67 protein-coding genes and 1 pseudogene (1 of these 68 only partly in view) are annotated in these 52,659 nt (G+C 67.9%); 39 read left to right on the top strand and 29 right to left on the bottom strand.

Features of this window, described 5'->3' with window-relative positions:
• The 5 genes from E6N53_RS04465 to hemB form a co-directional block, all read right to left on the bottom strand.
• A partial coding sequence (locus E6N53_RS04465; protein WP_142857284.1) for a nitrogen regulatory protein GlnK1 occupies positions 1–314 on the bottom strand: 314 nt, incomplete at its 3' end.
• A complete protein-coding gene (locus E6N53_RS04470; RefSeq protein ID WP_136592327.1) occupies positions 311–1,639 on the bottom strand; it encodes an ammonium transporter in 1,329 nt (442 codons plus the stop codon). The genes E6N53_RS04465 and E6N53_RS04470, both read right to left, overlap by 4 nt.
• Positions 1,640–2,179: 540 nt before the next feature.
• Positions 2,180–2,539, bottom strand: a complete 360-nt coding sequence (locus tag E6N53_RS04475; RefSeq protein ID WP_136600603.1) for a nitrogen regulatory protein GlnK1 — start codon at positions 2,537–2,539, stop codon at positions 2,180–2,182.
• Positions 2,536–3,903 (bottom strand): ammonium transporter, encoded by a 1,368-nt coding sequence (locus tag E6N53_RS04480; RefSeq protein WP_142857286.1) that lies wholly within the window; start codon positions 3,901–3,903, stop codon positions 2,536–2,538. The genes E6N53_RS04475 and E6N53_RS04480 overlap by 4 nt, the downstream gene beginning before the upstream one ends.
• Before the next feature lie 291 nt (positions 3,904–4,194).
• Positions 4,195–5,175, bottom strand: coding sequence for a porphobilinogen synthase (hemB, locus tag E6N53_RS04485; protein ID WP_142857289.1), 981 nt, complete (start codon positions 5,173–5,175; stop codon positions 4,195–4,197).
• Between the two features lie 303 nt (positions 5,176–5,478).
• Between hemB and E6N53_RS04490 the strand changes: the two genes are divergently transcribed.
• Both E6N53_RS04490 and E6N53_RS04495 read left to right on the top strand, forming a co-directional pair.
• Positions 5,479–6,012, top strand: coding sequence for a DedA family protein (locus tag E6N53_RS04490; protein WP_142857292.1), 534 nt, complete (start codon positions 5,479–5,481; stop codon positions 6,010–6,012).
• A 129-nt stretch (positions 6,013–6,141) separates the two neighbouring features.
• Positions 6,142–6,573 carry a universal stress protein gene (locus E6N53_RS04495; RefSeq protein ID WP_142857294.1) on the top strand — a complete coding sequence of 144 codons (432 nt, stop codon included), beginning with the start codon at positions 6,142–6,144 and terminating at the stop codon, positions 6,571–6,573.
• Positions 6,574–6,591: 18 nt separating this feature from the next.
• On the opposite strand, the gene E6N53_RS04500 is transcribed toward E6N53_RS04495, so the two are convergent.
• The 3 genes from E6N53_RS04500 to E6N53_RS04505 all read right to left on the bottom strand — a co-directional run bounded on the left by E6N53_RS04500 (position 6,592) and on the right by E6N53_RS04505 (position 9,022).
• A complete protein-coding gene (locus E6N53_RS04500; protein ID WP_142858448.1) occupies positions 6,592–7,803 on the bottom strand; it encodes an inorganic phosphate transporter in 1,212 nt (403 codons plus the stop codon).
• A gap of 185 nt (positions 7,804–7,988) precedes the next feature.
• Positions 7,989–8,153: a DUF6757 family protein gene (locus E6N53_RS20935; RefSeq protein WP_201740311.1), complete on the bottom strand. Its 165-nt coding sequence runs from the start codon at positions 8,151–8,153 to the stop codon at positions 7,989–7,991.
• Positions 8,154–8,212: 59 nt separating this feature from the next.
• Positions 8,213–9,022, bottom strand: a complete 810-nt coding sequence (locus tag E6N53_RS04505; RefSeq protein WP_142857296.1) for a PHP domain-containing protein — start codon at positions 9,020–9,022, stop codon at positions 8,213–8,215.
• Between the two features lie 185 nt (positions 9,023–9,207).
• Between E6N53_RS04505 and E6N53_RS04510 the strand changes: the two genes are divergently transcribed.
• Complete coding sequence (locus tag E6N53_RS04510; protein ID WP_136592272.1) at positions 9,208–9,492, top strand: DUF5789 family protein; 285 nt, start codon at positions 9,208–9,210, stop codon at positions 9,490–9,492.
• A gap of 158 nt (positions 9,493–9,650) precedes the next feature.
• Here the strand turns inward: E6N53_RS04510 and E6N53_RS04515 are convergent, their stop codons facing one another.
• Entirely contained in the window at positions 9,651–10,640 is a 990-nt protein-coding gene (locus E6N53_RS04515) for a DUF5784 family protein (RefSeq protein WP_142857298.1), read from the bottom strand.
• Between the two features lie 136 nt (positions 10,641–10,776).
• Between E6N53_RS04515 and E6N53_RS20940 the strand changes: the two genes are divergently transcribed.
• The gene (locus E6N53_RS20940; RefSeq protein ID WP_201740312.1) at positions 10,777–10,950 is read left to right on the top strand and encodes a DUF5786 family protein; all 174 of its coding nucleotides are present in this window, start codon (positions 10,777–10,779) and stop codon (positions 10,948–10,950) included.
• Positions 10,951–10,962: 12 nt separating this feature from the next.
• Here E6N53_RS20940 and E6N53_RS04520 read toward each other — a convergent pair whose 3' ends face one another.
• From E6N53_RS04520 to E6N53_RS04530, 3 genes are read right to left on the bottom strand one after another with little or no spacing between them, the layout of a single operon-like run.
• Positions 10,963–11,679: a DUF7530 family protein gene (locus E6N53_RS04520; protein WP_142857300.1), complete on the bottom strand. Its 717-nt coding sequence runs from the start codon at positions 11,677–11,679 to the stop codon at positions 10,963–10,965.
• Between the two features lie 13 nt (positions 11,680–11,692).
• Entirely contained in the window at positions 11,693–12,724 is a 1,032-nt protein-coding gene (locus tag E6N53_RS04525; RefSeq protein WP_142857302.1) for an NAD(P)H-binding protein, read from the bottom strand.
• A 25-nt stretch (positions 12,725–12,749) separates the two neighbouring features.
• Entirely contained in the window at positions 12,750–13,631 is an 882-nt protein-coding gene (locus E6N53_RS04530; protein WP_142857305.1) for a YkgJ family cysteine cluster protein, read from the bottom strand.
• A gap of 79 nt (positions 13,632–13,710) precedes the next feature.
• On the opposite strand from E6N53_RS04530, the gene E6N53_RS04535 reads away from it, so the two are divergent.
• From E6N53_RS04535 to E6N53_RS04545, 3 genes are all read left to right on the top strand, one after another.
• On the top strand, positions 13,711–13,932 hold the full coding sequence (locus E6N53_RS04535; RefSeq protein WP_142857307.1) for a DUF7561 family protein: 222 nt from the start codon (positions 13,711–13,713) through the stop codon (positions 13,930–13,932).
• A 30-nt stretch (positions 13,933–13,962) separates the two neighbouring features.
• Complete coding sequence (locus E6N53_RS04540) at positions 13,963–15,813, top strand: helicase C-terminal domain-containing protein (RefSeq protein ID WP_142857309.1); 1,851 nt, start codon at positions 13,963–13,965, stop codon at positions 15,811–15,813.
• A 274-nt stretch (positions 15,814–16,087) separates the two neighbouring features.
• Positions 16,088–16,279: a DUF7317 family protein gene (locus E6N53_RS04545; RefSeq protein ID WP_136600613.1), complete on the top strand. Its 192-nt coding sequence runs from the start codon at positions 16,088–16,090 to the stop codon at positions 16,277–16,279.
• A 68-nt stretch (positions 16,280–16,347) separates the two neighbouring features.
• Here the strand turns inward: E6N53_RS04545 and E6N53_RS04550 are convergent, their stop codons facing one another.
• The 3 genes from E6N53_RS04550 to E6N53_RS04560 are packed head-to-tail and all read right to left on the bottom strand — an operon-like array spanning position 16,348 to position 19,102.
• A complete protein-coding gene (locus E6N53_RS04550) occupies positions 16,348–17,475 on the bottom strand; it encodes a 60S ribosomal export protein NMD3 (protein WP_142857311.1) in 1,128 nt (375 codons plus the stop codon).
• A gap of 41 nt (positions 17,476–17,516) precedes the next feature.
• Positions 17,517–18,164, bottom strand: coding sequence for a phosphoribosyltransferase (locus E6N53_RS04555; protein WP_142857313.1), 648 nt, complete (start codon positions 18,162–18,164; stop codon positions 17,517–17,519).
• 47 nt (positions 18,165–18,211) lie between these two features.
• Positions 18,212–19,102 carry an NAD-dependent epimerase/dehydratase family protein gene (locus tag E6N53_RS04560; protein ID WP_142857315.1) on the bottom strand — a complete coding sequence of 297 codons (891 nt, stop codon included), beginning with the start codon at positions 19,100–19,102 and terminating at the stop codon, positions 18,212–18,214.
• Between the two features lie 399 nt (positions 19,103–19,501).
• Here E6N53_RS04560 and htpX point away from each other — a divergent pair, with 399 nt between their 5' ends.
• From htpX to E6N53_RS04620, 12 genes are all read left to right on the top strand, one after another.
• Entirely contained in the window at positions 19,502–20,386 is an 885-nt protein-coding gene (gene htpX, locus E6N53_RS04565) for a zinc metalloprotease HtpX (RefSeq protein WP_136592283.1), read from the top strand.
• Positions 20,387–20,992, top strand: coding sequence for a PspA-associated protein PspAB (pspAB, locus tag E6N53_RS04570; RefSeq protein ID WP_142857317.1), 606 nt, complete (start codon positions 20,387–20,389; stop codon positions 20,990–20,992). It begins immediately after the preceding gene.
• Positions 20,993–21,187: 195 nt separating this feature from the next.
• On the top strand, positions 21,188–22,219 hold the full coding sequence (radA, locus tag E6N53_RS04575; protein ID WP_142857320.1) for a DNA repair and recombination protein RadA: 1,032 nt from the start codon (positions 21,188–21,190) through the stop codon (positions 22,217–22,219).
• A 202-nt stretch (positions 22,220–22,421) separates the two neighbouring features.
• Entirely contained in the window at positions 22,422–22,658 is a 237-nt protein-coding gene (locus E6N53_RS04580; RefSeq protein WP_136592286.1) for a sulfurtransferase TusA family protein, read from the top strand.
• A gap of 54 nt (positions 22,659–22,712) precedes the next feature.
• A complete protein-coding gene (locus E6N53_RS04585; RefSeq protein ID WP_142857322.1) occupies positions 22,713–23,855 on the top strand; it encodes an NAD(P)/FAD-dependent oxidoreductase in 1,143 nt (380 codons plus the stop codon).
• A gap of 9 nt (positions 23,856–23,864) precedes the next feature.
• Positions 23,865–24,491, top strand: a complete 627-nt coding sequence (locus E6N53_RS04590; RefSeq protein WP_136592288.1) for a helical membrane plugin domain-containing protein — start codon at positions 23,865–23,867, stop codon at positions 24,489–24,491.
• A gap of 45 nt (positions 24,492–24,536) precedes the next feature.
• Positions 24,537–24,893, top strand: a complete 357-nt coding sequence (locus E6N53_RS04595; protein WP_136592289.1) for a DUF7475 family protein — start codon at positions 24,537–24,539, stop codon at positions 24,891–24,893.
• 6 nt (positions 24,894–24,899) lie between these two features.
• The gene (locus tag E6N53_RS04600) at positions 24,900–25,454 is read left to right on the top strand and encodes a metal-dependent hydrolase (protein ID WP_136592290.1); all 555 of its coding nucleotides are present in this window, start codon (positions 24,900–24,902) and stop codon (positions 25,452–25,454) included.
• A 113-nt stretch (positions 25,455–25,567) separates the two neighbouring features.
• Positions 25,568–26,611 (top strand): zinc-binding dehydrogenase, encoded by a 1,044-nt coding sequence (locus tag E6N53_RS04605; RefSeq protein WP_142857324.1) that lies wholly within the window; start codon positions 25,568–25,570, stop codon positions 26,609–26,611.
• 48 nt (positions 26,612–26,659) lie between these two features.
• Positions 26,660–27,040: a 6-pyruvoyl trahydropterin synthase family protein gene (locus tag E6N53_RS04610; RefSeq protein ID WP_142857326.1), complete on the top strand. Its 381-nt coding sequence runs from the start codon at positions 26,660–26,662 to the stop codon at positions 27,038–27,040.
• Positions 27,041–28,135, top strand: a complete 1,095-nt coding sequence (locus E6N53_RS04615; RefSeq protein WP_142857328.1) for a glycosyltransferase family 4 protein — start codon at positions 27,041–27,043, stop codon at positions 28,133–28,135. It begins immediately after the preceding gene.
• A complete protein-coding gene (locus E6N53_RS04620; protein WP_142857331.1) occupies positions 28,132–29,055 on the top strand; it encodes an SAM-dependent methyltransferase in 924 nt (307 codons plus the stop codon). The genes E6N53_RS04615 and E6N53_RS04620 overlap by 4 nt, the downstream gene beginning before the upstream one ends.
• Before the next feature lie 3 nt (positions 29,056–29,058).
• Here E6N53_RS04620 and sufU read toward each other — a convergent pair whose 3' ends face one another.
• A complete protein-coding gene (gene sufU / locus E6N53_RS04625) occupies positions 29,059–29,478 on the bottom strand; it encodes a Fe-S cluster assembly sulfur transfer protein SufU (protein WP_136600624.1) in 420 nt (139 codons plus the stop codon).
• 182 nt (positions 29,479–29,660) lie between these two features.
• On the opposite strand from sufU, the gene E6N53_RS04630 reads away from it, so the two are divergent.
• Positions 29,661–30,344 carry a DUF998 domain-containing protein gene (locus E6N53_RS04630; RefSeq protein ID WP_142857333.1) on the top strand — a complete coding sequence of 228 codons (684 nt, stop codon included), beginning with the start codon at positions 29,661–29,663 and terminating at the stop codon, positions 30,342–30,344.
• 42 nt (positions 30,345–30,386) lie between these two features.
• Here the strand turns inward: E6N53_RS04630 and E6N53_RS04635 are convergent, their stop codons facing one another.
• The 5 genes from E6N53_RS04635 to sufS all read right to left on the bottom strand — a co-directional run bounded on the left by E6N53_RS04635 (position 30,387) and on the right by sufS (position 33,982).
• Entirely contained in the window at positions 30,387–30,905 is a 519-nt protein-coding gene (locus E6N53_RS04635; RefSeq protein WP_142857335.1) for a GNAT family N-acetyltransferase, read from the bottom strand.
• A 68-nt stretch (positions 30,906–30,973) separates the two neighbouring features.
• Positions 30,974–31,543 carry a mechanosensitive ion channel domain-containing protein gene (locus E6N53_RS04640; RefSeq protein ID WP_142857337.1) on the bottom strand — a complete coding sequence of 190 codons (570 nt, stop codon included), beginning with the start codon at positions 31,541–31,543 and terminating at the stop codon, positions 30,974–30,976.
• Positions 31,544–31,650: 107 nt separating this feature from the next.
• Complete coding sequence (locus tag E6N53_RS04645) at positions 31,651–31,944, bottom strand: hypothetical protein (RefSeq protein WP_136592299.1); 294 nt, start codon at positions 31,942–31,944, stop codon at positions 31,651–31,653.
• A gap of 14 nt (positions 31,945–31,958) precedes the next feature.
• Entirely contained in the window at positions 31,959–32,483 is a 525-nt protein-coding gene (locus tag E6N53_RS04650) for a DoxX family protein (RefSeq protein ID WP_142857339.1), read from the bottom strand.
• Positions 32,484–32,704: 221 nt separating this feature from the next.
• Positions 32,705–33,982, bottom strand: coding sequence for a bifunctional cysteine desulfurase/selenocysteine lyase SufS (gene sufS / locus E6N53_RS04655; protein WP_136600628.1), 1,278 nt, complete (start codon positions 33,980–33,982; stop codon positions 32,705–32,707).
• Between the two features lie 150 nt (positions 33,983–34,132).
• Between sufS and E6N53_RS04660 the strand changes: the two genes are divergently transcribed.
• From E6N53_RS04660 to E6N53_RS04665, 3 genes are all read left to right on the top strand, one after another.
• Positions 34,133–35,068 (top strand): winged helix-turn-helix domain-containing protein, encoded by a 936-nt coding sequence (locus tag E6N53_RS04660; RefSeq protein WP_142857341.1) that lies wholly within the window; start codon positions 34,133–34,135, stop codon positions 35,066–35,068.
• An 83-nt stretch (positions 35,069–35,151) separates the two neighbouring features.
• Positions 35,152–35,292, top strand: a complete 141-nt coding sequence (locus E6N53_RS20630) for a hypothetical protein (protein WP_161596512.1) — start codon at positions 35,152–35,154, stop codon at positions 35,290–35,292.
• Positions 35,289–36,641 (top strand): FAD-dependent oxidoreductase, encoded by a 1,353-nt coding sequence (locus tag E6N53_RS04665; RefSeq protein WP_142857343.1) that lies wholly within the window; start codon positions 35,289–35,291, stop codon positions 36,639–36,641. The genes E6N53_RS20630 and E6N53_RS04665 overlap by 4 nt, the downstream gene beginning before the upstream one ends.
• Before the next feature lie 34 nt (positions 36,642–36,675).
• Here E6N53_RS04665 and E6N53_RS04670 read toward each other — a convergent pair whose 3' ends face one another.
• Entirely contained in the window at positions 36,676–36,978 is a 303-nt protein-coding gene (locus tag E6N53_RS04670; protein WP_136592304.1) for a DUF424 domain-containing protein, read from the bottom strand.
• 5 nt (positions 36,979–36,983) lie between these two features.
• Positions 36,984–37,727 (bottom strand): annotated as a pseudogene (locus tag E6N53_RS04675) (tetratricopeptide repeat protein); the annotation flags it as partial.
• Between the two features lie 72 nt (positions 37,728–37,799).
• Here E6N53_RS04675 and thpR point away from each other — a divergent pair.
• Positions 37,800–38,354 carry an RNA 2',3'-cyclic phosphodiesterase gene (thpR, locus tag E6N53_RS04680; RefSeq protein WP_142857345.1) on the top strand — a complete coding sequence of 185 codons (555 nt, stop codon included), beginning with the start codon at positions 37,800–37,802 and terminating at the stop codon, positions 38,352–38,354.
• Between the two features lie 6 nt (positions 38,355–38,360).
• Here the strand turns inward: thpR and E6N53_RS04685 are convergent, their stop codons facing one another.
• Positions 38,361–39,287: a DMT family transporter gene (locus E6N53_RS04685; protein ID WP_142857347.1), complete on the bottom strand. Its 927-nt coding sequence runs from the start codon at positions 39,285–39,287 to the stop codon at positions 38,361–38,363.
• A gap of 634 nt (positions 39,288–39,921) precedes the next feature.
• On the opposite strand from E6N53_RS04685, the gene E6N53_RS04690 reads away from it, so the two are divergent.
• The 8 genes from E6N53_RS04690 (at position 39,922) to E6N53_RS04725 (ending at position 45,087) form a co-directional block, all read left to right on the top strand.
• The gene (locus E6N53_RS04690) at positions 39,922–40,503 is read left to right on the top strand and encodes an LOG family protein (protein WP_142857349.1); all 582 of its coding nucleotides are present in this window, start codon (positions 39,922–39,924) and stop codon (positions 40,501–40,503) included.
• A gap of 729 nt (positions 40,504–41,232) precedes the next feature.
• On the top strand, positions 41,233–41,385 hold the full coding sequence (locus E6N53_RS04695) for a 50S ribosomal protein L39e (protein WP_103427295.1): 153 nt from the start codon (positions 41,233–41,235) through the stop codon (positions 41,383–41,385).
• A 3-nt stretch (positions 41,386–41,388) separates the two neighbouring features.
• Positions 41,389–41,667: a 50S ribosomal protein L31e gene (locus E6N53_RS04700; protein ID WP_136592309.1), complete on the top strand. Its 279-nt coding sequence runs from the start codon at positions 41,389–41,391 to the stop codon at positions 41,665–41,667.
• Between the two features lie 3 nt (positions 41,668–41,670).
• Positions 41,671–42,336: a translation initiation factor IF-6 gene (locus E6N53_RS04705; protein WP_142857351.1), complete on the top strand. Its 666-nt coding sequence runs from the start codon at positions 41,671–41,673 to the stop codon at positions 42,334–42,336.
• 79 nt (positions 42,337–42,415) lie between these two features.
• Entirely contained in the window at positions 42,416–42,592 is a 177-nt protein-coding gene (gene rpl18a / locus E6N53_RS04710) for a 50S ribosomal protein L18Ae (RefSeq protein ID WP_136592311.1), read from the top strand.
• Complete coding sequence (gene pfdA / locus E6N53_RS04715; protein ID WP_142858450.1) at positions 42,592–43,062, top strand: prefoldin subunit alpha; 471 nt, start codon at positions 42,592–42,594, stop codon at positions 43,060–43,062. The genes rpl18a and pfdA overlap by 1 nt, the downstream gene beginning before the upstream one ends.
• 6 nt (positions 43,063–43,068) lie before the next feature.
• Positions 43,069–44,454 (top strand): signal recognition particle-docking protein FtsY, encoded by a 1,386-nt coding sequence (gene ftsY, locus E6N53_RS04720; RefSeq protein WP_142857354.1) that lies wholly within the window; start codon positions 43,069–43,071, stop codon positions 44,452–44,454.
• A gap of 51 nt (positions 44,455–44,505) precedes the next feature.
• A complete protein-coding gene (locus E6N53_RS04725) occupies positions 44,506–45,087 on the top strand; it encodes an Ntn hydrolase family protein (protein ID WP_142857356.1) in 582 nt (193 codons plus the stop codon).
• Between the two features lie 6 nt (positions 45,088–45,093).
• On the opposite strand, the gene E6N53_RS04730 is transcribed toward E6N53_RS04725, so the two are convergent.
• Positions 45,094–45,522: a DoxX family protein gene (locus E6N53_RS04730; RefSeq protein ID WP_142857357.1), complete on the bottom strand. Its 429-nt coding sequence runs from the start codon at positions 45,520–45,522 to the stop codon at positions 45,094–45,096.
• Positions 45,523–45,563: 41 nt separating this feature from the next.
• On the bottom strand, positions 45,564–46,178 hold the full coding sequence (locus E6N53_RS04735; protein ID WP_142857359.1) for a LysE family translocator: 615 nt from the start codon (positions 46,176–46,178) through the stop codon (positions 45,564–45,566).
• A gap of 141 nt (positions 46,179–46,319) precedes the next feature.
• Here E6N53_RS04735 and E6N53_RS04740 point away from each other — a divergent pair, with 141 nt between their 5' ends.
• From E6N53_RS04740 to E6N53_RS04760, 5 genes are all read left to right on the top strand, one after another.
• Positions 46,320–47,714 (top strand): signal recognition particle protein Srp54, encoded by a 1,395-nt coding sequence (locus E6N53_RS04740; RefSeq protein ID WP_136592316.1) that lies wholly within the window; start codon positions 46,320–46,322, stop codon positions 47,712–47,714.
• A 91-nt stretch (positions 47,715–47,805) separates the two neighbouring features.
• Positions 47,806–48,393 carry a magnesium transporter gene (locus E6N53_RS04745; RefSeq protein ID WP_142857361.1) on the top strand — a complete coding sequence of 196 codons (588 nt, stop codon included), beginning with the start codon at positions 47,806–47,808 and terminating at the stop codon, positions 48,391–48,393.
• Positions 48,393–48,950: a magnesium transporter gene (locus E6N53_RS04750; RefSeq protein ID WP_136592318.1), complete on the top strand. Its 558-nt coding sequence runs from the start codon at positions 48,393–48,395 to the stop codon at positions 48,948–48,950. The genes E6N53_RS04745 and E6N53_RS04750 overlap by 1 nt, the downstream gene beginning before the upstream one ends.
• A 46-nt stretch (positions 48,951–48,996) precedes the next feature.
• Positions 48,997–49,266, top strand: coding sequence for a hypothetical protein (locus E6N53_RS04755; RefSeq protein ID WP_136592319.1), 270 nt, complete (start codon positions 48,997–48,999; stop codon positions 49,264–49,266).
• An 85-nt stretch (positions 49,267–49,351) separates the two neighbouring features.
• Entirely contained in the window at positions 49,352–50,347 is a 996-nt protein-coding gene (locus E6N53_RS04760; RefSeq protein WP_142857363.1) for a nucleoside recognition protein, read from the top strand.
• A gap of 11 nt (positions 50,348–50,358) precedes the next feature.
• Here E6N53_RS04760 and E6N53_RS04765 read toward each other — a convergent pair whose 3' ends face one another.
• Entirely contained in the window at positions 50,359–50,502 is a 144-nt protein-coding gene (locus E6N53_RS04765; RefSeq protein WP_201741077.1) for a hypothetical protein, read from the bottom strand.
• Between the two features lie 157 nt (positions 50,503–50,659).
• Here E6N53_RS04765 and E6N53_RS04770 point away from each other — a divergent pair, with 157 nt between their 5' ends.
• Complete coding sequence (locus E6N53_RS04770) at positions 50,660–51,175, top strand: gamma carbonic anhydrase family protein (protein ID WP_136592321.1); 516 nt, start codon at positions 50,660–50,662, stop codon at positions 51,173–51,175.
• A gap of 2 nt (positions 51,176–51,177) precedes the next feature.
• Here the strand turns inward: E6N53_RS04770 and E6N53_RS04775 are convergent, their stop codons facing one another.
• Complete coding sequence (locus E6N53_RS04775; RefSeq protein WP_136592322.1) at positions 51,178–51,597, bottom strand: RNA-binding domain-containing protein; 420 nt, start codon at positions 51,595–51,597, stop codon at positions 51,178–51,180.
• Positions 51,594–52,154, bottom strand: a complete 561-nt coding sequence (locus tag E6N53_RS04780) for an AAA family ATPase (RefSeq protein WP_136592323.1) — start codon at positions 52,152–52,154, stop codon at positions 51,594–51,596. Before E6N53_RS04780 ends, E6N53_RS04775 begins: the two co-directional genes overlap by 4 nt.
• Positions 52,155–52,300: 146 nt before the next feature.
• On the opposite strand from E6N53_RS04780, the gene E6N53_RS04785 reads away from it, so the two are divergent.
• A protein-coding gene (locus E6N53_RS04785; RefSeq protein ID WP_136592324.1) for a YccF domain-containing protein crosses the window boundary here: on the top strand, positions 52,301–52,659 show its 5' portion. Its footprint extends 22 nt past the window's final position; only the first 359 of its 381 coding nucleotides appear in the window; its start codon is at positions 52,301–52,303; its stop codon lies off the right edge, out of view.

Consider the following 52,659-nt stretch of genomic DNA (forward strand, 5'->3'; position numbering starts at 1 on the left):
ATCTGGACCGCGTCGCTCACGGGGAGGACGAATATCTTCCCGTCGCCCTTCTCGCCGGTGTTGGCGGCCTCGCTGATGGCCTCGACGACGTCCTCGGCGGGGATGTCGGCGACGACACACTCGACTTTGACCTTCTGGTGGAGGTCGACGGTGTACTCCTCGCCGCGCCACTGGCCCTTCTTCGCGGGCTGGGAGCCTCGCCCCGACACGTTCGTGACGGTGAGCGAGGGCGCGCCGACCTCGGCGAGCGCCTTCTTGACTGCACCGAGCTTCTCGGGGCGGATCACTGCGACGATCATCTCGATTTCGCTCATTCTTCGGAGCCTCCGTCCGTGCGGACGACGTCCTCTGACTCAAAGGTGATGCCGCCGTCGGCGGCGACGTCGGGCTTGCCGAACTCGGGGTAGGTGTCGACGCCGTGTTCGGAGCTGTCGAGGCCGGCCTGTTCGTGCGCGGGGGTGACGCGGGCCTGTCCGATGGCCTTCAGGACGCTGAACACCACGGCCGTCGCGGCGAACGTCCACAGCGCGATGACGACCACGCCGACGACCTGGTTCACCAGCGTACCCACGGTGAACCCGTTGACGCTGAAGAACGGGAACAGGAGTGCGCCGAGTACGCCGGCGGAGCCGTGGACCGGGAAGACCGCACAGACGTCGTCGATGTTGAGGCGCTTCTCGACGAACTCGAAGACGATGGGGAGCTGCGCACCGGCGAGGAGGCCGATGACGAGCGCACCCGGCCAGACGACGGCGTCGGTGACCGAGGTGATGCCGACGAGGCCGGCGAGGAGACCGTTGGCGACGTAGAGGGTGTCGACCTTGCCGGTCTTCACGACCGAGAGCGCGGCAGCGCCGATGGCACCCGCACCCATCGCGAGCGTCGTGGTGAGCGCGACGCGGCCGACGTAGCTGAACGAGCCGAGCGTGACGCTGCCGTCGTCGGCCATGGCGAGCGGTGCGGCGGCGGTGCCGACGTTGAAGCCGTACCAGCCGAACGCGAGGATGAGCGTCCCCAGGACGGCGAAGGTCAGCGAGTGACCGGGGATGACGTTCACGGAGCCGTCCTCGTTGAAGCGGTCCATCCGCGGGCCGATGATCCACGCCGCGGTGAGGCCGGCGATACCGCCCATGCCGTGGACGATCATCCCACCCGCGAAGTCGTGGAAGTCGACGAGGAAGCCGCCGGCCCACGTGAGGCCGGTGACGACCGGGTAGATGACGGCCGCGAGGAGGATGGTGTAGGTGACGTACGCGCGGAGCTTCGCGCGGCCCGCGACGGCCCCGGAGACGATGGTCGCGGCGGTCATCGCGAAGACGGCACCGAAGAGCCAGCCGACCCACGCCGTGGACTCACCGGGGTACCAGACGTCGGTGAACGAACCCATGAACGAGTACGAGCCGCCGCCGGTCGCGCCGCCGACGATGGTCGAGATGGCGGCACCGACGAGGAAGAAGGTGATGACGCCCACCGACCAGGTGAGCAGGTTCTTCGTCAGCTGGTTGGCGACGTTCTTCGAGCGTACCTGCCCCGCCTCGAGCATGGCGAAGCCGGCGTGCATGAAGAAGATCAAGAACGTGACGGTGAGAACCCACACGAGGTTCACCGCCTCGACGATGGCCGAGAGGTCTGACTGCATGAGGAGGTCCACGTTCATTCGGACGACTCCTCCGTGGTTGGTGCGATGGTCGTGGTGCTTGGACAGTTGGTCATGATTTTAGCTTATTTCCGCAGTTTTGTATCGCGGATTACGTCAGTACGTATCCACATACGAGTATATAATCATTGGTCTTTACAAATGGCAAAATACGTCGTCCTTAATGGTCATCCGTCTAATCTGAAATCAAATATATGGTATATAAGGTCGTACATATCGAACTCTCCTCACAAATATTGCCCGGCAACTGGACGTTCGTGGACCGCGACTGACGGGAGACGCGCGTGCTGATGGACCTGTGACCGACCGGTGCGCGCGCCAGGTGCGTCTGCTCGCGCCGGACGGCCGACAGGCGTCTCGGGTGAAACGCGCCAGTACGCTGGACAAACGAGCACCCTGGTACGGCTCTCGGGGGTGTGCCCGCCGGCAGGTCGAATTCGGTGACGACCGCGAGAAGGAGTCCGTGGAGGAAGGTGTCAGCGGGGACCGACGGAGTGCGCGTCGGACTGTGGGCTCGGACGGTTAGACGGCCCCGACTCCGTCCGTTCCGGTGCGGATCTGGACCGCGTCGCTCACGGGGAGGACGAATATCTTCCCGTCGCCCTTCTCGCCGGTGTTGGCGGCCTCGCTGATGGCCTCGACGACGTCCTCGGCGGGGATGTCGGCGACGACACACTCGACTTTGACCTTCTGGTGGAGGTCGACGGTGTACTCCTCGCCGCGCCACTGGCTCTTCTTCGCGGGCTGGGAGCCCCGCCCCGACACGTTCGTGACGGTGAGCGAGGGGGCACCCGCCTCCGCGAGCGCCTGTTTGACCGCGCCGAGTTTCTCGGGACGGATGACCGCGACGATCATCTCGATTCCGCTCTCGGCTTCGCTCATTCGTCAGCACCCCCGTCCGTCCGGACGCCGCCGTCGGCAGCCATCGGATTCTCGGGGCTCTTGTTGCCCGTGAACTCGGGGTACGCCGAGATGCCGTGTTCGCCCTCGTCGAGACCGATCTCCTCCTCTTCGGCACTCACGCGGAGGCCCCAGGTGGCGTCGGCGACCCCGAAGGCGACCATCGAGGTCAGGACGGTCCACGTGCCGATGACGGCGACACCGACGACCTGCAAGACGAGCTGGTTCACGCCGAGGAACGTCCAGCCGCCGTTCGCCCCGACGGCGAAGACGGGGATGAGGATGGTGCCGACGGCACCTGCCCCACCGTGCACGGCGAAGACACCACAGACGTCGTCGATCTTCAGCGAATCGACGACCCATCTGTAGGTCGGCAGCACGAGCGCCCCGCCGATGGCTCCGATGGCGACGCCGCCCCACCAGGTGACGTGCGGGACCGCGCCCGTGACGGCCACGAGACCGGCGAGCAGCCCGTTCGCCATCCAGAGGGGGTCGGGCTTGCCCTGCCACGCCGTGGAGACGACCATCGCGGCGACGGCACCGGCACCCATCCCGAGGGTCGTGACGAGGACGACGCGACCGAGTGCGGCCCCCTGGAACGCGAGACCGGAGTCGGAGGCCGCGAGGACCGTCGCCTGCGTCCCGACGTTGAAGCCGTACCAGCCGAACGCGAGGATGAGCGTCCCCAGGACGGCCAGCACCATCGAGTGCCCCGGAATCGGCTGGGAGTTGCCGTTCTCGTCGAAGCGACCCTTCCGGGGACCGACCATCTTCGCGCCGACGAGACCGGCGATGCCGCCGCACATGTGGACGACCGTCGCCCCGGCGAAGTCGAGATACCCCGTGCCGAGCGCGGCACCGATGTAACCGCCGCTCGCGAGGAGGCCACCGGACCAGGTGAAGCCGACGACGGCCGGGTAGATGAGTCCCGTGATGACCGCGGTGTAGAACACGTACGCCTTGAAGTTCATGCGCTCTGCCACCGCCCCCGACACGATGGTCGCGGCGGTCATCGCGAAGACGGCACCGAAGAACCAGCCGATCCAGGCGTTCGGGTCGGAGATGTAACCGAACGCACCCGCGAAGTCACCCCCGGAGGTGAGCCCTCCGACGATGGTCGCGACGCCCGCTCCCACGAGGAAGTAGATGAGGACGCCCAGCGTCCAGTCGGTCATGTTCTTCATCAACACGTTGCCGGCGTTCTTCGCACGGACCTGTCCCGCCTCCAGCAGCGCGAAGCCGGGCTGCATGAAGAAGATGAGGAAACAGACGACGAGCACCCACACGTTGTTGACGCCCGTCGCGACGGCCCCCGCGTCCACCTGCAACAGGAGGTCGAACGTCATGCCGACACCTCCAGTAGCGGACGAACGTCTACTTCTGAGCCGAACAGGGTTCGATTGCTGTTGTGAATCACGCTTCAACGACAAGAACCGTCATACATAAATCGTAGCGTTGACAAATCCATGCCTCAACCCTCATTAATACACAAACGTCTAATATTGGGTAAAATAATATGTATATAAGGTTCTCTTTCGTTGCGTGGCCGCGCGAATATTGCACGGAAATCTGGACGTTCATCGACCCGCTCGGCCGTCACCTCCCCCGTCTCGACGGCGCGCGCTCCCGGCCCTCGCTCAGAGGTGGTCGGCGACGTCCTCGGCGAAGTACGTCAAGACGAGGTCCGCTCCGGCGCGTTTGATCGACAGGAGCGACTCGAGCGCCGTCTCCTCCAGCGAGAGCCACCCCTTCTCGGCGGCGGCGTGGACCATCGCGTACTCGCCGGAGACGTTGTACGCCGCGACGGGGTGGTCGAACTCGTCTCTCACGCTGCGGACGATGTCGAGGTAGGGGAGTGCGGGCTTGACCATCAACACGTCCGCACCCTGTTCGACGTCGAGTCGGACCTCGCGCAGCGCCTCGCGTGCGTTCGCGGGGTCCATCTGGTAGTGTCGGCGGTCGCCGAACGCGGGCGCGCCGTCGGCTGCGTCGCGGAACGGCCCGTAGAAGGCCGACTCGTACTTCGCGGCGTAGGACATGATGGCGACGTCCGCGAACCCCTCGGCGTCCAGTTCGTCGCGAATCACCCCGACCATCCCGTCCATCATCCCGCTCGGGGCGACCATGTCGGCCCCGGCTTCGGCGTGTGACCGGGCCGTCCGCGCGAGGGAGTCGAGGGTCGCGTCGTTGTCCACCGTCAGGTGCGCACACTCGCGCGCGCCCGCTTCGAGCACGCCGCAGTGGCCGTGGTCGGTGTACTCGCACATGCAGACGTCCGTCGCCACGTAGACGTCCGTCTCGCGGGTGATTCGGCGCGTGGCCTCCTGGACGACACCGTCGTCAGCCCACGCCCGAGAGCCCTCGGCGTCCTTCGAGGCGGGGATACCGAACAGCATCACCGCCTCGACGCCGGTCTCGCCGATCTCTTCGACCCGTGCGACCGCCTCGTCGACGGGGACGCGCTCGTGTCCGGGCATCGACTCGATGGGCACACGCTCGTCGGTGGTCGCATCGACGAAGACGGGTGCCATGAGGTCCGTCGCCGAGAGACTCGTCTCGGAGACGAGCGGCCGGATGCCGTCCGTCCGGAGCCGTCGCGGGCGGTCGGTGAGGTTCATACGTGTGGGTTAGGTGGTTTGTCTCAAAGGCGCATCGTTCCCGATTCGTCGGGCGCTCGTTGGCAGCGACTGGTGACGACAGCGCCAGTTCGTCCGCGAACGACCGCGACTCCCAGGGCGGCTGCTCTGTATCCGCGCCGTTCGTTTTTCCTGGCTCCTCGTGCTCTGTCACGCTCTTCTCACGTGCTCTGTTACCCCCTCACCCCTGAACGATGCCCTTCGCTTGAGTCACTCATCGACCTCGACTCTCTGTTGCGACGCGGACCACAACGGATTTGCCCGTCCGACAAGAGAGAACCGACGATGGACCTCGTCTCCGTCTCGGTGCTCGCCCAACTTGCCGAGATGCCGCCCACCCTCCGCGCCCTCCTCGACTCGGAGTGGGCGCTCGTCGCTCTCTTCGGCGTGTTCGTCCTCGAGGGCGCGATGCTGATGTACTTCATGCCGAGCGAACTCATCGTCCCCGGCTCTATCGTCCTCCTCGGTACCGACGCGCTGATTCCGGTGCTCGCCGTCGCCGTCCTTGGCGCGACGCTCGGCCAGTACGCGCTCTTTCTCGTCGCGAAACGCGGCGGCCGCGCCTACCTCGAGGAGAAACGCTGGTTCCGGGTCTCGCCCGAACGGCTGGACAAGTTCGACGGCTGGTTCGACCGCTGGGGCCCGATTGCCGTCCCGGTGAGCAACGCGCTGTTGTTCACGCGCGGCATGCTCACGGTCCCGGCCGGGTTCGCCGAGATGGACGACCGCCAGTTCGTCGTCTACTCTGCCACGGGGACGCTCGTCTTCGAGTCGGTGCTGGCCGCGCTCTACCTCGTCGGCGTGTCGTGGCTGTTCTGAGGGCGGAGCGACCCCGACGTGACCGGCGTCCGCGTCCTCCCGTGGCCGCTCTCCGAGCCTCGTCCGACGGCCGAGCGCGTCGCGGGAGCAACACGGTTACGTTGGTGTGCGCCGACAGGGGAGTAGCCGATGCCCCCTTCACACGTACTCGTCCCGCTCGACGGGTCGCCGCTGGCCGACGACGCGCTCGTCCACGCCCTAGAGACGTTCGACTGTCGGACGACGGTCCTCAACGTGGTCCAGCCGCTCGACGCGGGCATGAGCGAGGGGGGTGTCCTCGAACCCGGCGGCGACCGACTGGCGGCCGCGCGTGAGCGTGCGGAGACGCTCGTCGACCGCGCAGCACGTCGTGCCGTCGAACTCGACCGGGAGGTGGCGACTGTCGTCGAGACGGGTGACCCCGCCGAGACCATCCTCGCGTACGTCGAGTCACACGACGTCGACCACGTCGTCATGGGCGGCCACGGCGGCACGCAGGACGGCCTCGCCCGTCGGCTGCTCGGTACCGTCGCGACGGCGGTCGTCGGCGAGGCACCCGTGTCGGTCACCGTGGTCCGGTGAGAGCCGCCGCCCGCCCCGTCAGACGGCCCCGCCCAGTACGACGGCGAACGCCCGGTACAGCCCGAAGCCGACGGCGACCGACGCCACGAGTGTGAGCACCCAAAAGAGGAGCGTCACGCCGATTTTCCGCCGCGAGACGCCCGCCGACCCGCCCGCGAGCCCCCCGCCGATGACGCCCGAGATGATGATGTTGTTGAACGAGATGGGGATGCCGAGCGTGATGGCGAGCTGGGCGATGATGAACCCCGGAACCAGCGCGGCGATGGAGCGGCGCACGCCGAGTTGGGCGTACTCGCGGGAGGTTGCCTGGAGGAGTCGCGGGGCACCCATCCAGGCCCCACCGAGGATGCCGGTCGCTCCCACGGCCAACAGCGCGATTCCGGGGAGCCCGAGTTCGGCGCGATAGAGGTTCTCGAGGGGTCCCGTCGCGAGCCCCACCTGGCTTCCCCCGCTGGAGAAGGCGACGACGCTCCCGAGCAGCACGAGGAAGGTCCGAACCCCGCGGTCGACCGACTCCTCGGTCCGACGCTGGATGAAGCGGAAACTCACGGCCGCCGCGACGAGCGTGATCAACACGACGTCGAGTTCGACCCCGACGAGCGCCGGCGTCTCGACGATGCTCCCGAGGAAGGCCGCGAGTGAGCCCTGCGCCCCGCCGTCGGGGTCGGGAATCACGCTCAACCGGATGTTCGCGACGATGCCGCCGACGACGGCGGCGAGCAAGGGGACGCCCACGGTCTCGGGGATGTCGTCCCGCCGAAGCACCGTTGCCGTGAGATACGCCAGCCCACCCGAAACGGGGGGGACGAGGACCCAGAACGTCGCGATGCGTCGGTACGTCTCGAACGCCGGCGTCCCGCCCAGCGAGAGCCCGACACCGACCATCGCGCCCGTCGTGGCGAACGCGGCCGGGACGGGGTAGCCCGTGTAGACGCCGAACGCCATGAACGCCGTCGCGGTCAACAGCCCGGCGGTCGCCGCGAGCGACGTGATGGAGACGCCGTTTATCAGCCCGGCTCCGACCGTCTCGGAGATGCTCCCGCCCTGGGCGAGCGCCCCCAGCGCAGCCAGGATGCCGATGAGGAACGCGGCGCGCATCGTCGAGATGGCGTTCGCGCCGATGGCCGGCGCGAAGGGCGGGGAGTTACTGTTCGCGCCGAGCGCCCAGGCGGTCGCCAGTCCCGTGACCGTCGCGAGCAGGACGAGCCCCCAGAAGGTGACGCTCACCACCGTCGGCGACACCTCCGCTCGTCGGGGCGGTGACGGGAGTCGGTCCCTCCCGGCTGCGCCTGTGGTCGGCTGCCGACGGCGGTCGAAGCCGCCCGACGCCAGGGGTCACCTCCGGTCTCCATTGACGCGGTAACTCACCGGCCGGGGGATAAGCGTTTGGTCGCAGCGGGCGTCGGAGAAGAGCGCTACTCGGTGCGGTCGATGTCGAGTTGCTCTCTGAGTGCCGAGAGCTCCTCGGACTCCGCGAGCGTCTCGAGACGCTCGTGGAAGTGAGTGTCGCAGAGGCCGACCTTCACCCCGTCCTTCTCGGCGGCGTATGCGGCCTCCCGGTCGCAGTAGTGACAGCGCATACCGACACTCGGAACCCCGGCGGGATAAGCCTGCCCTCTCCGGCACGCTTGGTACCGAGTCACGCTCCGCCGACGACCCGCGAGCGGAACGTCTCGGCCTCTTCGCCGGCGAGTCCCGCCCGCCCCAGCGTCCGGTCGTGTGCGTCGCTCCCGCCCGTCCGAAGGAGTCCCGCCTCGCTGACGACCCGTTCGATTCGCCCCGTGTCCACCGGCCGGCCGTACGCGTAGTAGCGCTCGACCGCCCCGAGTTCGCGCGCGAGGTCGAGCGCGCGGTCGACCTCCCGGTAACGGAAGGGATGGGCCAGCGAGACGACGGCACACGCGTCGCGGAGGAGCGCCGCCCCGCGCTCGAACGTCGGAAGCTGTCGCGGCCGATAGCAGGGGCAGTCGCTCCCGATGAGGTGGTCGAACGCCCCCTGGTAGTCGTACGGCGCGTCGCTCTGGGCCACCGCACGCGCGATGTGGGGACGCCCGACGCCCGCCGCGAGGTCGACGTCGAGAGTCACACCGACGTCGTCCTCGACGCAGTCGACGATGGCGCGGGCCCGCTGGACGCGGTCGCGCTGGAGCCTGTCGAGTTCGTCGCCAAGCGCCCCGTCGTCGCGAACCCCGTAGCCCAGGAGGTCGACGCGGAGGGCTCCGGCGTCGACGCGGAGTTCGACACCCCGGACGAGTCGAACCCCATCGACGACCGTCACGGGCGCGGCGAGCTCTGGGTGGACCCTGTCGTGGTCGGTGATGGCGACGGTGTCGACACCCACACGCCGCGCCGCGGCCGGCACCTCGTCGAGGGTCAGCGTCCCGTCGGATGCCGTCGTGTGGACGTGGAGGTCGGCCGTGACCGGTGTCGACCCCTCGCTGTTCGTCATGGCCGTCCGTCGGACACCACGACCCAAAGCGCTTGCGTCCACCCGAGTAACATGACACTTCGACGCTTCCGAGAGAAACTATATCATGACAGTCCATGACATTTTAACACTGAAAGGGGCTTGCAAGCGACTAAGGTTGTGCATGGAAAACCATTATAGTTGTGCTCGGATTCTGTGTGAATGTAATGCGCCTGAACGGCACCCAAGAGGCAATCGACGCGACCGACTATCCGCTCAGCAGTGAGGAGTTCATCTCACAACACGGCGAGCACACCATCGAACTCGCCAACGGGACGGAGACGGTCGCCGACGTACTCGGCCGTCTGGGTCCGGAGACGTACACGTCCGCCGAAGACGTTACGAACTCCCTCTACTCCGCAGTCTCGCACAAGGGCATCGGCCGACGCTTCTACAGCGACCGCGACGCGTACGCGCTCGGCGAGAGCGGCCCCACGCCCGAGTCGTTCTGAGGACGACCCCACTCCCTTCTCGAACCGGTGACCCGGTTCGTTTTCCACGACACCGAGCGACCGCGCCGGACACGCCCGGTCGTGTCGACGCTCGTCTCGCCTCCGTCGACCGTCGGTGACGCGGGGGTTCGGCGGCCGGTAGCGCGGTTGAAAAGTAGTTAGAACGGCAGGTCCAGCGGGACGCTCCCCTTGGTGTAACCGTCGACCCCGCCGTCGGGTCTCACGCGAAAGACGACGGCCGGGCGGTGTCTGACCTCCGGTCGCTCACCGCGAACCGCGTTCCAGTCGTCGTCCGGGAACGACGAACAGTCGACGAACAACACTGCGCCGCCCGCGTGTCGCTCCAGTTGCCCGTCGGTCTTCGTCTGCGCCGTGTCGCGGACGGCGGTGATGGGGCTGTTCGCCGCGCGCCGGTTGGGCGGCAACGGACGCGTCACCTCGACGAGCGTCACCTGCCCCCCCTTCTCGACCCGGTAGTCGAGCGAGTGTCCCGTCGTCACTTCCGCCTCGGGCTCGAGGTCGTACCCCGCGTCGTACAGGAGTTTCGCGGCGTTGAACTCGCCCATCGCCGCGCTCATCCGCACCAGGTCGAGCGACGTCGACGTACCGAGCTTACCCGCCATCAACTCCCGATAGGGGTCTAACACGCCCGTCGCCAGGAACGACTCGTAGTACTCGAGCGCCTCCGCCGCGGTGGCGTCGGGAAAACCCGCCGCGTGCTCGGCGAAGAACGCCCTCGTCGTCTCCCGGCCGTCCTTCGAGCAGAACACGGGCAGGAAGAACCACGAGAGGTGTGGATACGGCTTCAGCCACGGCGACTCGTCGTGCAGTTCGGCGAGGAGTTCCCGCTCGACCCACGCCGTGATCTCCGCGGGGGCCTCCTCCAGCGCGATCTTGTCGGTCCGCCAGAGCGCCGACGGCGTCTCGGTGTTCCCGACCCAGTAGGCCTCGTCGTCGTTCCAGGCGAACAGCGCCGTGTCGTCGTTGTCCATGTCGAACCGCCGGGCGTCGAAGCCGTCGGGCTGGCGGTACCACGGCTTCGACATCGTCGCTCCCAGGTTCCCGTCGAGGTCGGCGTAGATGTCTCGCCGGACTCGGTCGAGGGTCCAGCGACCGGGGGCGTGTCGGAAGCGGAGCGGTCGTGCCACGCTCTCGTCTACTCGACCGGCACAGTTATGCGTTCCGTGACCCGGCCGAACCGTCCGCCGACACCCGAATCTTCACGGTCGTTGTTGATGGTCACCGGAACCTATATATTGGCAACATTCCAAGATAATATGTACCATGTCAATGGGTGCCTATGACGAGGACGAGCACGAGCGACGTGAACAGAAGACCTCGCAGGTCGACGCGTCTTTCGACGACGAGCGAGTTGTGTACCAGGGGACCCTCGAGTACGACTCCGGGGACTCCACAGCGGCACTCCTCGACCAGTTCAAGCAGATCAAAGAGCAGTAACGCGGCCTTCTCTCACCCAGTCTCCGTCCGAACCGTCACGAGTGCGACCGTCGAGACGCTCGTCACCGCGACGACGTGTCCCGCGACGGCCGCGAAGAGCACCGGTTCGCTCGTGAGGAACGGCAGGAGGGCCACCTGAACCAGGCCGAACGCGACGTTGGTCGCGTCGGTCCGCTTGAGCGCCGCGGCGGTCTCGGGGTCGAACGTGTACCGGTACGAGCGCCACGCCGCGACCACGGCGGCCCACCACGACGTCCCGATGCGGTAGCACAGGTCCCAGAGGACGAGTAGCATCAGGTAGACCACGATCACCGGCGGTTCCGGGCCGAACAGGGTGGTCAGGAGCGTCTCACCGGGCGACCGGGGTGCGAAGACGAACAGGTGGGTGACGAGTGCGACGAACGCCAGCACGCCCAGCACCACCTCGATACCCGACGAGAACAGGAATCGGTGGTACGAGGTCGGGAGGTCCAGTCGGCGGGTCGCGGCGCTGAACCGGAGCATGAGGACGCTCCCGACGGCCGCGACGCCGATGGCGGCCGTCCCCGCCGGGACGACGGCCCAGAGGCCGTACGCCCACGCGAGGACGAACAGGCTCGCCTGGAAGATGGCGATCTGGAGGGCGACGGCGGCCGTCCCCGACAGCGACGCCCCCGGTAGCGCGCCGACGATGCTCTCGTACACCCACGTCTCGCCGTACTGTGGGCCCTCGTCCGTCGTGGCCGTCATGGAGAGACGGGTGTCACTGTACTTCCGTCCCCGGCTCGACCGTCGTTCCGTTCTCGACGGGTTCGTGAACCTCGACCGTCACCGTCTCCTCGGGTTCGGGTTCCCGGCCGAGCGCGCGGGCGACGGCCACGTCGAACGGCGTGAGGTCGACGTCGACCAGGTCGCGGATGCGCGTCTCGGTCACCACGACGGGGTTCTTCAGCCCCTCGATGAGCGGCCGGGCGACGGAGCGGGGCACGTCGGTGACGAGGTCGAGCCAGTACGCCGAGAGCCGCGGCGTCAACACCGGTACCGAGAGGATGTGCGGCTCCTGTCCCAGCTGTCGCCCGGTCCGGCGCATTATCTCGCGGTAGGTGAGGACCTCCGGCCCCCCGACCTCGTACGTCTCGCCCGCCGTCTCCGCGACGTCGAGCACGCCCACGAGGTAGGCGACGACGTCGTCGACGGCGACCGGCTGACAGGGCGTCTCCACCCATCGCGGCGTCACCATCACCGGCAGACGCGAGGAGAGCTGACGGATGAGCTCGAAGCTCGTGCTCCCCTCGCCGACGATGATGGCGGCTCGGAGCGTCGTCAGTGCCGCGTCGCTCTCGCCCAGGATCCGTTCGATCTCCCGTCGCGACCGGAGGTGCGGCGACAACTGGTCGCGGTCGCCGCCCAGTCCGCCGAGATAGACGACGCGCCCGACGCCGCCCTCGGAGAGCCCCCGGACGAACGTCCGCGCTGCCGTCCGGTCTCGTGCCTCGAAGTCGCCGCCGGTCCCCATCGAGTGGACGAGGTAGTACGCCGCGTCGACCTCGAGTGCCTCGAGGAGGGCTCCCAGCGGCTGTCGTTCTGCCGCCGCGGGACTGGTCGACACCCCTTCGTCGACGAGGTGGAACGACCCTGGCTCCAGCAGGTCGCCCTCGACGACCTGGACCCCCGGTGGGCCGCGATACCGCGTCGCGTCACGAGTCAGAACGACGACCTCGTGACCCACCTCGAGGAGCGCCGGGACGAGCCGGCTCCCCACGAACCCGCTCGCACCCGTCACGAACACCTTCATACAATTCTCGATGAGCCGAAACGAATTAACCCTTGTCGCCGTTGTCCCGATTCCACCCCGGGGTCGACGGCGCGCCGAACCGCTCGTCGACGCGCGTCGCGGCCTCGACGGCGCTGTCGCCGCACGCCCCCGCCATCGATTCCCAGGCCGCGATTGCGTTGCTCGCCCACGAGGACGCCGCGACGACCTGGTCACGGACCGATTCGAGTCGCGTCTCGTCCACGGCGAGCGACCCCGGTGCCGACGCGACGGCACCCGCGACGAACTCCGCGCGGTCCGCGCGCCGAAGCCGCCCGCGCACGAGTCTGTCGACGGTCTCGTGCAGGCGCTCGGGTGCGGGGTGGACGAACACCTTCGTCCCGATGGCCTGCGGGCCGAGCGCCAGGTTCCCGGTGGGCGGGTCGCCCCGGTCCTGCAGTCGCGTCCCGCCGTGTCCGTCCTCGACGCGCTCGCACTCCGTCTCCTGGTCGAGGACGAGGTTGTGACCGGGGTAGTCCGCACAGTCGCCGGGGTAGCGGTCGTCCCCGTGGATACGACACTGCAGCGTCTCGGGGTCGAGGAAGACACAGGTGCGGAGCCACCGCCGCTCGCCCCCGAACGGCGCGACCGGCTTCGGCGGTTTCCGCAGGCCGACGAAGAAGACCGGCTTGCCGTCGACCGCGGCCACCTCGTGTCCGCCGAGACGTCGCTTTCCGTCTCCTGCTCCCGGTTCGAACAGTCGCGGGGTGAGGACGTCGCCCTCTCCCGCCTCGACGAACCGCTTGACCTCGTCGCGGGCGAGCGGGACGAGGTTGTAGCTGTCGTCCAGCGGGACACGCTCACCGCGCCGTTCGTGGTCCAGTGCCGCCGGCGAGAGGGGCCGCCAGTCGAGACAACAGCCCGCACAGCCGGCACAGTTCACCTCCATGCCTGTGCTAGTTGTTGTCACGAAACATAGCTGCTGTCCCCCCAGCGCGCTTATCCGCCCGCTCCCCGTAGGACCGCCGATGGGCTCTCAACGGTGTGACGGCTGCGGCTCGAAGGTCCGTATCGCCGGCGGTATCGGCGACTTCTGGACGTTCTCCAGCGAATCCTCGGGGGGTATCGACCTCGAACTCGCCGACGGGACCGACCACTTCCTCTGTTTCGACTGCGTCGAGCGCCTGCCCGACGACCACGACGTCACGAGCGCGGACGTCGCCGCTCTCGCCGAGTCCGACGAGCGCTAGATTTACCCGCCGGAGCCACGACGCTCCGGTGTGGACGCCTCCCGTATCGTCGACGAGTTCCCCGCCCCTTCCTTCAGAGGCGCCCAGGAGCAGGCCCTCCGCGACATCCGCGACGCGTTCGCCGCCGGCAACGACGTCGTCCTCGTCCGCGCCCCGACCGGCAGCGGCAAGTCCCTCCTCGCCCGCGCCATCTGCGGCGCCGCGGCGACGGTCGAAGAGTCCCGACCCAGAGACGCGACCGACGCGTACTACACCACGCCGCAGGTCTCCCAGCTCGACGACGTCGCGGGCGACGCCCTGCTCGACGACTTCCAGGTCATCCGCGGCAAGCGAAACTACACCTGTCTCATCGACGGCGAGGAGGACACCCCCGTCAACCAGGCCCCCTGCGCCCGCCAGCGCGGCTTCGACTGCTCGGTCAAACACCGCTGTCCGTACTACTCCGCGCGGGCCATCGCCTCCAACCGGCGCATCGCGGCGATGACGCTCGCGTACTTCATGCAGACCGCCGGCTCCGACGTCTTCCGGAAACGGGACGTGGTCGTCATCGACGAGGCGCACGGTCTCGCGGAGTGGGCCGAGATGTACGCGACCATCGACCTGAGCCCGCGGACGGTCCCGGTCTGGGACGACCTCCGCGTCCCCGGTGTCGAGGAGGTGTCGGACCCGCTCGAACGAACGGTCCGATTCGCCGACGCCCTCGTCGGCGTCTGTACGAACGCGAAGGACGACCTCCTGGCGAAGCAGGAACTCTCGCCCGACGAGGCGGCCCGTCGCGACCGCCTCCAGGAGCTCATCTCGGAGCTGAAGTGGTTCGTCGACGACGCCCGGGACCCCCAGTCACCGACGACGTGGGTCGTCGACCAGCCCGGCGGTGCGGACTCGTCGATCTCCATCAAGCCGCTCGACCCCGCGCGCTATCTGAAACACACCGTCTGGGACCGCGGCAACTCCTTTGCCCTGCTCTCGGCTACCATCCTGAACAAGGAGGCGTTCTGTCGAGGTGTCGGGCTGAACCCCGACCGCGTCGCGCTCGTCGACGTCCCGCACACCTTTCCGCTCGAACACCGCTCCCTGTACGACGTCACGCAGGGCAAGATGACGTACGAACACCGCGACGAGACCATCCCGAAGATCGCGCGCTTGCTCGTCCGTCTGATGGCCGCACACCCCGACGAGAAGGGACTGGTCCACTGTCACTCGTACCGCATCCAAGAGCGCCTCCACGAGCGCCTCGCGGGGATGGGTGTCGCCGCTCGCGTCCGCGGCCACGGCCGAGACGACCGCAACGACGCGCTGGAGGCGTGGAAGGCGAGTTCGAAGCCGACGCTGTTCCTCTCGGTGAAGATGGAAGAGGCGCTGGACCTCAACGGCGACCTGTGTCGCTGGCAGGTGCTCTGTAAGGCACCGTACCTCAACACGAGCGACTCACGCGTGGCCCGCCGCCTCGAAGACGGCCAGTGGGCGTGGTACCACCGCGCCGCGCTTCGGACCGTCATCCAGGCGTGCGGGCGCGTCGTCCGCGCGCCCGACGATTACGGCGCGACCTACCTCGCCGATTCGAGCCTGCTTGACCTGTTCGACCGCGCGCGGAGCGACCTCCCGCCTTGGTTCCGCGAACAGGTCGACGCGATACAGTCGCCCGCCCTCTCCGGCTTCGACCCGGCGGCCGCCCTCGCCGGCATCGACGCGACCCCGACGCCGACCCGCGTCGACCGGTCGTCGCCGACGCCGCCGTCGTCGACCCGCTCGTCCTCGTCAGGGGCGTCTTCGACCTCCACCTCTCCCTCCTCGTCCGGTTCGTCGGCTTCGTCCGACTCGTCCGCGTCCTCGACCGACCGCGGTCGTCGCCACCCACTCTCCGACGTCTGGGGGGAGTGACGCCGTGGGGTGGCATCGGCGCTATCGTGTGATTTCGTCACGGTGACCCACGTTACGCCGTACCGAACGGTCTCCAGAATGGGACGAATCCCCAGCGTTGGTCGGACGGAGTCGACGCAACTAACACGATTGTTAATTACTTTAACTGAACGTCCAACTAAAACGCGAAAAAATTAGTTGTTTGAAGGTGTTAGAACGGCAATAACCGTTGGTCTGGGACGGTATCTCACGGTATACTTAACAACCAGGCACCTGTAGGGGTGGTCGTACGACGATGAATCCGCACGCCCTCAACACGGCGCTCACACTGTATCGCAGCAGAACGCTCTCCCTGTCGCAGGCCGCCCACCGGGCCGGCTGCTCGGAGCGCGAGATGGTGCGGGCGCTCGGAAGGCACGGAATCGTCGTTCGTGAGCGGTTCACCTCACACACCTCGCTGAACAACCCCTCTGCCAGCGCCGACTAGTCACTCCTCTTCAGCAGTCGTCCCGCTCCCGTCGTTCTCTTCGGTTCTCCCCTCGCCCCCGCGCCGTTTCAGGACTCTTCGTTCCCCGCCTCGGGCAGGATGTGAAGCCCCGACCGACTCTTGAGCACCGGCACCGTCTCGGCTGCCGGGTCGAAGTACGCCGGCCGAGAGACCGTCTTGGCCTCGTACGTCTCCGGGTCGAGCACCTGCACCGCGTGGTCGTCCTCGACGGTCACGACGGTGGTCTCCTGGGCGTCCTCGCGCGAGCCGAGGCGACGCGCGTCGGGGGCGATACCCTCCTCGAACGCCGCCTCGTACCCGTCGCCCGTCGCCAGCCGGACGCCTTTCAGCCGACGTCGTGCGCTCCGGACGAGCACCGGCCCGTCGCCGTCCTCGGGGTCGATGACGGTACCGGGGGGATAGGGTGGGAGCCGCACCGCGAACGTCACCCGGTAGACCTCGTTGCCGTCGCCGTCTTCGGTCACGAGGGTCGGGTACTCCTCGACGCTCCCGCCGAGTTCGCGCGTGATACGCCGGGCGATGCCGCCGCCCATCTGGTTCGTCGATATCTTGAGGTCGACGCCGTCGTCCGTCTCTTTCACCTCCGAGATGAACGCGTTTCTGTCCCCCGTGGCCTCCCGTTCGGCGATGTACGCCTCGGCGATTTCGACCGCCCGGGCCTCCTCCTCGCTCGTCGGTGTCCGGTCGTCCGCGCGGACTTGTACCTCGGCGGCGTAGTAGCCGCCGGCGATGCGCCCACACCGGTTGCACGTCCCCCGCGCGATGAGCACGGGCACCGTGACCTCCTCTTCGACGTAGGTTCCGCGGACGACGCCGGAGAACCGACAGTGCATCCGGATGGTGTTCTGGTCGACCTGTTCGGGGTCGATGCCCCACTGGACGTCCGTCGCGTTCAGGTGGACCCCGAGCGCGCCCCCGACTTCGTCGATGGCGACGTCGGTGTAGTCGTCCGCGCCGACGTCGACCCAGCGGTTCCCCCGGTGGACCGCGCCGCACTGCGAACACACCTGCACCTCGATGCGGTCGGGCGCGTCGACGAGGTCGAAGTCGGCGAAGTAACAGGCGTTACAGAGGACCGCGTCCTGCTCGCGCGGCTGGCCCGGCAGGGGTTCCTCGCGTTCGGGAACCGGGTCGCCACACCGCGGACAGAACTCGCGCGACGCCGCGTCAGTCATAGGGGACTCTACTCCGTCGGCGTGGTTAAGCCCCGCGAACTTCACGCCCGGTCTTCGCTCGCCCCTCCGAGGTCCAGATACGCGCGCGCCTCGGCGTCGCGCAGTTGCCGGAAGTCCCGGTAGCACTGGCCGACGGAACCGAACTCCTCGGGCATCTCGACGGCGACCACCTCGGCCCCCTCGTCGCTGACGCGCGCGACGGACTCGGGGGCGGCGACCGGCACCGCCAGCACCACCGCGTCGGCACCGGCGGCCCGTACCTGTCGAACGCACGCCAGCGCCGTCGCTCCCGTCGCGAGGCCGTCGTCGACGACGACCACGCGCTCGCCGTCCAGCCGGGGAAGCGACTCGCCCCGGCGGTACTCGCGGACCTTCTGGGACGCGACAGCCTGTGCGCGCGCCTGTTCCTCGTGCAGGTAGGCGTCGTCGACGCCGAGTCGGGAGACGAGCCTGTCGTTCGTCCAGACGCTCCCGTCGTCCGTGACCGCCCCGACGGCGAGTTCGGGGTTGCCCGGCGCGCCGAGCTTCACCGCGACGATGACGTCAAGTGGGACCCCGAGTCGGTCCGCGACGACCCGACCGACCGGCAATCCGCCACGGGGAATGGCCAGCACGAGGTCGGCGTCGACGCCGCGCTCTGTGAGTCGCGTGGCGAGTCGTTCGCCCGCGTCGGTCCTGTCAGTGAACATGTACGCTCTACACGCAGGACGGACAAAACGTCTCGGCCGAGCCTGAGTCACTCCGCCAGCAACGACGGCGTCTCGACCGCCTCGTCCTCGCTCTCGCGCCACGTGTGTTCCGGCGTCCAGCCGAACAGTTCCTCGGCCTTCGCCGTCGACAGCGCGGAGGCCTCACCGGACAGTGCACACTCGTCGGGAACGGCACCGAAGAACGCCTCGACGGCGTCGACCGTGGGCCGACCGAGGTAGTTGTCGGCGGCCGCGGCGTGGACGGCTTCGTGTCCCTCGGGAGGGGACTCGAGCGCGCGCTCGACCAGCGAGACGACGTCGCGGACGTCGACGTACGACCAGAAGTTGCCCGCGCCGCCCGCGAGACCCTCCGCCGCGACGGTCCGACAGCTGTACTCGCCGGGGTACTGGATCCACGACGGGCGGACGGAGGTGACGGGCGTTCCGTACCGGCGGGCGACCATCTTCGCGACTTCCTCTCCGGCGACCTTCGAGGTCCCGTAGGGGTCTTCGGGTCGCATCGGGTGCGACTCGGTGATGGGCAGTTCGTCGGGGAGCGTCTTCTCGCGGGCGAACGCCCAGCCGTACGTCGACTCCGAGGAGGCCCAGACGGTCCGCGCGCCCGCCCGTCCAGCGCCGACGAGGACGTTGTACGCCGCCAGCAGGTTCGTCTCGAACACCCTCCCTCCGGGGTGTCGCGTCGGTGCCGGGATGGCCGCCCAGTGGACGACGGCGTCTGGCTCGATGTCCGACAGGAGGTCGAGCGCCTCTCCTCGCTCGGTGAGGTCCGCCGCGCGGAAGTCGACGTGTGGACGTTCTGCCACCTCGAAGCCGGGCTGGTCGTAGTCGACGCAGACGACGTCGTAGTCACCAGCGAGTCCGTCGACGAGCCACCTCCCGGAGCGGCCGCGTCCACCCGTGACGAGTAGGGTCTCCATACGCTCCGCTCGACGGCAGAGTTCAATAAAGAAACCGGACCACGTGCCGTCGTCGGCACCCGTCCCCGCGTCAGTACGGGGTGAAGCCGTGTACCTCTCGTGCGTGTGCGAGGAGTTCCTCCGTCGTGTCGAAGGACTTCCCGCAGCTGCACGTGTGGTACGCCGATTGGGGTGTTTGACCAACGGCCATACAACTGTATCCAGAGCGCATCCATAATAATCTTTCGTCGGTTGTGTGTCGATGCGTCACATTGGCGCGAATCGTTACGCGTTCGTCACGGCTTTTACTCGGTTCGTACTCGTTTGTTACGCTCTGTCGCAGTACAGTAGCTGTCACGGTTTCGCCCTGCCACCGCGTCACCCGGCAGGGTTTATGCCGTCGAGCCAGTAGACACGCTCATGCAGTGGAAACCAGATTGGGGGCTCCGCGGTCGCATGGCCCTCACCATGTTCCTGCTGTTCGCCCTCTACATCGTCTTCGTCGGCGTGTTGAGTCTGTACTTCGGACGGCTCCTCCCCGTCGTCGTAATCATGGGGGGTTTCCTGTTCGTGCAGTTCTTCTTCAGCGACAAACTCGCCCTGTACAGCATGGGTGCGCACGTCGTCGAGGAGGACGAGGCGGACGCGGAGATGCGGAAGGTCCACCGGATGATCTCTCGGCTCTCCCAGCAGGCCGACCTCCCCAAACCGAAGGTCGCTGTCGCGGAGACGTCGATTCCGAACGCGTTCGCCGCCGGTCGCTCCCGGAAGAGTTCCACCGTCTGTGTCACCCGGGGCATCCTCCGGTCGCTCGACGACGACGAACTCGAAGGCGTCCTCGCGCACGAACTCGCACACATCAAGAACCGCGACGTGATGGTGATGACCATCGCGTCGTTCCTCTCGACGCTCGCGTTCCTCATCGTCCGCTGGGGCTGGTTCCTCGGCGGCAACAGAGAACGGGGCGGCGCCCCGGTCATCGTCGCCATCCTCGTCTCGCTGGTGGTGTGGATCGTCTCGTTCCTCCTCATCCGCGCCCTGTCGCGATACCGTGAGTTCGCCGCCGACCGTGGTGGAGCAGTCATCACCGGCAAACCCTCGGCGCTCGCCTCCGCGCTCCTCACCATCGAGGGGCGGATGGACCGCGTGCCGAAGCAGGACCTCCGCGAGCAGTCGGAGATGAACGCCTTCTTCGTCATCCCTATCAAGGGCGACTTCATCGGGAAAGTGTTCTCGACGCACCCCGCCACCGACCGACGAGTCGAGCGCCTCCGCGAACTCGAGCGGGAGATGGAATCGGCATAGATGGGCCTGTTCGACTCCCTCCGCTCGGTGCTCGGCATGAGCGCCGAGGCGGACGCGACCCGCGCCGCCGACCCCGAGGACCTCTTCGGGATGTCGACGGCCTACCTCACGATGGCGGCCGACCTCGACTTCCCCTCCGCGGGCGAGGCGGCGCTCTGTTTCTCGAACGTCGACTCGACCGACTTCGCCTCCACTGTGGAGGAGGTCGAGGCCATCCTCGACGCCGGCAAGGAAGAGACCGGCACCGACCACTGGCGCCACAGCGACGACTACGGCTACCACTGGTTCGTCCTCGCCGACTCGGACCCCGAAGACCTCGTCACCTCCGTCCACTTCGCCGCCGACGAGTTCGTCGAGCGCGGCTACGGCTCTCGGTTGCTGGCCGCGCTGTTCGCTTTCGAACGGGACGGCGGCTACGTCTACTGGGTCTACTCCTTCCGAAGAGGCGCGTACTACCCCTTCGTCCCGACGGGCACGAGCTCGCGCGACTCGAAACTGGAGTTCAAACTCCAGGCCGTCCTCGACGGGGAACTCGCCGTCGAGGCCGACGAGGAGTACTGGTATCCGCTGTGGCCAGACCGCGCCGGGCGTCACCCCTGGGAGTGAGCGTCGGTCGCGGAGGCTCGGCCGACTCCTCGTCCCCCCGTCCGCTCGGCCACACCTGACGAGCGCCGCGCGTCCGCGGCATCGGATTTGAACCTGCTCATGCCGTCTCTCCTCCACCCGGTTCCTGCCTCCGTTTTCACTTTCACTACGCTGTTAACGAGGCTTTATGTGCGAACGGGCAGAAGGGTGGTGTACATGCCAGACGACGACCTCGAGTCCCTCCCCGGTGTGGGGCCCGCGACAGCAGACAAACTCGTAGAGGCCGGTTTCGAGAGCTACCAGTCCATCGCCGTCGCCAGCCCCGCCGAACTGTCGAACACGGCAGATATCGGCGATTCGACTGCGGCGGACATCATCAATGCGGCCCGGAAGACGGCGGACATCGGCGGCTTCGAGACGGGCTCCGCAGTCTTGGAACGGCGCAAGCAGATCGGCAAGCTCTCCTGGAAGATCGACGAGGTCGACGAGCTTCTTGGAGGAGGGCTCGAGACCCAGTCCATCACCGAGGTGTACGGCGAGTTCGGTGCCGGGAAGTCGCAGGTCACCCACCAGATGGCGGTCAACGTCCAGCTCCCACAGGAGGTCGGCGGCCTCCGCGGCAGTTGTATCTTCGTCGACTCCGAGGACACGTTCCGCCCTGAGCGCATCGACGACATGGTCCGCGGCCTCGACGACGAGGTCATCCAGGCGACGCTCGACGACCGCGAAATCGAGGGCGCGCCCGGTGACGAGGAGACGATGGAGGAACTCATCGCCAGCGTCCTCGACAAGATTCACGTCGCGAAGGCGTTCAACTCCAACCACCAGATTCTCCTCGCACAGAAGGCCAAGGAGATCGCCTCCGAACACGAAGATAGCGAGTGGCCCGTCCGTCTCCTCTGTGTCGACTCGCTCACGGCGCACTTCCGCGCCGAGTACGTCGGTCGTGGTCAACTGGCCGACCGCCAGCAGAAGCTCAACAAACACCTCCACGACCTGATGCGGGTGGGCAACCTCTACAACAGCGTCGTCCTCGTGACGAACCAGGTCGCCTCGAACCCCGACTCGTACTTCGGCGACCCGACCCAGCCCATCGGCGGGAACATCCTCGGCCACACCTCGACCTTCCGGATGTACCTCCGCAAGTCCAAGGGGGACAAGCGGATCGTCCGGCTCGTCGACGCCCCGAACCTCGCCGACGGCGAAGCCGTGATGCGCGTCCAAGACGGCGGTCTCAAACCCGAGTAACGGCCCACCGCTCTTTTCGACGACGGCGCTCGGTGCTCGCGCTCCGAGATGACTCTCCCTGCGCATCCCTCGCGCTCCGAGCCGACCGCATCGGTCGTTCTCGGCTTCGACTGCACCGACAGCTTCCGTTTCCCATACTCTTGGAATATATGCACAATATTATCCCCTTGGCAGGACTTCCTCTAGCTGTAGGTGACGACTCATGAGCACGCTATCACCCGACGTGACGATCGACTCCCGCGGTGCCGGCTGTCCCGGCCCTTTGATGGACCTCATCGGGAAGGTCAAGAAGGCCGACCCGGGCACGGTCATCGAACTGCAGACCTCCGATTCGGGGTCGAAAGACGACGTGCCCGAGTGGGTCGACAAGGCGGGCCACCGCCTCCTCGACGTGGTCGAACACGACGACTACTGGAGCATCTACGTCGAGACGGCCTGATCTAGCGGCGGGGTAACGTCTTTACGACCACTCATCGACACTACACTCAGAATCATGACACAACACATCGTCGTCGTCGGTGCCGGCACGGGCGGGTCCGTGCTGGCGAACCGGCTCGCTGACCGACTCGCCCCCGACATCGACGCGGGCGACGTCGAGGTAACACTCGTCAACGAGAGCGAGATGCACGTGTACAAGCCCGTGTGGCTGTACGTCGCCTTCGGGAAGCGTGACCCCGAAGACGGCGTTCGTCCGGTGACCGACCTCGTCGACCCGCGGGTCTCGCTGCGCTTCTCGCGTGTGGAGGCCATCGACACCGACGCCAAGCGGCTGTCGCTCAACGGTGGCGACTCCCTCGCGTACGACTACCTCGTCCTCGCCACGGGGGCTCGAATCGTTCCCGACGAGGTGCCCGGCCTTGCCGAGGCGGGGCACGACTTCTACAGCGAGGAGGGGGCGCTGGCGCTCCGCGACGCGCTCGCCGGCTTCACCGAGGGCCACCTCGTGCTCTCCGTCGTGGGGACGCCGCACATGTGCCCCGCCGCACCGCTGGAGTTCGTCTTCATGGCGGACGACTGGTTCCGCAAGCGGGGCATCAGAGACCAGGTCGACATCACGTACACCTATCCCATCCAGCGGGTCCACGGGAAGCCGACCATCGCCGAGTGGGCCGCCCCGCGACTGGAAGAACGAGATATCCGCGCGGAGACGTTCTTCAACGTCGAGTCGGTCGACGCCGAGAACAGGGTCCTCGAGTCGATGGAGGGCGAGGAACTCGACTACGACCTCCTCGTCACCATCCCACCGCACGACGGCGTCCCGATGATTCGTGAGGCGGGACTCGGCGACGACGGCTGGGTCGAGGTCGACCGGAACACGCTCGAAGCGGTCCACGCCGACGACGTCTTCGCGCTGGGCGACGCCTCCGACGTCCCCGCGCCGAAGGCCGGTAGCGCCGCACACTACCAGGCGGGCGTCGTCGCCGACCGCCTCGCCAGCCTCGTCCACGGCGGCGTGCCGACGGCGACGTACGACGGGAAGACCGTCTGCTTCCTCGAAGCCGGCATGGACGAGGCGACGTTCGTCTCGTTCGACTACGAGAACGAACCGTACCTCCGACCCGAGTCGCGGCCGGTCCACTGGGCGAAACTCGCGTACAACGAGTCGTACTGGCTGACCGCCAGGGGGCTCCTCTGAGGTGGTTCGATGAGTGAATCATCATCCCTCGACGCCCTCGACGCCTCGGAGTACGACTCGCTGGAAGCGGCCATCGCCGAGAACCCCGACGCAGTCGCCGCGTTCGTCCGCCGCCTCGACGCGGTGAACGAACTGCTCGACGTGGTCGCGCTCGGCACTTCGGCGCTGGAAGACGACATGGTGGCCGAACTCGCGGGAACGGCCGCGACCCTCGCCGAGGCGGGCGACGGCCTCGCGACGGACGAGACGGTCCGACTGGCGGCGCTCGTCGGCGAGAACGGCGACGAACTCGCCGCCTCCCTCGAGACGCTCGTCGAACTCCAGCGGGCGGGGACGCTCGACGAACTCGTCGGACTCGTCGACGCGGTCTCGCTCCTCACCGCGGCGCTGGAAGACGACATGGTGACCGAACTCGCCCGGACCGGTTCCCGTCTGGGCGAGGTCGCGGACGAGGCGGCCGACCCCGACGCGGTCCGCGGCCTGACGCGGCTGGTCCGCGCCGTGAGCGACGCCGAGACCACCGGGTCGGAGCCCGTCGGCCCGGTGGGGCTCGTGAAGTCGACGCGCGACCCCGAGGTGCAGGCGGGCCTCGGCTACCTGCTCGCGCTCGCCCGCGCCGTCGGCCGACAGGCCTGACCGGTCGCGCACGAGCTTTATTGCGTTGTACGTCGGTAATATGGTATGGTCTCTCTCGACACGGACTCGTTGACGACGCTCCACTGGGTCGGTATCGCACTCGCGGCGGTGTCGGCGGTCGTTCACCTCGTCCTCGGTGTGCGCTTCTTACCGGGCGCGTTCGGCATCTCGTTCCTCGTCGCCACGGTGGGATTCGCCGTCGGCATCGGCGCTGTCCTCGTGAACTACCGACGGCGGCTGTTCTACCTCGTCGGCGTTCCGTTCACCGCGGGTCAGGTCGTCATCTTCGCGGTCACCGTCGTCCAGGGCATCAACGAACTCGGTCCCATCGCCATCGTCGACAAGGCCGCACAGGTCGGCCTCGTCGCCGTCCTCGTCGTGTTGCTCCGCCGCGGCGGCTGAGCAGCGATGATGGTCACCTCCCACGCCGTCGTCGGCGTCGCGCTCACGGCACCACTCCTGGTCGTCGCCCCGGAACTCGCCCCGGTCGCCGCGCTCGCGGGTTTCCTCGGCGGCGTCTTTCCCGACCTCGACCTCCTCGTGGGGACCCACCGGAAGACGCTCCACTTCCCCCTCGTCGGCTGGCTCGTCGCGCTCCCCGCCCTCGTCGCCGCCGCCCTGGTCCAGACACCGGCGACGGTCGTCGTCGCGGCGTTCGCCGTCGCAGCCGCGGTCCACGCCGGGATGGACGCTCTCGGCGCTGGCGAGGAACTCCGGCCCTGGGAGCGGACCAACCCGTACGCCGTGTATCTCCACCCGCGCGGGCGGTGGCTGCGCGCGCGATACTGGGTGCCGTACGACGGCTCCCCGCACGACCTGGCGGTGACGCTCGTCGGCGCACTCCCGGGCCTGCTGTTCTTCTCCGGCACTGTCCGCCTGCTCTGTGCGCTCGCCGTCGCCGTCGCCGCCCCGTACACGCTGGTGCGCAAACGGCTGCCGCCGTACTTCGAGCGTATCGTCTGATTCCGACGCTCGACGGCTTCCCGCGATACGTCTCGCGCCCACGACAGCTTTACACCGGACGCCTCCTACGGTCCGCTTATGCACGGGACGACGCGGTGGTCGGGGGTCACGCGATGACCGCCGAGAGCGAAGCGGAGGTTGGACCCAGCGGCGAGAGCGCGGCCCGACAGGTGCGGTTCGTCGCGCCGCGCCGCGTCGAGGTGACGCGCCACCCCGTCGCGACCCCCGAACCGGACGAGGTGCAGGTCGAAGCGTCGCTCTCGGCCATCAGCCCCGGCACGGAACTGCTCGTCTACCGCGACCAGGTCCCCGAGAACCTCCAGCTCGACGAGAACATCGACGAACTCGGACACGCCGCGACCTATCCGTTCTCGTACGGGTACGCCACCGTTGGGACCGTCACCGCCGCCGGTGACGACGTCACCGACGACTGGGTCGGTCGGCGCGTCTTCGCCTTCCACCCCCACGCCAGCCACTTCTGTGTCCACCCGGACACGCTCGTTCGCCTCCCCTCGGACGTCGCCGACGAGGACGCGGCCCTCCTCGCGATGGTCGAGACGGCGGTGAGCCTCGTCATGGACGGCCGCCCTCGGGTCGGCGAGCGCGCCGCGGTGTTCGGACAGGGGGTCGTCGGCCTCCTCACCACAGCGCTCCTCGCGCGTCACCCCCTCTCGCGGCTCGTCACGTTCGACCACTACACCGCCCGCCGGGAACGCTCGCTGTCGTTCGGGGCCGACGCCTCGCTCGAACCCGACGTCGCCGGCGAGGTGTTCGACGCTGGCGACGGCCGCGCCGACGTCTCGTTCGAGGTCTCCGGGAACCCCGCGGCCCTCGACTCGGCAATCGACACCACCGGCGACGACGGCCGAGTCATCATCGGCTCGTGGTACGGCGCGAAACCGGCCGCGCTCGACCTCGGCGGTCGGTTCCACCGGAGTCGCATCCGGCTACAGGCCAGTCAGGTCTCACGCATCGACTCGTCGCACGCGGGACGCTGGGACAAACAGCGGCGCATGGACCTCGCCTGTGACCTCCTCTCGGACCTCGAACCCTCGCGGCTGGTGACACACCGGGTCCCCATCGAGAACGCGGCCGACGCCTATCGGCTACTGGACGAATCGCCCGACGAGGCGCTGCAGGTCCTCCTGGAGTACTGACTCCCACAGAACGCACCTTTACAACCGTCGCCCCCGGACACCCACGGCATGTACACCGTCACCGTCGTCCGTCCCCTCATCGCCCAGCACTTTCTCACCGTGCCGAACCCCGGCCCCGAGGGTGACCTCCACTCGCACCACTTCCGCCTGGAGGTCGAACTCGCGGGCGAGGAGTTGAACGAGTACGACTATCTCGTCGACATCGACGAGGTAGAGGCCGCCCTCGACGCCGTCGAAGCACGGTACTCGGACGAGACGCTCAACGACCTCCCCGAGTTCGAGGGGTACAACCCGAGCGTCGAGCGCTTCGCCCGGGTCGTCCACGAGCACATCTCGGACGAGGTCACGACCGACGGCGTCGAGCGCCTCACCGTCACCGTGTGGGAGGACGACGTCGCCAACGCCGCCTACGCCGCCCCACCCGCGTAGATGCGGGTCGCCTTCGTCGCGCCCGGCGACTTCGAGACGACCTCCGGCGGGTTTCGCTACGACCGCCGCCTCGTCGCCTCCCTTCGGGAGACGGACGACGTGAGCGTCTACTCGGTCCCCTGGCGGCGCTACCCCCGCTCGCTCGTCGACGCGCCCACAACGCCCCTCTCGCGGTTTTCGACTGATGCCGACGTCGTCGTCGTCGACGAACTCGCGCATCCGACGTTCGCGGTGCGGTGTGCGGGGGTACGGGGGGACCACACGCCCGTCGTCGCGCTCGTCCATCACCTCCGGTGTGACGAGCGTGGCCCCGAGGCTCCCCTCGCTCGCGAACTCGAACGCCGGTTTCTCGGCCGCGTCGACGCCGCGGTCTGCACGAGTTCGGCGACCGACGCGGCGGTCCGGGACCTCGCCCCCGACCCCGCGCTCCCGACACTCGTCGCCCCGCCGACCGCCGACCAGTTCGACCCCGACGTCTCACCGACAGCCGTCGACGACCGCGCCACCGAGTCCCCGTTCCGCGTCGTCTTCCTCGGCTCGCTCGTCCCACGGAAGCGCCCGCTCGCACTCGTCGACGCGCTCGCGGCCCTCGAGGTGCCCTGGGAGGCGACGTTCGTCGGCCCGCAACCGAACGAACGGTACGCCTCGCGGGTTCGAAGCCGGTGTCGTCGCCGCGGTGTCGCCGACAGCGTCGCCCTCGCAGGGCCGCTCTCGACCGCGGAACTCGCCGCGGTGCTTCGCAACGGCCACGTCCTCGCACTCCCCTCCCGGCACGAGGGCTTCGGCATCGCCGCGCTCGAAGGGATGGGGTTCGGGCTCCCCGCCGTGGTGACGCAGTCGGGCGGTGCGACGGACCTCGTCACGCACGGCGAGAACGGCTTCCTCGTCCCGCCCGACGGCGTCGGTGCGGTCTACGCGGCGCTGTCGGCGCTCGCGACTGACCGCACACGGCTCGCCCGGATGGGCCGAGCGGCGCTGACGCGGTACCGCTCGCATCCCCCGTGGCCGGAGACCGCCGCACGGACCCGGACGTTCCTCGCTCGGGTCGCGTCCGACCCGTCCAGTGCTGCCGAGCCGCCGCTGGAGGCGACGTGAAGGGTGACTTCGAGCGGTACCTCTCGGCGAAGGCGACCGTCGACGACCGCGCGCTCGACCGGGACGTCCTCGGTCGGTTCCGCGCCGACCTCCGTGGGCGCGCCGACCCGCACATTCTCGAGGCCGGCGCGGGAACCGCCGCGTTCTGCCGGCGGTTCCTCTCGTGGGACGACCGCCCCGACTGCACCTACGTCGCCGTCGACACCGACCCCGCGCTCTTGACGACGGCTCGCGCGGAGATTCTCGACACCGCCCGCGCGATGGGGTTCGAGGCCGTGCTCGTCGACCCGGCGGAGCCCGGGTTCGACGTCGACATCGCCGGCGGTACGCCCGTCGCGACGATTCGGCTCTCGGGTCCCGCACACGTCGACGTCCACCTCGTCACCGGCGACGCGCTGACCGTCGCCTCCCGGGGGCGATGGGACGCGCTCGTCGCCCAGGCGTTCGTCGACCTCCTCTCGCCCGCCGACGTCGAGCGACTCGTGAGCGGCGTCGCCGCCGACGGCCTCGTCTACTTCCCCATCACCTTCGACGGCGGCACCGCCTTCGCTCCCCCCCACCCGGCCGACGACGCTGTCCTCGACGCGTACCACGCGACGATGGTCGGAGCCGACGGCCACAGGCTCGGCGCGCGCGCCGGCCGGCGACTGCGCACGCTGCTTCCCGACCTCGGCGTCGACCTCGTCGCCGTCGGCGACGCCGACTGGACCGTCGACCCCACAGCGGACGGCTACCCCGCCGACGAGGCGTACTTCCTCGACGTCGTCGTCGACACCGTCGCCGACGCGGTCCGTGGCCGTGTTCCGGACGAGACGGTCGACGCGTGGCTCGCGGCACGAAGCGAACAGCGAAAAGCGGGCGAACTCGGGTTCGTCGCGCGGAACCTCGACCTGTACGGGCGCCGGAGGGAACGCGAGTGACGGTCAGTCTTCGGTCGTCGTGTGGTCGATTTCGAGTTCGCCCGTGTGGATACGAGCGCCGTCCTGAGCGACCTGGCGCGCGAGGACGGCGCATTTGATACGCATCGGGCTGATGTCGACGCCGAGCATCTCCGTGACGTCGTCGGTGTCTAACTCCTCGAGTTCGTCGAGCGTCATCCCCTGGAGCTTCGAGGTGAGCATCGACGCCGACGCCTGCGAGATGGCGCAGCCGTCGCCGCTGAAGGCCGCGTACTCGATAGTCTCGCCGTCGTCTGCCAACTGGACGTCGACGCGGATGGTGTCGCCACACGAGGGGTTCTCACCCTCGTGAGTGAACGTCGGGTCCTCGAGTTCCCCGTAGTTCCGGGGGTTCTTGTAGTGGTCGAGGATCTGCTGCCGGTACATGTCCGAACCCAGGCCCATTGTGGTTCACGGTAAGGATGAGCGCTGTAAAACAGTTCCGCCAACGGCCTGCATCGGCCCGTTCGACCGAATCCGGTGGCACATCGTTCGAACCGCGTGGCTGCCTCGGGACGTTCTCACGCGCTGAGAGTGGTCTGCTGTCGCTATCTCTCCGGGGCCTGTCTAGACACCTGGTGAGTCCGATGTTCGATAGTTTCCACCACACGCTCGACGAAGCGGTTCGCACCGAGACCGAGGCCGCTGCCGTCCGCGCACGGTTCGTCGGCGGCGCGCTACTGTTCGTCGTCGGCCTCGTGGCACTGATGGGTATCATCACGGCCGAGGCGTTCTACCCTGGCTACAACGCCGGCGTTCAGGAAATCAGCGATCTCGGTGCCTCGCGCCCGCCGAACAGCGTCATCGTCCAGCCCGCCGCGACCATCTTCAACACCGCGATGATGGTCTCCGGACTGCTCGCGCTCGGTGCCGCGTACTGCCTCCACCGTGCGTTCGGCGACCGCGCGGTGACGGCCGTCTTCGGCCTCTTCGCGCTGGGCGTCCTCGGCGTGGGTGTCTTCGACGGCAGCGAGGCTCCGATGCACGGCATCAGCGCGCTGCTCACGTTCTTCACGGGCGGGCTCCTGGGCGTCGTCGCCGCTCGGGTGATCACGACGCCGTTCCGGTATCTCTCGCTCGCTGTGGGCGGATTCGTCTTGCTGCTGCTCGTGAGCATCATCGGACTCGGACTCGCAGGAGTCGCACACCCGCTCCTGTTCCTCGGGATGGGCGGGCTCGAACGGTACGTGACGTACCCGTTCTTGCTGTGGTTGCTCGCGTTCGGCGGCTACCTGATGGCTCCAACCCCCACGTCGACGGACCGAGTGTGAGCGGGTCGGTCCTGGATGCAGGTTCGCCGTCGACACCTCGCCTCAGGTGAACAGGCCGTCAGAGCCGGCTTCGGGCTCGAGTACGTACCTGCTCTCGGGGTAGGTCTCGTCGCCGATGCTGGTTGGCTGCTCGTCGACGAACTCGAACCCGAACTGTTCGTAGAACTCCGCACCCGGGCGGTTCTCCGAGAGGACCATCGCGTTGATTCGCTCGACGCCTCGCGCGACGAGTGTGTCACACGTCCCCTCGAGCAACTCGCGGCCGACGCGCTCGCGTCGGTGGTCGGGGTGGACGTAGATTCGGAGGATGTACCCGTTCGCGTCCTCCTCGCTCCAGGTCGCGTGTGCGAAGCCGACGAGTTTTTCGTCTCGCTCGGCGACGAGCACCGCGGTTCGCTCCGCACCGAGTTCGGCTTCGATTCGCTCGGGTGCGTACCAGTCGTTGACGGCCGTCTCGACCGTCTCGCGGGTGAGGACTCCTCGATAGTCGGTCTCCCACGAGCGTGTCGCGATTCGCCTGATGGCGTCGACGTCCCCGACCACTGCGTTCCGTATCGTCATGTGTGTTCTTACCACGGCAACCGGGATACGCTTTGGCCCGGGGCCGTCGGTCGGACTGAGGACCGTCGCTACGACGGCGTCGACGCGGGCGTCGTGTCCTCCAGCGTCCACTTCTTCTCGACGGCGCTGTTGGCGACGACGACGGTGTGGCCGTCGTCCATCTCGAACCGGCTCTTGCGGAGACCGATGTCCCGTACCTCGCCCGTGGTCCCGTCGGCCGTGACGCGGTCGCCGGGGTTGAAGTCGGGGTCTCGAAGGAGGTAGACGCCGGCCACGGTGTCGGCGATCATGCTCGACAGCGCGTACGAGATACCCAGCGCGATGAAGCCCGCGGCGGTTCCGAGGCTGGCGGCGATGTCGCCCATGCCGAGGATGTTCAACAGTGTGAGCGCCGTAGCGAACCAGAGGAACACCCCGACGACGGTCGTCGCGAGGGCCACGATGAGGTCTTGTTCTTCGGGGTAGATGGCGTCGAGCGTCCCGTGAACGACGCTGAGCGCGAGTTTGATACCCACGTAGGCGACCGTGAGAAACACCAGCGCCATGAGGAGCTTCGGGACCGCATCGATGAGGCCTCGCTGGATGCTGGCGACGGTCTCCCGGACGAGTTCGGTGAGGAAGCCGACGGATGACTGCATGACTCGGTTCCACGGATGGCCCGCAGAAAAACCGTTCGGACCTTCGACACGTCGAACGACTCGAGACGACGCAAAAGAGTCAGTTCAGGACGGGGACGTCCCGTACATCAGTTGCCCGCGGGCGCTTTCGTCCGGTCGTCCCTCGCGACCTCCTCGGGCAGTGCCATCTTGTACAGGCCCCAGAGGAACAGCACCACGAGGCCCGCGATGACGAGACCCGTCCGGAGGGTCGGGTCGACCATCGGGGTCGCGACCACCTCACCCGCGTCGTTCGTCACGGGAGCTGCCCCGTAGGGCTGTCCCGCGAGGATTTCTACCATGCCGAGGACGACGACGCCCACGAGTATCAGCGCGCCGCCGAGCCCTTTCGCGAGTTTGTCGATCGTATCTTCGAGTTGCATCTTCGTTCACCTCCTTACCCGAGCAGGTACCGGAGCTTCGGGTGGCGTTCGACGAGCGTGGTCTTCTCGATGATGGCGTCGAGGCCGTAGAACCGCCCCGCCGCGAGCACCATCAGCGTGACGAACAGCAGCAGCCCCATCAGGTCGCTGTTGACGAGCCCGTGGCCGAAGCCGGCGTTGCCGACCCAGAACAGGATCATGAAGATGACCCCGCCGAACGCGGCCAGTCGGGTCAGCGCACCGACCATCAGCGCCAGTCCGATGAGCGTCTCGAACAGCGGGACGCCGGGCTCGATGAGCCACGCGAGGTTGTTCCCCATCCAGACGGGGATGGGACCGAGCGCGGTGCCGGTCATCCCCTGCATGTAGGCCGGTCCCGACGTGAACGCGAGGCCGTCTTCGATGAGCTTCGTCACGCCGGCGTGGAAGAACCACCAGCCGGTCAGGACGCGTAGCATCGCGATCCAGTACCCCGCCAGCGGCCCGTCGACGTCGAATGCGAACTCGTTTTTCAGCCGAGTTCCAGGTTGGTACGCCATCGGTCTCACCTCACATGTGCGACTTGCGAGGGGAGCGTGGTATAAATCCGCCCAGCTTCTCAGCGGCTGAAAACTGCCCGCTGTGGGACTCGCGTGGATGTATAAACTCCCGGGCCTTCCCAGTGGTTGAAAACGGCTCCCGAGCGTCGAACGCCGGATTCGGCTCGTCACCCGTCGTCGCTCGACGAGCGAGCGGAATCGCCGACGCCGTCCGACCGCACTCAGGCGAACAGCTGTCGGGCCTCGTCGACTGCGTCCACCAGGGCGTCGACCTCCTCGCGGGTGTTGTAGACGTAGAACGAGGCACGGGCGGAGGCGGCCGCGCCGAGTTTGTCGTGTAGCGGCTGGGTGCAGTGGTCGCCGGCGCGGATGGCCACGCCGTAATCGTTCAGGATCGAGGAGAGGTCGTGGGCGTGGACCGAGTCGAGGTTGAACGCCACCAGCCCGCCTCTCTCGTCGCCCGGCGGGCCGTAGACGGTGACGTCGTCGAACGCCGTCAGGCGGTCGTAGGCGTACTCGGTGAGGAGGTCCTCGTGCGCCTGGACGTTCTCCATCCCGAGGTCGTCGAGGTAGTCGACGGCGGCGTGGAGCGCGATTCCCTGGGCGATAGGCGGGGTACCGGCCTCGAACTTCCACGGGAGGTCTTCCCACGTCGAGTCCTCGTACGTCACGGAACGGATCATCTCCCCGCCGTAGAGGTACGGCTCCATCTCCTCAAGGAGGTGTTCCTTGCCGTAGAGGACGCCGATACCCGTCGGGCCGCACATCTTGTGGCCGGAGAAGGCGAAGAAGTCAGCGTCGATGTCACCGACGTCGACCGGTCGCGTCGGCACGGACTGCGCCCCGTCGACGAAGGCGTACGCACCGACCTCGTGGGCCATGTCGGCCAACTCCGCCACGGGGTTGATGGTGCCGAGGGTGTTCGAGACGTGGACGACAGAGACCATCTTCGTCGACTCGTCGATGAGGTCGCGCGCGTGGTCCATGTCGAGGGAGCCGTCGTCGTCGACGCGGATGTACCGTACCTCGGCACCGGTCTTCTTGGCTATCTGCTGCCACGTCACGAGCGACGCGTGGTGTTCCATCTCGGTCAGAACCACCGAGTCACCCGGCCCGAGTTCGGCCAGGCCCCACGCGTAGGCGACGAGGTTCATCGACTCGGTGGTGTTCTTGGTGAAGACGACCTCCTCTCGACCGCTGGCACCGATGAACTCGGCGACCCGGTCGTGGGCGCGTTCGTACGCGACCGAGGCCTCCTGGCTCAGGTGGTGGATACCTCGGTGGACGTTCGAGTTGTAGCCGCGGTAGTAGTCACAGATCGCGTCGACGACCGGTTCGGGCGTGTGGCTCGTCGCGGCGTTGTCGAGGTAGACGAGGGGAACGGTGTCGTCGGGACCTTCACCCGGCGTCTCCAGGTCGCCGCCGACCTTCCGGTCGAGGATGGGGAACTGCTCCCGGATGGCCTCGACGTCGAGCGGGTACGATTCCTGCGTTCTCATCGGATACACCTAACGACTCGAACACTAACACACCTTCGGTCCGCCCCACCTCGTGAAACCGAAACCAGTTACGTATCGCCCGGGACGTCACCGTCGCGCCTTTCGTGCGGCGGCCCGAGCTTTATCGACTCGTCCGTGGTATGACGACACATGACGGTACACGGGGAGGAGGGGGCACCCGCTCCGCAGTCGCCCGACAGCGTTTTCGGCGTTCTGGGAGACGCGACGCGACTCGGCATCCTGCAGGCCCTGTGGGACCGGTACGACCCGAACGCGACCGACAACGCGGTCACGTTCTCCGAACTCTTCGACCGGGTCGACGTCACGGACACGGGGAACTTCAACTACCACCTGGGGCGACTGACGGGACACTTCGTCCGCCGGACGGACGCGGGCTACGAACTGGCCGCGCCGGGCTTCAAAATCGTCCGCGCGGTCGTCGCCGGCGGCGTCACCGGGGACCCGACGCTCACGTCCTCGCCGGTCGACGCCACCTGTCCGCGCTGCGACGGGCCGATGGCGCTCCGCTACGAGGACGGGACCACCTGGGTGCGGTGTACCGTCTGTGAGGGGTACTGGCCCCAGCGCGGGGGCGAACTCTTCGGCTTCAGCCTCCCGCCGCAGGGGCTCCGTGGCCGCGACCCCGACGAGGTCCTCGACGCCACCATCGTCTACTCCATCCACCGCTTCGAGACGATGACCCACGGCGTCTGCCCCGAGTGTGGCGGGAGCGTCGACGCCTCGCTCTCGGTGTGTGCGGAGCACGACGCGGCGGACGGCGTCTGTGACGCGTGTGGCTCTTCCTTCCTCGGCGTCGTCAGACTCGTCTGTGCCTCGTGCAAGTTCGACTGGCGGAGTCCCAGCTACGCGGTGGTCAGCGACCACCCCGCCCTGGTGGCGTTCTACTACGACCACGGAGTCGAACACGTCCCCGCGACGTGGGCGGCGATTACTCGTGGACTCCACTGGCGTGAAGCACTCGTCTCGACGGACCCGGCCTCGCTCCGCGTCACTGTCCGTCACGCCGGGGAGCGACTCGACTTCCTGCTCGACGAGACGGCGACGGTCGTGGACGTGAGTGAGTGACCCCTCTGCAAAAACATCAAACTCCTTACAGCAACGCCGTGCTGAATACGGCTATGGTGTCGCACCTCCGACATAACCGTGCGATGCGAACCCTGACCCTCCCGCGCTCCGACGCGGTGACCAGCGCCGTCCGGGCGGCGAGCGTCACTGCGACGAGTGCGGCCGAACCGGACGCACCGACGACCGAACCGTGTGGCCGGCCGCCGAGTGGGGGTGTGCCGTGACGCTGCGTACGATTCCGGCGTACGACGGCGCTCGGGTACCCGAACGTGGTGGCCACGCGGTGGTGGTGGGCGCGGGGATGGCCGGACTGTTCGCGGCGCGCGTGCTCGCCGACGCCTTCGCCACGGTCACCGTCATCGAGCGTGACAGTCTCCCGGACGACCCGACCCCGCGCCGTGGGGTGCCGCAGGGACCACACCCCCACGCGTTACTGGAGGCTGGACGCGCGACCATGGCGGACCTCCTGCCGGGGTCGGTCGACGACGTCGTCGCCGCCGGTGGCGTCGTGACCGACTTCGCGCGGGGTGTCGACTTCTACAACGCGGGCGATTTCCTCGCTGAGGGGCCGGTTCCGATGGAGACGGTCTCGGCGAGCCGACCGCTGTTCGAGCACGTCGTCCGCCGGCACGTCGCGGCGCACGACGACGTCTCCATCCGGACGAACTGCTCGTGTGTCGACTACCGATTCGACGACACTGAGACGACCGTCGAGGGCGTCGTGGTCCGCGAGGGGACCGACTACGCGGACCTCCCGGCCGACCTGACCGTCGACGCCAGCGGCCGGACGAGTCGGACGCCGGGGCGGCTGGCGGCTCACGGCTACCCGTCACCACCGGTCGACGAGGTGACCATCGACATCGCGTACAGCACCACGTTCCTCGAACGCCCGCCGGACGACACGCGGACGTACCTCGTCCCCCCGTCGGCTCCGCGGACCCGTGGCGGCATGGCCGCCCCTATCGAGGGCGACCGCTGGATCGTGAACCTGTCGGGCGTCCACGGCGCGTCGCCGCCGACGGACCACGCGGGGTTCGTCGACTACGCGGAGCGCCTCCCGGTGCCCGAACTGGCACGGCTCCTCGACGACCACGAGTGGGCCACGTCGGAGGCCCGCTCGTACCCGTTCCCGTCGAACCGCCGCTGCCGCTACGAGGCGCTCGACCGGTTCCCGACCGGACTGCTCGTCGTCGGTGACGCGGTGGCCAGCTTCAACCCCGTCTACGCACAGGGGATGTCCGTCGCCGCGCTCGAGGCGCTGGTGCTCCACCACGTGCTGGCGCTGGCGGACGACCCCACGGACCTCGCCGTCCCGTTCTTCGACCGCGTGGCCGACGTCGTCGACATCGCGTGGTCGCTCGCGGTGGGAGCCGACTTCGGGTTCCCGGAGACAGCGGGGCAGAAGCCTCGTGGCACCGCCTTCTTCAACTGGTATCTGGGTCGGCTCCTCCGGCACGCGCACACCGACGGCACGCTGACCGACGCCTTCGTGCGCGTTCTCACGATGGAACGACCGCCCACCTCGCTCCTGCGTCCCGGAATCGCGTGGCGAGTCCTCAGACCCACCCGGTGACCCCCACTGCTCGCCCCCGTCGGCGGCGACTCGACTACCGCAACCAGAGCAACTGCGCGTGGAGCGTCCCCTCGACCTCGAGGACGCGCTCCTCGTCGACGATGCCAGCCTCGATAGCGACCGAGACGGCGCGCTCCCCGACGATGTTCGCCGTCGTCGCGCGCATGAGGCTGTCGACGACGGCTTCTCTGTCGGCCCGTTCGGCCTCGTCACCGCCGTAGAAGTCCTCGGTGACGTCGAGCGAGACCGGACCATCCTCGAACGTCTCGCCGAGGCAGTCGGGGTCACAGACCGACACGAGCAGGCCCTCGGGGGTGTCGCGCTCTCGGAGCAGCATCACTTCTGTTCCTCGACGAGTCGCTCCTCGCGCTTCTCACGCAGTTCGTCGGCGCGTTCTTGTACCCGCTCTGCCTCCTCGCTCTCGCCGAGTTCCTCCAGCGCGAGCGCCTTCTCCTCGAGCACCTCGGCGCTCCGCATGCCGAGTCGGATGGCGTTGTCGAAGGCGTTGACGGCGTCTTCGAACAGTCCGCGCTCGGAGAGGAAGAAGCCCCGGTTGTACCACGCCTGTGGGAACCGTGGGTCGATTTCGACGGCGCGTTCGGCGTGTTCGAGCGCCTCCTCGGTGTGGCCGAACTCCCAGAGCGCGTAGGCGAGATTCGTCTCCGCCGATGCGGCGTGCTCGGAGTCGTCGTCGATTCTCAGGGCCTCTTGGTACGCGCCGATGGCCTCGTCGTACTCCTCCAACTCGGCGTGGGCGACACCCTTGTTGACCCAGGCTTCCTGGGCGTCGAGGGAGTCCTCCTCGGCGAAGCGCGCGGCGCGCTCGAACGTCTCGGTGGCCTCCTCGAAGCGGTTGATACCCATGTACGAGAGCCCGACCTCGACGAGGTCCTGGACGTCGACGTCGTCGCGGTCGATGTTCCGGCGGTCGAGGATGTCCGACAACACCCGCGAGTCGACCGGGTCGACCTTCGTCGGGTCGACTTTCAACTCCGGTGGGTCGAGCGTGAACTCGTCGTAGTCGGCGTCGACCCCCTGTCCCTCCGAGAACCGGTGTTTCTTCGGTGGGTCGCCGTCGTCTGTCATACGCCGCGATTGGCGGTCACGGTGGGTAAGGGTTACGTCACGGTTTTCCTCTTCGGCGTGTCACGAACGGGTATGCGTCTCTTCGTCGCCGTCGACCTCTCCGACCGTCTCGCCTCCTCGGTCGCCGACGCACAGGAGCGGTTCGGTGGTGCGCCTGGACTCCGCTTCACCGACGCCGAACAGGCACACGTCACGCTCTCGTTCCTCGGCGAAGTCGACGACACTCGACTCGACGAGGTCGAACAGGCCGTCGAGCGCGGTGTCGACGCTTCCGGCGTGGCCCCGTTCGATGCCACCGTCGGCGGCTTCGGCGTCTTCCCGTCGCTCGACTACATCAGTGTGGTCTGGACCGGAATCAGACAGGGCACGGGTGAGCTGAACCGTCTCCACGAAGCCATCCAGGCCGAACTCGTCCCGCTCGGCTTCGAGCCGAACGACCACGCCTTCACGCCGCACGTCACGCTCGCCCGCATGGACGACGCCCGCGGGAAGGCGACGGTCCAGCGCGTCGTCCGCGAGGAGGACCCTACCGTCGGCTCCTTCCGGGTCGACGCCGTCCGACTGAAACGCTCGGAGTTGACGCCTGACGGTCCGCAGTACTCGACGGTTCGCCGCGTCCCGCTCTGACGCCGGTCAGTCGTCCCCGCTCACCACGCCGTCGCGCTCGTCCCACCGCCGGAGTTCGCCCCGGAGCGCACGCCCTTTCACGAGCAGGAAGCCCGCGAAGATGAGCGCGAAGCCCGCGACGGTCGAAGCGGACAGCGACTCGCCGAGTGCGAGCCACCCCGTCAGTGCGGCGAAGACGGGGATGACGTACTCGAGGAGGCTCACCTCGATGGGGCCGAGCGCGTCGAGGAGGACGAAGTAGAGGACGAAGCCGCCGATGCCCGCCACCACCGCCAGGTAGACGAGCGCGGCGACGGCCTCGACCGGCCAGACGGTCGGTACGGGCTCACCGAGGGCGACAGACGCGACGTGGAGGGTCACGCTCCCGATGGCCATCATCCACGCCTGCTCCGCCGGGACCGAGAGCGAGGGCGCACGACCGTAGGTGAGGACGGCACCCAGCGCGAACGCCAGCGCCGACGCGAGGACGAGGCCGACGCCGAGCGCGTCGACAGTGAGGCTCGCTGGGTCGGGGTCTGCGATGACGACCACACCGGCGAACCCGACGAGGACGCCGAGGACACCGAGCGACGAGAGCCGTTCTCCGGTCGCCGTGAGCCGCGTCAGCGCCGGCGTCACGACGGGGATGAGGCCGAGGAGGACCGCGGCGACGGCGCTCGTCACGTACTGCTGCCCGGCGAAGAGCAGGGCGTGATGGACGCCGATGATGAGCGCCCCGCCGGTCACGAGCGGATACCAGTCCGTCCCCCGTGGTCGCCACTGGACCCCCCGGAGCGCGACGTACCCGAAGAGCACCACCGTCGCGATGTCGAAACGGAGGGCGGCGAGGAGCGCCGGCGGTGCGGTCTGGAGGCCGACCTTCGTCACCATGAACGCCGTCCCCCACACCGCCGAGAGGCAGAGGAACAGGGCGGCGTGTCTGTACCGGTTCACGTCACTGGGTGGGTGTCTCGGCTGAAAGCGCTGTCCATCCACGCTCTCTGCACGCCAGTCACACGCGCTCGTCGCCGCGCTCCCCTCTCGCACTCGCGACGACACCCCGACCCTCGCAACCCCCTCGCTCGGACGATTCTGTATCGCACCAGGCGGTTTACCGCTACGGCCCGGAGCTCTCCGTGCACTCCCGTCTCGAGGTCCGAGACCGACGAACGCGGCCTGTCCGCGTCCTGCTGCCGACACGGGCAGACGCTCGCGGACACGCACTACCTGCCGCTTCGACGCCACCGAACTCTCTCCGCTCTCACCATGCACCTGTGCGGGTGGTCAGACGTCCGCCGTCGCCTCGTGTAACGTGCTCGTGTCGCTGGCTCAGACGCCGACCGTTCCGCACGTCATCCCTCACCGCCCTGCCACTGCCCGGTGGTCCATCGCCGACGAGACGAGTCGCGCGGTGACGTGCACAGCGTGCTCGCGTACCTGGTGAGGGTGTCGTCCGCCTCGCCGTACTCGTGGGGCCGATTTCGACGGTCGGGTCGAGTCGAGCGTCGCGGGTGTGTACACCGTATTCTGCGATACCAAACGGCGGCGACCGGTGTCGACTTATGCCCAAACGTCGACAGTCACGCGTATGGACCGTATCTGCGTCTACTGTGGCTCGCGTCAGGGTACCGATCCGGCGTTCGTCGACGCGGCGGCGAGGTTCGGCCGCCTGCTCGCCGAGCGCGACCTCGGCCTCGTCTACGGTGGCGGCGACGTCGGGCTGATGGGAGCCGTCGCCGATGGCGCGCTCGACGCCGGCGGCGCGGTGTTCGGCGTCATCCCCGAGGCGCTCTTCGAACGCGAGGTCGCCCACGAGCGAGTCACCGAACTCCACGTCGTCGACTCGATGCACACTCGAAAACGACGGATGGCCGACCTCGCCGACGGCTTCGTCGCGCTCCCCGGTGGGTTCGGCACCCTGGAGGAACTCGTCGAGATGCTCACCTGGGCCCAGCTGGGCTTTCACACCGACCCGTGCGGACTCTTGAACGTCGCCGGCTACTACGACGGACTCGTCTCGTTCTTCGACGCCCAGGTCGACGCCGGCTTCGTGGAACCGCAGCACCGCCGACTCCTCACAGTCACGGACGACCCGACTACCCTCCTCGACGAGTTCGAGCAGTACGAGTCGCCCGTGACCGAGCGGGTGGTCGACGACACGGAACTCTGACCGACTCGCCCGGGGAACGAGGTCTCCGCCGTCGTCTCACGGGAGGTCGCACGTCTGGTCTCAGACCCGCAGACCAGTCGAGCTAGCCGTTCGGACCGCCGCCCGCACTCGACGTCCTCCCTTCCGACGATTCTCTATCGCGGGATGCGATTTATGACTGCTCCCGGTCGGGCCCGTTACGGATGCGGCTGAACCCGCGATTCCGAGTGATACGGCGTCTGTCGTCGCGCTTCTGCTCCTGTTCGGGTGTCTTCGACGAAGCACACCACCGTGCACGTCGCGCCCGATGCGACCGGTCGGCGTCCGGGCGTCTCGGTTTCACCGCACGCTCTCCGGCAGCGACTCGTTACCGGCGTGTGGGCTCTCTTCTGAGGCGCTGTGCGGTCGGCAGGCCCCGACCGGGTTGACGGTCGAGTCCCGCCCGGCCACGGCTGTCGTCGTCTCCCCGCGAACGACAGCGTCGGCGACGCCGACACGCCCGCGGTTCACTGTCGGATTACCGGTGACGTCCCGTTCTCGAACCGTTCGAGCCCAGTCGGCCGTGTCTCGATGGCCGACTCGGCACGCCGCATCTACTGTATACGACGATACGAAACCCACCAGTCGCGTCCGACCCTGGTTCGAGAGCCGTCGTGCCGTGCGAGGACGTCACACGGAAAATCCGGTCGTCTCGCCCGCCAGGGACGAAAGAACAAGATTTTATGCGGCGCTGAAGAAGTACCCGTCACTATGGGTAAGAAATCGAAGGCCAAGAAGAAGCGGCTGGCCAAGCTCGAGCGGCAGAACAGCCGGGTTCCCGCGTGGGTCATGATGAAGACGGACATGGAAGTCCAGCGCAACCCCAAGCGGCGCAACTGGCGCCGAAGCGACACGGACGAGTAACCAATGAGTTCCAACGACTTCGAAGAGCGTGTCGTCACGGTCCCGCTCCGAAAGGTGAAGGCCGTCCCGGACCACGAACAGGCCGGCCGCGCCATGACGCTCGTCCGCGAGCACCTCGCGAAGCACTTCAACGTCGAGGAGAGCGACGTCCGGCTGGACCCGTCGCTCAACGAGACCGTCTGGGCTCGCGGCCAGCAGAACCCGCCGAGCAAGCTTCGCGTTCGCGCCGCACGGTTCGTCGAAGACGGCGAGCCGATCGTCGAAGCCGAGCCCGCACGATAACACGTGCTCCGCGTCTCCTTCGCTGGCTCGTCGTACATCGGTGTCTTCGCGCGTGCGACAGACGACTGTCTGCTCGTGCGGCCCGACGCCGACGCCGACCTCGTCGCCGCCCTCGGCGAGGAACTCGAGGTTCCCACCCTCGAGACGACGGTCGGCGGCTCCGCCACGGTCGGTGCGCTCGCGACCGGCAACGAGAACGGGGTCCTCGTCACGAGTCGGTCGACGGAGCGCGAGCGCGACGCCATCGCCGAGGTCGCCGACCTCCCGGTGTACGAACTGCCCGGCCGCATCAACGCCGCCGGCAACGTCGTGCTCGCCAACGACTACGGCGCGTACGTCCACCCGGACCTCTCCGACGAGGCCACGGCCGTCGTCGAGGAAGCGCTCGAGGTCCCGGTCGAGCGCGGCGACCTCGCGGACGTCCGAACCGTGGGAACGGCGGCCGTCGCGAACAACCGCGGCGTGCTCTGTCACCCCAAATCGAGAGAGCCCGAACTCGAAGCCCTCGAGGAACTGCTGGACGTCCGCGCCGACATCGGCACGGTGAACTACGGCGCGCCGCTGGTGGGTTCGGGCCTCGTTGCCAACGAGGCGGGATACGCCGTCGGCGAGGACACCACCGGTCCCGAACTCGGCCGCATCGAGGACGCACTCGGCTACATCGACTGACCACCGCTTTCGCCCGCCGCTCGGTCTCCGACAACTCCGAGTAGGAAGACTCTTCCCGCTCCTTCTCCCAGGCGTAGACATGAGCCAGTTTACGGTGAGCGGCCGCTTCCGGACCCGGCATGGGCTCCAGGAGTTCACGAAGAGTATCGATGCACCCAACGAGTCGGTCGCTCGCGAACACGTGCTGTCGCAGCTCGGCAGCGAGCACAACCTCAAGCGCACCCAGGTCGAACTCGGGGAGGTGACCGCCGCATGATGGGTGGCGGTGGCAACCAGCAGCTCCAGCAGCTCTCGCAGGAACTGCAGGCGATTCAGGGCGAGATCGACGAACTCGAAGCCGAGATCGACGACTACCAGCAGGAGCAAGACGAGATCGACGAGGCCGTCGACGCCATCGAGACGCTCGAGACCGGCTCGACCGTGCAGGTCCCCCTCGGCGGCGGCGCGTACGTCCGCGCCGAGATTCAAGACATCGACGAGATCATCGTCGACCTCGGTGCCGACTACGCCGCAGAGCAGGAGCAAGACGCCGCCGCGGACGCGCTCCAGCACAAGAAGCAGGCCATCGAGGACCGCATCGACGAGGTCCGTGCGGAAATCGACGAGCTCGAAGACGAGAGCTCCGAACTCGAACAGCAGGCCCAGCAGATGCAACAGCAGATGCAGCAGCAACAGATGCAGCAGATGCAGCAGATGCAGCAGGCCGAAGAAGACGCCGACGAGTAACCCCAGATGTTCGACGGGCTGAAGAAGAAGCTCAACAGCTTCCGCAAGGACGTCGAGGAGACGGCCGAAGAGAAGGCCGACGCCGAAGAAGAGGCCGAACCCGGGGCAGAGGCCGAACCTGACGCCGAGGCCGAACCTGACGCCGAGGCCACGGCGGCGGCCGACTCCGTCGAATCGACAGCCGCGACTGTCTCCGACTCGGCCGCGGACTCGAGCGAGGCGGCCGACGCCTCCGAGAGCGACGCCCCCTCCGCGGTAGACGCGGACGATGCACCCGAGCCCACCGAGGCATCGACTGCCGCGGAGACTGGGGCAGACGCCGCCGACGAGGCAGCCGCGGAGACTGTCGAGGCGGACGCGACGGCGACCGACACGGATGCGGGCGTCGAATCCGACGCCGAGGACGTCCCCGACGACGTCGACCTCGACGAGGAGGCGCTCGCCGCCGACGGCGTCGAAGCCGCCGTCGAAGAGGCCGCCGGCGGCCGGGGCGGCGAGAACGCCAGCACGCTCCAGCGAGCCAAGGCGTTCGCCACGGGCCGCATCATCATCGAGGAGGAGGACCTCGAAGAGCCGCTCTGGCAGCTCGAGATGGCGCTTCTCGAATCCGACGTCGAGATGAACGTCGCCGAGGCCATCCTCGAGACCATCCGCGAGAAGATGATCGGCGAGTCCCGCAAGCAGGTCGATACCACGGCGGAACTCGTCTCGGAGGCGCTCTCCGACGCGCTCCTCGAAGTCATCTCTGTCGGCCAGTTCGACTTCGACCAGCGTATCCGGGAGGCCGACAAGCCCGTCACTCTCATCTTCACCGGCGTCAACGGCGTCGGCAAGACGACGTCTATCGCCAAGTTGGTCCGATACTTCGAAGAACGGGGTCTGTCGACCGTCATGGCGAACGGCGACACCTACCGCGCCGGTGCCAACGAGCAGATTCAGCGCCACGCCGACAACCTCGGGGAGAAGCTCATCACTCACGAGCAGGGTGGTGACCCGGCGGCCGTCATCTACGACGCCGTCGAGTACGCCGAGGCGCACGACATCGACGTCGTCCTCGGGGACACAGCGGGTCGACTCCACACCTCGAACGACCTGATGTCCCAACTGGAGAAGATCGACCGCGTCGTCGACCCGGACATGACGCTGTTCGTCGACGAGGCGGTCGCCGGCCAGGACGCCGTTCAGCGGGCGAAGAAGTTCAACGAGGCCGCCGAAATCGACGGCGCCATCCTCACGAAGGCCGACGCCGACTCCCAGGGCGGGGCGGCTATCTCCATCGCCTACGTCACCGGGAAGCCCATCCTCTTCCTCGGCGTCGGGCAGGGGTACGACGACCTCACCCGGTTCGACCCCGAGGAACTCGTCGAGAGTCTCCTCGCCGACGGCGAGTAGTCCGGCCACGCGGCGGCCACCCCTTTTCGGACTCGCGCCCGTTCAGCAATCATGAGCACTATCGCCGCCCTTCGTTGTCGCGACGGCGTCGTCGTCGCCGGTGACCGCCTGGTCGTCCGCGACGGACGAGTCGAGAGCCGGAACCGTCGGCACGTACTCGACGTCGCTTCCGACGTCGGTGCCGCAGCCGTCGGCCGCGACGTCACACGCTTCGCCGACCGCCTCACGGGCGAACTCCGGACGTACCGGTTCGAGCGTGAGGCGGTGTCACTCGAGGCGCTCGAACGCGTCGCGAGCGACGTCGTTCGCGACACCGGTGTCGAGGCTCTCGTCGCTGCACGCGACGCGGACGGGCGCGCGGCGCTTCGCGCCGTCTCCGCCGACGGGTCGACGCTCTCCGACTCACCGATGGCGTTCGGGAGCGGCACCCCGTTCGTCCTCGGCGCGCTCGAAGCGGTCGACGCGGCGTCGACGTCGCTCCCGGCGGCCGAGACGTTCGTCCGTGAGGCCTTCGACAGCGCGGCCGAACGCGACCCCGGCACCGGGAGCGAGGTCGACGTCTGGACGCTCGCGGACGGGTCGGAAGACGCCACAGACGGGGCCGGTTCGGATGCGGACTCGTCCGACCTCTGACCGACCTCACGCCCCCTCCGCACCGTCCGGTCGGGTGTACCACCACGCCCAGAGTATCAGAACGCCCTGCAGTGGGAGCCGTGCCACCGTCGCCGCATCGGAGGGCTCGCGCGCCCACTCGGGAACGCCCTCGAGGACCACGTCGTGGGTCGCCATGTAGACGTTCGCCGGAAAGACGGCGAGCAACAGGAGCACGAGTCCCCAGGCCGCGGCCCGACGGGTTCGCGGCACGAGCACCCCGAGTCCGAGAACCACCTCGGCGACGCCCGAGAGATAGACGAGTTCGAGCGGCCGGGGAAACGCCGGCGGGACGACCTGGACGTACACCTGCGGAACGAGGAAGTGCAGCACGCCCGCGACGACGTACAGTCCCCCCATCACGTAGCGAAGCGGGTGTTTGAACCGAGCGAGTGTGGTGGTGACCTCGTCGCGCATCTCGTCTGCGGGTTCGGGCGAGACACAAAGAGGGTTCGCCCCTAGACGACGAGCGCCCCCGCGAGGACGACCATCACCGCGCTGGCGACGTACTGGAGGCCCTGCGAGAGCCGACTCCGCGCGAGCAACTGCCCCGCGCGGTTCGACGCGAGTGCCACGCTGGAGAGGTAGACGGCCGTGACCAGTGCGTACAACACGCCCAGGACGGCCATCCGCGTGGGGGCGTCGGGACCCGAACCGGCGAACCCCGGCAGGAACGCGAGAAAGAACAGCGCCACCTTCGGGTTGAGCGCGTTCACCAGCACCCCCCGTCGGAAGCTACCCCCTGCTTCGCTCTCCGTCGTCGGGTCGAACTCCTCGGTTCGGAGCGCCTGCGCGGCGAGGTAGAGCAGGTAAGCCGCCCCGACGTATTTCACGAGTGTGAACGCCGTCGGTGCGGTCTGTAAGAGCGCCGAGATGCCGAGGGCCGCGGCCAGCGTGTGACCGAGGACACCCGTGGCGACGCCGAGCGCCGAGCGGACCCCGGCGTCGGGACCCTGGAGGCCGCGAGCGAGGACGTACATGGTGTCCGGGCCGGGTGCGAGGATGAGCGCCACCGCTGCGGCGAGGTACGCGAGGAGCGTCGTGGGCTCGAAGCCGAAGACGGCGCCGACCATCGTGTCGCTCGCGGATTGTGCGGAGAGGGATAAGTAACGTGTGGATGCTCCAGGCATCGTCCTCGCGTCTCCGGGTCGAAGCGCATCGGAACCGACGAACAAAGCCTTTACCGCCTCCGTCTCCTACCCGAACGCAATACGATGGTACTCGACAACCTCGGGAGTTCGCTCAGGGGCTCACTGGACAAGCTCCAGGGCAAGTCCCGACTCGACAAGGACGACGTGCAGGAGATCGTCAAGGAGATCCAGCGCTCGCTCCTGTCGGCGGACGTCGACGTGAGCCTCGTGATGGACCTGTCGGACTCCATCAAGACGCGCGCGCTCGACGAGGACCCCCCGGCGGGAACGAGCGCCCGCGACCACGTGCTGAAGATCGTCTACGAGGAACTCGTCGACCTCATCGGCGACTCGACCGAGATTCCGCTCGAGCCTCAGACCATCATGCTCGCCGGCCTCCAGGGGTCGGGGAAGACCACCACCGCCGCCAAGATGGCGTGGTGGTTCTCGAAGAAGGGCCTCCGACCGGCGGTCATCCAGACCGACACGTTCCGGCCGGGTGCGTACGACCAGGCGAAGCAGATGTGCGAACGCGCGGAGGTCGACTTCTACGGCGACCCCGACGCCGACGACCCCGTCCAGATCGCCGAGGAGGGGCTCGACGCGACGGACGATGCCGACATCCACATCGTCGACACTGCCGGCCGCCACGCGCTCGAGGCCGACCTCATCGACGAGATCGAGGAGATCGAATCGGTCGTCCAGCCCGACCTCAACCTCCTCGTCCTCGACGCGGCCATCGGCCAGGGGGCGAAAGAACAGGCCCGTGAGTTCGATAGCTCCATCGGCATCGGCGGCGTCGTCATCACGAAACTCGACGGGACCGCGAAGGGCGGCGGTGCGCTCACCGCCGTGAACGAGACCGGCTCTTCTATCTCCTTCCTCGGGACCGGCGAGACGGTCCAGGACATCGAGCGGTTCGAGCCGAACGGCTTCATCTCCCGCCTGCTCGGGATGGGTGACCTCAAACAGCTCTCCGAGCGCGTCGAGCGCGCGATGGCCGAGACCCAGGCCGAAGACGAGGACTGGGACCCCGAGGACATCATGAAGGGGTCGTTCACGCTCAAGGACATGCAGAAGCAGATGGAGGCGATGAACAAGATGGGGCCGCTCGATCAGGTGCTGGACATGATTCCGGGCCTCGGCGGCGGCCTCAAGGACCAGCTCCCCGAGGACGCGATGGACGTCACCCAGGACCGAATGCGGAAGTTCGAGGTCATCATGGACTCGATGACCGACGCCGAGATGGAGAACCCCCGTTCTGTCGGCGCACAGCAGGTCCGTCGTATCGCCCGTGGCTCCGGCACCGACGAGGAGACGGTGCAGGAACTCCTCCAGCAGCACAAGATGATGGAGCGCACGCTCAAGCAGTTCCAGGGGATGGGCGACGGCGATATGCAACGGATGATGAAGAAGCTCCAGAAGCAGGGTGGCGGCGGGATGGGCGGCATGGGCGGGATGGGTCCGTTCGGCGACTGACCGGCCTCGTCCCCTCTCGAGTTCCGCGCCCCGTCGCTCAGGCTGTCGGCGTCTCGCCCGATTTTTACCCCTCCGCCGCGAATCATCTCCGATGACCGTCCGCGAGGTGGCGCTCGACGCCTACCGTGAAGCGCTCCCCGCGCTCGTCGCCAGTCTGCTCGGCGGACTCCTCGCCGGCGTCGTCCTCAGCGGGATGCGACCGGAACTCCGCGACGTCCCAGGTCTCCTCGTCCTCATCCCGGCGCTGCTCGCCACCCGGGGGAACGTGTACGGGTCCCTCGGCGCACGGGTCGCCACCGCACTCCACCAGGGGCTCATCGAACCGCGTCTCTCCGAAGCCGACAGACGGCTAGGTGCGGCCGCGGCCGCGGCCATCTCGAACGGGCTCCTCGCGTCGACGTTCGCTTCCGTCGTCGTCTTCGCGCTCCTCACCGCGCTCGGCGACTCGGTCGCGCCGCTCTCGACGCTCGTCGGTATCGCCCTCATCGCCGGTATCCTCTCGGGCGTCGTCTTGACCGTCGTCGTCGTGACCGTCGTCTTCGCCGGCTACCGCCGCGGGCGCGACCCCGACACGCTCGTCGGCCCCATCGTCACCACCACGGGCGACGTCTTCGGCGTCCTCTTTCTCCTCTTGGCCGTTCGAATCGTGCTCGGATTCGGTATCGGAGGCGGTGGCTGATGCCGACCGAGTGGTCGGTCCGGGCCATCACTCGCGCGATGCTGCCCGTCCTTCTCGCGCTCACGCTCGTCGAAATCGGCTCGGGCCTCGTCCTCGGCAGTTTCGAGTCCTCGTTGCTTCGGTTTCCGACCCTGCTCGTGTTGGTGCCCGTCACCATCGGCACTGCCGGCAACCTCGGGAGCATCCTCGCGGCTCGCCTCTCGACGGCGTTCCACCTCGGGACGCTCTCGTTCGACCCGCGCGACGAGGCGCTGGCGGGGAACGCCCTCGCCACGCTCGGGCTCTCTGTCACGGTGTTCCCCCTCATCGGGACGGGCGCGTGGCTCCTCTCGACGCTCCTCGGCACGGCACGGCTCCCGCTGTCGACGGTCCTCGCCGTCGCGATTACGAGCGGTGTCGCCCTCGCGGTGCTGGCGGTCGTCGTGACGCTCGTCGCGACGTACGCGGCCTACCGCTTCAGCCTCGACCCCGACGACGTGGTCATCCCGCTCGTGACCAACGCTTCCGACGTGCTGGGCGTGCTGGTGCTGTTCGGGGCCGTCCAGCTGTACGTCTGAGCGCGGTGCGCGTGGCTTTTTATCTCCGCCGCGTCTGTCGACACTGATGGCCTCTCGCTCCCTCCCGGGCCGCGACCGTCCGTACGTCGCCGCCCCGTTTCTCGGCATCCTCGTGACGCTCCCCGTCCAGCTGTTGAGCGGGCTGTTGGGACTGGTCCCAGCACAGACCGTCCTCGTCGCCCTCATCGCGGCGGGACTGGTTGGAGCCGGCTTCGGCACGCGGTACGCGGGTGAGACGGTCACCGCCGCCTCCCTCTCCGCCTCCCTCGCCGCCGGCGGCGCGGTCATCGTTCTCATCGTCGCCGGCTCGTTGTGACGCCGCTCTCGGTGGGCCACGACCACCAGCCAGCGCGGTCGCCCCGACCGACGCGCCTTTGCCCGCTCGCGCCCGAGACTCGACCGTGACCTCGGCGTCGCTCGTCGTACTCCAGTCGGACCTGTTCGCCGTCCTCGTGGACGTCCTCCCTCGAGTCGCGCGCATCGCCGTCTTCATCGCCGTCGGGGTGTTCCTCGCGAACCTCGCCGTCGGCTTCGGCCTCGTCGAACACATCGCTGGCCTCTCGCAGTACCTCACGCGACCGGCGAACCTCCCCGACGAGGTGGGGACCGCGATTCTCACGACCGCGGCATCGACGACGGCGGGGTACGGGATGCTCGCCGAGTTCCGCGAGTCGGGCCTGCTCGACGACCGCGCGACGCTCGTCGCCGTCACCATCAACACGTTCTTCGGCTTCGTCCAGCACATCTTCACGTTCTACGTTCCCGTCCTGATTCCCATCCTCGGGTTCGAGGTCGGCGTGCTGTACGTCGGGTCTCGAGCGCTCGTCGCGCTCGGCATCACGCTCGCGGGCGTCGCCGCCGGTGCCCTGTTGCTCGGCGGCGACAACGTCGACTCGTCGGCGACGGCCGCGACCGACGGTGGACCGATAGCCGACGAGGGACCCGAGACGCGCCGCGAGGTCGTCGAACACGCCTGGGAGCGAACGCTTCCCAAACTCCGGCGTATCGTGCCCCGTCTGGCGGTCGTCTACACGCTCGTCGTCGTCCTCACCCGCACCTACGACCTCACCGCGCTCACCAGCGTCGCCGACCCGCTCGCGACCGTCGTGGGGCTCCCCGGTGCCGCCGTGCCGGTCATCGCCGTCTTCGCGCTCGACACGACGGCGGGTGCGGCGACCATCGCCCCGCTCGTCGGTGTCGAGTTCACCGCGCGGCAGGCGGTGGCGACGATGCTCATCGGCGGTATCGTCTCGTTCGCCGTCTCGACGTTCAAGCGCTCGATTCCCTTCCAGTACGGCATCTGGGGCCCCGCCTTCGGGTCGAAGGTCATCGCGGTGAACACGGCGTTCAAAGTGGTGTTCATCGGCCTCGTCGTGACCGCACTGTTGACGGTCTGACCGTTTCGCCGCTAGTACATCTCCCCACCCAGAGGAACCGCTTCGTCGGGCGTCACCAGCACGGCCGTGCCGTCGCCACCGGACACCCCGACCGTGAGCGTCTCGGACGCGAAGCCGGCGCTGTTGACGACGCCCGGGTCGCCCGCGAGTTTCACGACTTCGGACGTTTGGGCTCCATGCCTCGGGGAACGACGCTGTGGACAGTCCCTCCCCAACGGCGATGGCGACGTCGAACGGACCGGCCCCTCTCTCCGGTCGCCACCGCATACAACCGGAGTAAGATACTCAACCCTCCCCCGCGCACATCCGTGCATGACAGACAGTCGACGATACGAGTTCGAGGGGACGACGCCGACCATCGCCGACTCGGCGAGCGTGGCACGAGACGCGACGCTCGTCGGCGACGTCCGGGTCGGTCCCGATTCGAGTATCTGGCCCGGCGTCGTCCTCCGCGGCGACATCGGCCCGGTCATCGTCGGTGGGGAGTCGCACGTCGGCGACAACGCCGTGCTCCACGCGGCTCGCCTCGGCGACCGGGTGATGGTCGGTCACGGTGCCGTGTTGAACGAGACGACGGTGGGCGACGGGTCGATGATCGGGTTCAACTCCACCGTCTCGGACACCCACATCGGCGAGGGGAGTATCGTCGCCGTGGGCACCGTCATCCCCGAGGGCCTCGACATCCCGGCCGAGTCGTTCGCACGGGGGGCACCGGCGACGGTGACGCCACTCTCGGAGACGACGTTCGACGTCGAGGAAGCGTTCGAGGCCTACTCTTCAGGAGACTACTCGGATCTGGCGAGTCGACACACCGACCTGTTCGACTGACGTTACTCGTCCGGACGAACCGGCTTCCCGCCCTCCGTCGGCGGCGCGATGGCGTCGATGTACGCCTCGACGGAGGGTGAGCGAACCCGCACCTGCACTTCGATGTCACCGAGTTCGTCGGGGTTCCCAACGGAGAAGTTGACGACCCCCTTGAACGCCGCCTGTTTCTTCAGCGCGAAGGAGAAGCCCTCGTCGTCGGCGCGACGGAAGAACTCCCGCCGCGCCGAGTCGAGTATCTCCTGCTCGTGGAGGCGCTCGGAGAAGCGCTCCAGCGAGTGCGTCTCGGCGACGACCTGCCCGGCCTCGTGTTCGAGGTCGGCGTTCGGGAAGAGGTTCGCCACGGCGTCGGCGACCCGGTCAGACACCTCGGTGTCACGGACCGGGGCGACGACGCGCGCGTCGATGCTGTACACGTCGGTCATCGGTGTTCCTCCTCCGGTGCGGGGATGTCGAGGACGCGGCGGACACGGGTCCGAAAGGCCTCCAGCGAGTCGGTGTTGTTGATGACGACGTCCGCACGGCTCATCGCCTCGTCCATACCGAACTCGAGTTCGCGCTGTTCGCGTTCGAGCAGCGCGTCGCGGTCCTCGTCGGTCAGGTCTCGGCCCCGTTCGGCCAGGCGGGCGGCGCGAACCTCGAACGGCGCTTCGACGCTCACGAGCGTGAAGTCGTCGCCGAACGCCTCCTCGAAGGCGTCGACTTCGACGCCCGACCGGAGACCGTCGACGACGACCATCTCGCTCTCGTTCAGGTACTCCTTGACCATCGGGAGCGACCGCCTGGCGATGGCCGCGGGGCCGTCCTCTTCGCGGAGCGCGCGGGCGACCGTCCCGTGTTCTTCGGGTGGCAGTCCGCGCGCTTCTGTCTCGGCTCTGACGACGTCGCCCATGGTCACAACGGGGATATCCGCCCGCTCCGCCACGGCCGCGGCCTCGCCCTTGCCGCTCCCGGGGAGTCCGACGGTCCCGATGACTCTCATATGCGCCCGTACCCGCCCACGTCATTTCACTCCGTCGGGTTCCCGCAGCCACCACGGTGTCGCGACCCGCTCACACCCGCCTCGAACCGCCGCGTGGAGACGGTCGTGAACCCCGTTTTATACGCGTCGGCCGCGTATCAGTCACTATGCCTCAACGGTCGCTCCTCGTCCGCGCCCTCTGGTTCGTCTTCGTCGGCTGGTGGGCGACGCCCGCCGTCGTCAACATCGCGTGGCTGCTCAACGCCACCATCGTTCTCCTTCCGCTCGGTATCAAACTCATCAACCTCGTTCCCACCGTGCTCACCCTCCGCGAACCGCGGTCGGTCATGGACCCCGACGCGCCGGGGCAGGGGCAGCGCTCGCTCGCAGTCCGGGCGGTGTACTTCGTCGTCGTCGGCTGGTGGCTCTCGTGGCTCTGGGCCAACGTCGCCGCGTTCCTGGCGGTGACGATTATCGGGCTGCCGGTGGCGCTCTGGATGTTCAACCGACTGCCGTACGTGACGTC

Source organism: Salinigranum halophilum (assembly GCF_007004735.1).
GTDB lineage: Archaea > Halobacteriota > Halobacteria > Halobacteriales > Haloferacaceae > Salinigranum > Salinigranum halophilum.

What these genes read in the sequence shown, in the direction of transcription:
- E6N53_RS04470 (WP_136592327.1), bottom strand. Translation starts at nt 1,639, where the DNA reads ATGCAGTCAGACCTCTCGGCCATCGTCGAGGCGGTGAACCTCGTGTGG.
- E6N53_RS04475 (WP_136600603.1), bottom strand. Translation starts at nt 2,539, where the DNA reads ATGAGCGAAGCCGAGAGCGGAATCGAGATGATCGTCGCGGTCATCCGT.
- E6N53_RS04480 (WP_142857286.1), bottom strand. Translation starts at nt 3,903, where the DNA reads ATGACGTTCGACCTCCTGTTGCAGGTGGACGCGGGGGCCGTCGCGACG.
- hemB (WP_142857289.1), bottom strand. Translation starts at nt 5,175, where the DNA reads ATGAACCTCACCGACCGCCCGCGACGGCTCCGGACGGACGGCATCCGG.
- E6N53_RS04490 (WP_142857292.1), top strand. Translation starts at nt 5,479, where the DNA reads ATGGACCTCGTCTCCGTCTCGGTGCTCGCCCAACTTGCCGAGATGCCG.
- E6N53_RS04495 (WP_142857294.1), top strand. Translation starts at nt 6,142, where the DNA reads ATGCCCCCTTCACACGTACTCGTCCCGCTCGACGGGTCGCCGCTGGCC.
- E6N53_RS20935 (WP_201740311.1), bottom strand. Translation starts at nt 8,153, where the DNA reads ATGCGCTGTCACTACTGCGACCGGGAGGCCGCATACGCCGCCGAGAAG.
- E6N53_RS04505 (WP_142857296.1), bottom strand. Translation starts at nt 9,022, where the DNA reads ATGACGAACAGCGAGGGGTCGACACCGGTCACGGCCGACCTCCACGTC.
- E6N53_RS04510 (WP_136592272.1), top strand. Translation starts at nt 9,208, where the DNA reads ATGCGCCTGAACGGCACCCAAGAGGCAATCGACGCGACCGACTATCCG.
- E6N53_RS20940 (WP_201740312.1), top strand. Translation starts at nt 10,777, where the DNA reads ATGTCAATGGGTGCCTATGACGAGGACGAGCACGAGCGACGTGAACAG.
- E6N53_RS04520 (WP_142857300.1), bottom strand. Translation starts at nt 11,679, where the DNA reads ATGACGGCCACGACGGACGAGGGCCCACAGTACGGCGAGACGTGGGTG.
- E6N53_RS04525 (WP_142857302.1), bottom strand. Translation starts at nt 12,724, where the DNA reads ATGAAGGTGTTCGTGACGGGTGCGAGCGGGTTCGTGGGGAGCCGGCTC.
- E6N53_RS04530 (WP_142857305.1), bottom strand. Translation starts at nt 13,631, where the DNA reads ATGGAGGTGAACTGTGCCGGCTGTGCGGGCTGTTGTCTCGACTGGCGG.
- E6N53_RS04535 (WP_142857307.1), top strand. Translation starts at nt 13,711, where the DNA reads ATGGGCTCTCAACGGTGTGACGGCTGCGGCTCGAAGGTCCGTATCGCC.
- E6N53_RS04545 (WP_136600613.1), top strand. Translation starts at nt 16,088, where the DNA reads ATGAATCCGCACGCCCTCAACACGGCGCTCACACTGTATCGCAGCAGA.
- E6N53_RS04550 (WP_142857311.1), bottom strand. Translation starts at nt 17,475, where the DNA reads ATGACTGACGCGGCGTCGCGCGAGTTCTGTCCGCGGTGTGGCGACCCG.
- E6N53_RS04555 (WP_142857313.1), bottom strand. Translation starts at nt 18,164, where the DNA reads ATGTTCACTGACAGGACCGACGCGGGCGAACGACTCGCCACGCGACTC.
- E6N53_RS04560 (WP_142857315.1), bottom strand. Translation starts at nt 19,102, where the DNA reads ATGGAGACCCTACTCGTCACGGGTGGACGCGGCCGCTCCGGGAGGTGG.
- htpX (WP_136592283.1), top strand. Translation starts at nt 19,502, where the DNA reads ATGCAGTGGAAACCAGATTGGGGGCTCCGCGGTCGCATGGCCCTCACC.
- pspAB (WP_142857317.1), top strand. Translation starts at nt 20,387, where the DNA reads ATGGGCCTGTTCGACTCCCTCCGCTCGGTGCTCGGCATGAGCGCCGAG.
- radA (WP_142857320.1), top strand. Translation starts at nt 21,188, where the DNA reads ATGCCAGACGACGACCTCGAGTCCCTCCCCGGTGTGGGGCCCGCGACA.
- E6N53_RS04580 (WP_136592286.1), top strand. Translation starts at nt 22,422, where the DNA reads ATGAGCACGCTATCACCCGACGTGACGATCGACTCCCGCGGTGCCGGC.
- E6N53_RS04585 (WP_142857322.1), top strand. Translation starts at nt 22,713, where the DNA reads ATGACACAACACATCGTCGTCGTCGGTGCCGGCACGGGCGGGTCCGTG.
- E6N53_RS04590 (WP_136592288.1), top strand. Translation starts at nt 23,865, where the DNA reads ATGAGTGAATCATCATCCCTCGACGCCCTCGACGCCTCGGAGTACGAC.
- E6N53_RS04595 (WP_136592289.1), top strand. Translation starts at nt 24,537, where the DNA reads ATGGTCTCTCTCGACACGGACTCGTTGACGACGCTCCACTGGGTCGGT.
- E6N53_RS04600 (WP_136592290.1), top strand. Translation starts at nt 24,900, where the DNA reads ATGATGGTCACCTCCCACGCCGTCGTCGGCGTCGCGCTCACGGCACCA.
- E6N53_RS04605 (WP_142857324.1), top strand. Translation starts at nt 25,568, where the DNA reads ATGACCGCCGAGAGCGAAGCGGAGGTTGGACCCAGCGGCGAGAGCGCG.
- E6N53_RS04610 (WP_142857326.1), top strand. Translation starts at nt 26,660, where the DNA reads ATGTACACCGTCACCGTCGTCCGTCCCCTCATCGCCCAGCACTTTCTC.
- E6N53_RS04615 (WP_142857328.1), top strand. Translation starts at nt 27,041, where the DNA reads ATGCGGGTCGCCTTCGTCGCGCCCGGCGACTTCGAGACGACCTCCGGC.
- sufU (WP_136600624.1), bottom strand. Translation starts at nt 29,478, where the DNA reads ATGGGCCTGGGTTCGGACATGTACCGGCAGCAGATCCTCGACCACTAC.
- E6N53_RS04630 (WP_142857333.1), top strand. Translation starts at nt 29,661, where the DNA reads ATGTTCGATAGTTTCCACCACACGCTCGACGAAGCGGTTCGCACCGAG.
- E6N53_RS04635 (WP_142857335.1), bottom strand. Translation starts at nt 30,905, where the DNA reads ATGACGATACGGAACGCAGTGGTCGGGGACGTCGACGCCATCAGGCGA.
- E6N53_RS04640 (WP_142857337.1), bottom strand. Translation starts at nt 31,543, where the DNA reads ATGCAGTCATCCGTCGGCTTCCTCACCGAACTCGTCCGGGAGACCGTC.
- E6N53_RS04645 (WP_136592299.1), bottom strand. Translation starts at nt 31,944, where the DNA reads ATGCAACTCGAAGATACGATCGACAAACTCGCGAAAGGGCTCGGCGGC.
- E6N53_RS04650 (WP_142857339.1), bottom strand. Translation starts at nt 32,483, where the DNA reads ATGGCGTACCAACCTGGAACTCGGCTGAAAAACGAGTTCGCATTCGAC.
- sufS (WP_136600628.1), bottom strand. Translation starts at nt 33,982, where the DNA reads ATGAGAACGCAGGAATCGTACCCGCTCGACGTCGAGGCCATCCGGGAG.
- E6N53_RS04660 (WP_142857341.1), top strand. Translation starts at nt 34,133, where the DNA reads ATGACGGTACACGGGGAGGAGGGGGCACCCGCTCCGCAGTCGCCCGAC.
- E6N53_RS20630 (WP_161596512.1), top strand. Translation starts at nt 35,152, where the DNA reads ATGCGAACCCTGACCCTCCCGCGCTCCGACGCGGTGACCAGCGCCGTC.
- E6N53_RS04670 (WP_136592304.1), bottom strand. Translation starts at nt 36,978, where the DNA reads ATGCTGCTCCGAGAGCGCGACACCCCCGAGGGCCTGCTCGTGTCGGTC.
- thpR (WP_142857345.1), top strand. Translation starts at nt 37,800, where the DNA reads ATGCGTCTCTTCGTCGCCGTCGACCTCTCCGACCGTCTCGCCTCCTCG.
- E6N53_RS04690 (WP_142857349.1), top strand. Translation starts at nt 39,922, where the DNA reads ATGGACCGTATCTGCGTCTACTGTGGCTCGCGTCAGGGTACCGATCCG.
- E6N53_RS04695 (WP_103427295.1), top strand. Translation starts at nt 41,233, where the DNA reads ATGGGTAAGAAATCGAAGGCCAAGAAGAAGCGGCTGGCCAAGCTCGAG.
- E6N53_RS04700 (WP_136592309.1), top strand. Translation starts at nt 41,389, where the DNA reads ATGAGTTCCAACGACTTCGAAGAGCGTGTCGTCACGGTCCCGCTCCGA.
- rpl18a (WP_136592311.1), top strand. Translation starts at nt 42,416, where the DNA reads ATGAGCCAGTTTACGGTGAGCGGCCGCTTCCGGACCCGGCATGGGCTC.
- pfdA (WP_142858450.1), top strand. Translation starts at nt 42,592, where the DNA reads ATGGGTGGCGGTGGCAACCAGCAGCTCCAGCAGCTCTCGCAGGAACTG.
- ftsY (WP_142857354.1), top strand. Translation starts at nt 43,069, where the DNA reads ATGTTCGACGGGCTGAAGAAGAAGCTCAACAGCTTCCGCAAGGACGTC.
- E6N53_RS04725 (WP_142857356.1), top strand. Translation starts at nt 44,506, where the DNA reads ATGAGCACTATCGCCGCCCTTCGTTGTCGCGACGGCGTCGTCGTCGCC.
- E6N53_RS04730 (WP_142857357.1), bottom strand. Translation starts at nt 45,522, where the DNA reads ATGCGCGACGAGGTCACCACCACACTCGCTCGGTTCAAACACCCGCTT.
- E6N53_RS04735 (WP_142857359.1), bottom strand. Translation starts at nt 46,178, where the DNA reads ATGGTCGGCGCCGTCTTCGGCTTCGAGCCCACGACGCTCCTCGCGTAC.
- E6N53_RS04740 (WP_136592316.1), top strand. Translation starts at nt 46,320, where the DNA reads ATGGTACTCGACAACCTCGGGAGTTCGCTCAGGGGCTCACTGGACAAG.
- E6N53_RS04745 (WP_142857361.1), top strand. Translation starts at nt 47,806, where the DNA reads ATGACCGTCCGCGAGGTGGCGCTCGACGCCTACCGTGAAGCGCTCCCC.
- E6N53_RS04750 (WP_136592318.1), top strand. Translation starts at nt 48,393, where the DNA reads ATGCCGACCGAGTGGTCGGTCCGGGCCATCACTCGCGCGATGCTGCCC.
- E6N53_RS04755 (WP_136592319.1), top strand. Translation starts at nt 48,997, where the DNA reads ATGGCCTCTCGCTCCCTCCCGGGCCGCGACCGTCCGTACGTCGCCGCC.
- E6N53_RS04770 (WP_136592321.1), top strand. Translation starts at nt 50,660, where the DNA reads ATGACAGACAGTCGACGATACGAGTTCGAGGGGACGACGCCGACCATC.
- E6N53_RS04775 (WP_136592322.1), bottom strand. Translation starts at nt 51,597, where the DNA reads ATGACCGACGTGTACAGCATCGACGCGCGCGTCGTCGCCCCGGTCCGT.
- E6N53_RS04780 (WP_136592323.1), bottom strand. Translation starts at nt 52,154, where the DNA reads ATGAGAGTCATCGGGACCGTCGGACTCCCCGGGAGCGGCAAGGGCGAG.